Origin of the sequence: Chryseobacterium tagetis, assembly GCF_016735585.2 — a bacterium.
GTDB lineage: Bacteria > Bacteroidota > Bacteroidia > Flavobacteriales > Weeksellaceae > Chryseobacterium > Chryseobacterium tagetis.
The window spans coordinates 403,701-461,371 of sequence record NZ_JAERSE020000003.1 but is presented as its reverse complement, the minus strand read 5'-3'; the positions used below and the strand labels follow the sequence as shown (position 1 = coordinate 461,371).

Genomic DNA, 57,671 nt, shown 5'->3' with positions numbered 1-57,671 from the left:
GGGATTGGGCATTCCTTATGATAAAAAGAGGAAAATGTTTCTTTAAACTGTGCTTCTGTTGGAAAATCTCCAGCTTCAAACCAGCTGAAAATAGTATGTAATGGTGTACTCATTGATTATTGAAAATTAGTTTTGATAAAAATTGATAATTTGAGAGGGTATTATTGATAAGCCGATCACCTCAAGTGGAATTCTATTTTTTGAGCAATTCTTTAATCACCCTCTCTTATTATCTTATTAGTCAGCGAATTAATCACAGAGCCATCACAGAAAAACAATGAATTTTGTCAATATTGGAATGTATTGAACAATCACCTCTTCAAATTTTATTTTGAGTGTAAGAAAAAACTTGTTTATCCTTAGTTATTTTCTCCTGTTGATATTTTTTATACGACTTTCTGTTGACGCTCTTGATATAATATTTTTTGAATTCAATTACTATTCACTTTACCTTAGAACTCAAATTTCATCATTCTCCACCTCTTATAAAAGTTTTTTGACCTCTCTATTCTGTAGTTGCAATAACCTTTATTTTTCTGAAATGGAATGATAATTTTTTGTAATTCCAGTGTTCAAAATTCTTTTTTTTTTTATTCCTGTGAAAGTTTTTTGCCCCTTCCATTCTGTAGTTGCAGTAGACTTACCAATCATCTATAAAAGTATTTGAAGATCATTTCGCCTTGACAACACACATGAACCAATCTTCCTTAGCGATAAATAGCACTATTTTTTATACAAACAGATTCGAATGATATAGATATAAAAAACACTTCTCAGCTTATCCCTCATTTCAACGACTCATTTTGCCTATTCACCGAAAATATTCTTAGAAAAAGAGAATTGAAGCGGAACTTTACGTCAGAAACAGAGCAATACCGCTCTCACTTAAATCCTATTATTATGAAAACAAAAATCGGAATCACAGAAGCCAACACAGATGCTGTTGCTGCAGAATTGGCAAAATTATTAGCTGATGAAACTCTACTTTACATTAAAACCAGAAATGCACACTGGAATGTAACCGGAGATAACTTCCACGCCAATCATATCTTCTTCGAAGAACAATACAAACAGCTAGACGAAATCATCGACAGCGTTGCAGAACGTATGAGAAAAATCGGACATTACGCTCCGGCAACCATGAAAATCTACTTAGAATTAACACATCTTACAGAGTACAGTGACAGAACAAACGATGGGTTGGGATATATGAAAGATTTGTTGAGTGACCACGAAAGCATCATCGAATTTTTAAGGGGAAATATCACTCCATTTGCAGAAGAATATAAAGATTATGGTACCAGTGATTTTATTACAGGATTGATGGAAACTCATGAAGAAATGGCCTGGATGATCCGTTCATACTTTAGAAAATAAGGAAATAAGAAAAGGAATAATTATATTTGTGTACATCATAAATAAATAACCCTATGAAAGCTCTTATCGTAGACGATAATGACATTGCAAGAACAACTTTAGCACACTTAGCGAAGCAGGTTCCAAATCTTACGATTGTGAGCGAATTTTCCAATGCGATTGAAGCCTATACCTATTTGCAGTCCAATCCTGTAGATTTGATTTTTCTGGATATTGAAATGCCGGAAATGACAGGAATAGAGCTTACGAAAAACCTTACAGGAAAAGATACGATCATTATTTTCACAACATCAAATAAAGAATATGCTTTAGAAGCTTTCGAATTGAATATTGCAGATTATCTTCTGAAACCTGTGATGCCTGCGAGATTTTTACAGGCCGTAAGCAAAGCACAGTCGGTTTTTGAAAGCCGGAAAGAAAATGTGGAGATCACAAAAGATGAGTTTCTTTTTGTAAGAGATTCTAATATCACAAGGAGATTAAAGCTGGATGATATTTTTTATGCCGAAGCAATGGGCGATTATGTAAAGTTCTACACAAAAGAAAAAATGTTTGCCATTCACGGAACGATGAAAGCGGCTGAAGAGCGGCTACCAAAAGAAAGTTTTATCCGGGTTCACCGGTCTTATATCATCTCTGTCGGCAAAATTGATACCTTACAGGATGGCGGAATTAAAATAAACGGAAAATTTATCCCGGTAGCAGATGCGTACCGAAAAGCCCTTAATAAAAGGATGAATGTCTTTTAAACATTCGTTATAGAGGTTTCTTCTGCTCATTAATTTTAAATGTAACTTATGAAAAAAATACTCTCAGTAATGGGCAACAAACGGTTTAGTTACTTTATCGTTATCAGTTTCATTGCGGGTTCATTACTCTTAATAGCAGTTCAGATCAATTCTGCCAGAAATACCAAAGAGCTTATTCAAAACAACAACAAGCTTTTGAATGAATTACGCTCCAGCAATCATTTACGTGAAATAGACCGCGACATTTTAGGCGTTGAAAGCAGAATCAGAGCCTCCATTGCTACGAATGACACCACCCATCTGGAAGGTATCGATCAAAAAATCAATCAAATAGAAAACTTTTTAGATTCCCTTTCCAAAGACAATGCCGATTCAAAAGAAGAGAGACTCATTCACAGATTAAGTGTTCTTGCAATGGACAAGAAAAGAACGAAGGATAAACTTCTCCACCGTTACCTTACTCTGGGCAATATGAATGACAATACTTCTATTGCCAATCCGCGTGCAAGAAATATTTCGAATGAGATCACTTCCATTACCGCAAAAATCTATGAAAGTAGAAAGTTGCATATGGTTGATCTCAGTAAGAAAAACGAAGAAATGGGACAGAAAGCAAGACTTTACGATATTTCTTTATTAATTCTTTTAATATTAAGCGGCTCCATTGTCGGTTATCATATCCTCCGTCAGTTCAAACGCCAGAGAATATTGATCCAGGAACTGAACATTGCAGAGAAAAAAGCCTCTATTGCCGCACAGACAAAAGAAAATTTTCTGGCCAATATGAGCCATGAAATCCGAACTCCTTTAAGCGGAATTTTAGGATTTACCAATCTTTTGCTTAAAAGACCTTTGGACGAAACGTCAACAGAATTCGTATCATCCATTCAGAGATCCGGAGAGAATTTAATGACCATCATTAATGATATTTTAGATTTATCAAAAATTGAAGCGGGAATGATGAGAATCACTCCTGGAATATTCAGCATCAACGGATTAATCAATTCTGTAGAGACTTTATTTCTGGAAAGGGTAAAAGAAAAAAGCCTTAAAATTTCCAGTACAGTAGACACTACAATTCCGGATACTCTTATAGGTGATGCAACAAGACTGACCCAAATTTTGGTAAACCTCATCGGAAATGCCATCAAATTTACCCATAAAGGAGAAGTTATCATCGAAGTTTACAATAGAAATCAGACAGAAAAACAAGTTGTTCTTGGCGTTAAAATTTCTGATACAGGAATTGGCATCGACAAAGAAAAACTGGGCGAAATCTTTGAAAGATTCAATCAGGCTGAAGATTCCATTACCCGAAACTATGGAGGAACCGGACTGGGATTATCTATTGTAAAAAAGCTTATCGAGCTGCAAAACGGAACTATTGAGGTGATCAGCGAGCTCGGAAAAGGAACAACGTTTCATTTTTATATTCCTTATACCATTGCTGAAGAGCAGCTTCATGAGGTACATCCGGTTGATCCTCAATTATTCAAGGACAAGTCCAATGTTCCATTGAAGGTTCTTGTAGTAGATGATAATGCGATCAATCAAAGCCTGATGAAGCATCTATTAAGCCAATGGAATATCGATTTCGATACCGCCTCAAACGGTCTGGAAGCGGTTGAATATCTGAAAAAAAATGATTCCGATCTGGTTCTGATGGATCTTCAGATGCCTCAAATGGACGGCTATCAGGCAACCCAGCAAATAAGAGAGGTTTTAAAATCAGAGATTCCTATTATTGCAATGACCGCTCATGCAATGGCAGGAGAAAGAGAAAAGTGCATCAGCAGAGGAATGAATGAATACATTTCAAAACCTGTCAATGAACATGAATTGTTTAACCTGATCTCTAAATTCGGTTTGAAACAATCTCCCGTCACCCCTTCATATCAACACAATGACAAGCCTGCTTTTCAATATATTGACTTATCCTATATGCAGTCTATAAGTGCCGGAAATAAGGATTTTGAGCAAACCGTCACACAACAGTTTATTGATAACCTTCCACCGCATTTGGATGAATTGTCAATAGCTTATCAAAATGAGAATTTTGCAGGAGTAAAACTCAGAGCGCATGATATGAAATCCAGCGTTGCCATCATGGGATTATTACCGTTATTGGAACAAAAACTGGAACTTTTAGAAAATACTGTTGATCAGAATTTAATGTCAGAAAAAGAGTTGGAAGAAGTAAAAAACATCATTTTACCTTCTATTTCAGAAGCGGAGAAATTCTTACAGCAATTACAGAATCCCCAGCTTTAAGCCTAGAAATTTAATCTTCATTTAAAACCTTATCTTATGGAAAATCAAGGCGCATCGGTAGTAATTTCACACCATATTCTGGATGGAAAACAGCAGGAATACGAAAAATGGCTGCATGAGATCGTTCCGTTAACCAAACATTCAAAAGGTTTTATCGATTGGCAGATCATAAGACCCATTCCTGATCTGACGTATGTCTATACGATCATTATAAGATTTGACACGATTGAAAATCTGAGAAACTGGATGGAATCTGACCACAGAAAAAAACTGATCGAAAAAGCCAATCCTCTGTTCAGAAAAAATGACAATTACAAAATAAAATCCGGCCTCGATTTCCTTTTTGAAAACGAAAATGAAACAAAAGTTCCCGTTCGCTGGAAACAGTTTCTAGTTACCTGGTCAGCAATTTATCCTTTATCATTATTGATTCCTTTATTGCTTTTACCCTTTTTAAGATTATTAAAAATCCCTGCCAATCATTATTCTGACGGACTTTTCATTTCCGGCTGTATTGTTTTTATGATGGTATTCGCAGTCATGCCTAATTATACCAGGCTGATCAGAAAATGGCTTTTTAAATAAATTATTTTACTGAATTATTAAATCATTTCGTCACTTCAATTAAAGTTCTGAAAGAATTTGTAGCGGGAAGTTTTCAAATTACAAAATCACTAGGAGGAGGAATTCTCGATACAATTTTTTTCCACTTTGTTTCAAAAAAATCACTCGAACTGACGAAACTTAAAAGTATACTCAATCACTGCAACACGCAGTGATTTTTTTATTTATAACATCATTTTTGTCATTCCGTAGGAATCTCAGCCAAGCATTTAAAATAATAACCTGGATGTAATAAGAGCCCAATATTATAGTGCTCTCATTCTTTCTTTTTATTCAAGAAATATCCACCCCTATTCAACGATTCATTCTGCCTGTTCATCGAAGTTCAATTGATTTTGAAGTCTGTTGATTGTAGCTTTACATCATCAAATAAACAATTAAAACCCAATTATTATGGAAATTTTACAAACTCCGGAAAACGCATTGTCTCATTCAAGTGTAACTGCAATCATCAATGCACCTATCGAAAAAGTTAACATCGCAGACTGGTTACTCAACCTTCCAGATGCAGAATATCAGAGATGCTCAACTCAGCATATCGGAGCCGCCATTTCTACCACTTATGATGGCGAACCGGTTTCTTTAAACGTTGAAACCATCGGAGACGCATTAATGGTTCAGCATTATGTTGCTACAGTCTATAGACCTGATTATTGCCGTATGCTTTCCATTTCAGACTCTATTACCAAAAACGGAAGAACAAAAGTTCAGGTTTTATGGGAACTGAAAGCAACCAAAATTGATGATAATACCACCCTGTACACTAATGAAATTCACGCTACAGCCACTCCTGAAATGTTCGAATATTTGAAAGAACATAACGTAAATCTTGCCGATGCTGCAGCCTCAAGACAAGCCGCTTCAGATGCTCACAATCACGAAGAAACCCCCAACTTTGCAAAAAGCATCGAAAACAAAGCATTGACAGGCCAATACAATCAGCCTTTTTAATATGAGCTAAAAAGAATGATGAGCGTGCTTAGGTACGCTCATTTTATTTATATCCATTTATAAATCATCAACTATGAAAAGAGATGCCGTTTTTTATTCATCCCTCATCATGGCCTTCAGTGCAGGTTTTGCCGATACAAGTACCTTCACTGTGGCAGATGGTTTGTTTTCTGCCCATATTACAGGAAATTTTGTTGTTTTTGCCTATAAATTATCTCATCATCACACCTTGAGTGATTTTACCAACCTGATAAGTTTTCCTGTTTTTATTTTGGCAGTGATTTTAACCCGAAAAGTTGACCGCATCTATAAAAGTGAACGAAAAATTTTTGCTTCCATAGGCTTTTTCCTGATTATAGCCGGCTGTATTGCTTTTATTTTAAAACAGAATCACATTCAAACAGGATTCATCTATCATTTCATGCTGATGCTGATCGTGTTTGCAATGGGAATTCAAAATACGGCCAACCGTTTATACACCAACTCAACATTCGGTTCAACCACGGTAATGACCGGAAATGTAACCAAAGCACTCTTAGATTTCTTTTCCTACATTTCTACGCAACATACTCCGGAAAAACTGATTGAATTACAAAAATCTTTGGTTCTCCTGACCGGATTTTTACTGGGCTGTATATTGGGAGCCTGGCTCTCTTCAGTCTTTGGTTTGGTTTCTATGTTGATTCCTGCAGTATTGATACTGGCTTATTATATCCCGCTTTCGAAATATTCATTATTTCTAAAGCTGATTTCCCATAAAAACTGAATATTTTTTTAACAGCCGTTCTGTACCCCAACAATTCTGTATTTTATTCCCCACACTTTGTTTGAGATCAAACCACTTTTACTTCAACGTAAAAACAATTTAATTTTCTCCGGCTATTTCATCTTAAAACTCAACGACTCATTTTGCCTATTCACCGAATGAGCCCTCAAAAACCACTGATTCGGGAGTAGCTTTACAATAGAAATAAAAACAAACCCCTATTCATCTAAAAAAAATAATATTATGAACACCGAATTACTTAGTTTTAAATACGAATTAGAAAAAAAAGAACCCCGCACGAATGACGGCGGAACAACAAGAGGAGCATCCGTAAAAGATTTCCCTGCTTCCATAGGCATTGCCGGAGTTTCTATGAGACTGCAGCCGGGAAGCATGAGAGAACTTCACTGGCACGCCAATGCTGCGGAATGGGCATATGTAATTTCCGGAACAGTACGAACTACCATCATTCATCCTGACGGAAAAAGCTATACAGATAATTTTGAACCAGGAGATGTGTGGTATTTCCCAAAAGGATACGGGCACTCTATTCAGGCAACAGGAACGGAAGAATGCCATTTTATTTTGATTTTTGATAATGGTAATTTTTCTGAAGACCATACATTCAGTGTTACAGATTTTATTTCGAGCGTTCCACCGGAAATTGTAGCACAAAATTTAGGATTAACGCTTGAAGAAGTAGCTGCATTACCACAAAAAGAAGCCTATTTTGCAGCAGGAATTGTTCCTGATGAGTTATCTTTCAATGCAACAGCCCGTCCTGAGGAATCTGATATCGAACTGACTAATCTTCATCGTTATCCGTTGCATTCTCAACAGCCAAGAATCATTCCTGGAGGTGGTTTACAACGATTGGTAACCAGTAAAGAATTTCCGATCAGCAAAACAATGGCCGGTTCTGTGTTGGAGCTTCAACCGGGAGCTTTAAGAGAAATGCACTGGCATCCAAATGCGGATGAATGGCAGTATTTCATTTCCGGACAGGCAGAAATGTCGGTTTTCCTGGCAGAAGGAACCATTGTTACAGAACAGTTTAATGCAGGAGATGTTGGTTATGTTCCTATGGGAGCCGGACATTATATTAAAAATACGGGTGATACCGTTTGCAAGGTACTTATCGGTTTCAACAGTGGAGTGTATGAATCCATTGATTTGAGCGAATGGCTTGCCGGAAATCCAAAAGATGTGGTAGTCACCAACTTCGGCTTGAAAGAGGGAGAAATTGAGAAATTTCCTGCAAAAAAGGTCTTTATTCAACCTAAAAAATAAAGCTTTTTGACAGCGGAAAAATCTCTTCTGTCTTCCGAACAAATCAGGATACAAGAGAAACTGGCAATATTCTTAGCTTTTATTGCAGGCTATACAGATGCAACCGGACTGATACAGTGGAAAACCTATGTCTCCTTTATGAGTGGAAATACTACACAATTGGGAGCCTCATTTTTCAGTAATAAATCAGGGATCATCATCACCTCATTAACAGTAGTTATAAGTTTTGTAATGGGAATTTATTCCGGCTCCTGTTTATCATTATGGAAAAAGTGCAGAATCAAAACCATCGCTTTTTATATCGTTTCGGGAATTCTGATGGTTTATACTTTAATCAGTTATTATCACCCGATCCCTGTTATTCTTTCAGTTGCCATCATCGGTTTTGCCATGGGAGTTATGAATACAATCGTAACTTCGGTAGGAAATCTGAAAGTAAATACTGATTTTGTAACGGGAACTTTAAACAGCCTTGCGAAAAACACTGCGATATTTACGATGAGTAATGATGAAAATGAAAAAAGAGAGTCTAAAGCCAATGCTGTCCATCTTTTACTGTTATGGATCGGGTTTTTATCCGGTGCAGCGGTCTCTCCTCTCCTTCTCGATATATTAAAAAACTGGACTTTGATTGTACCTGCCGTTTTATTACTAACTTGTAATAGATTAATTTCCAATTCAAAAACGCTAAAAAACTAAATATTATGTTATCAAAAGGCACTGTTGCTCCCGATTTCACATTGTTTGCAACCCCCGACCAAAAAATCACTTTATCTGAATTTAAAGGTAAAAATGTGATCCTGGCTTTTTATCCCGCAGACTGGAGTCCTGTTTGCAGTGATCAGATGGCTCTGTATAACGAAATGCTTAAATTCTTCAAAAAATATGATGCTGAAATCTTCGGAATCTCTGTAGACAGCAAATGGTGCCACCTTGCATTTTCGCAATCACGCAATTTGCATTTCCCGTTGCTGGCAGATTTCGAAGCCAAAGGAGAAACGGCTAAAAAATATGGCGTTTATGATGATGAGGAAGGAGAATGCAAACGGGCTTTATTTGTCATCAATAAAGAAGGTATTATCGAATGGAGCTATCTGTCTCCAACCGCCATTAATCCGGGAGCGGACGGAATTCTGGAAGCTTTAGAAAACTTAAACACAAAATAAACTATGTCACTAAAACCATCAGTCAATAAAAATGACCATATTCAAGGGAATGAAAACGCAGATCTGGTCATAGTAGAATACGGCGATTATCAATGCCCTTATTGCGGAGCTGCCTATCCTGTTCTGAAAGAACTCATGAAAGAATTCGGAAGTCAGGTACAATTTGTTTTCAGAAATTTTCCGTTGTCAGAAATGCATCCTCATGCAAAACCTGCAGCCGTGGCAGCAGAAGCTGCCAATCTACAAGGGAAATTCTGGGAAATGCACGATGCGATCTATGAAAATCAGGAATACCTGAATGAACTTTTCTTATTTGAACTTGCTGAGAAAATAGGTTTAAATATTGAGCAGTTCAAAGAGGATATTCAGAAAACCGAACTGGAAGAGAAAGTAGACACTGATTTCGAAAGTGGTGTTATGAGTGGTGTGAACGGAACTCCTTCCTTTTTTATAAATGATAAAAAATTCAACGGAGGTGCTACAGATCTGTTACAGCTTATCCGGGAAAATACAACCCAATACTAATTTTCATTAACATGAACGATTTTAACTTAGGTTAAGATGCAATGAATCGAATCCTTATAAATTTGCTAAAGAATTCAAACAAAGAATACTCAACAAAATATTAATTACCAACATTAAAAATCTAAAAACAATGAGCACACTAACATTAAAAGACGGAACAGAAATTTTCTACAAAGATCAAGGACAAGGACCAGTATTGATGTTTCACCACGGATGGCCTTTATCATCTGATGACTGGGATGCACAGGTTATTTTCTTCTTACAGAGAGGATATAGAGTAATTTCACATGATAGAAGAGGTCACGGCCGTTCCAGCCAGAATATTTACAATCATACGATCGAACAGTACGCTTCTGATGCTGCAGAACTGGTTGACTTTTTAGGATTGACAGACGTTATCCACATCGGTCACTCTACAGGAGGTGGTGAAGTGATCCGTTATGTTAACAAATATGCTAAAGGAAGAGCAAAAAAAGCTGTTTTAATCAGTGCTGTTCCTCCGGTTATGGTAAAAAGCGAAACGAATCCTGATGGAGTTCCGATCGAAGTTTTCGACAACATCAGAGATCAGACTTTAAACAACAGAAACCAGTTTTATATTGATCTGACATTTCCTTTCTATGGGTACAACAGAGAAGGTGCAAATGTAAAAGAAGGAATCCAGAGAAACTGGTGGAGACAGGGAATGATGGGCGGAATTGTGGCTCATTATGACGGAATTAAAGCATTTTCTGAGACCGATTTCACAGAGGATCTGAAAGCTGTGGATATTCCTGTTTTGGTTCTTCATGGGGAAGATGATCAGATCGTTCCTATTGAAAACTCTGGTATAAAATCAGCAAAACTGCTTAAAAACGGCAAACTGATCACGTATCCTGGTTTCCCTCACGGAATGCCGACTACAGAACACGAAACAATCAATAAAGATTTGTTAGAGTTTTTCCAGTCATAACTGACGAAAATATATAAAAAAAGGTGAATCGTTTTGATTCACCTTTTTTGTTTTTTGAGTTTTCATGATGGGTTAATTTTCACCTCTTTTTTCTGAATTGTATTAAGAGAAAAACAGGTCTGCTTCTGCCTTTCTTCTTTTTATCAAGCCATTTAAAACTTTACCTCCTGCGGTAATATATCTCGAGGTAAACCAATCTCTAATAGCTTCTTTACCCGCATTTTTGTTGATTAAAGAAAACAGCATATCGGAGCCTCCTGTATTGTATGTATGCGACACCAAAGCATCGAATTGGTTTTGGTTAAGTTTTACTTTAATCTTATGCCCTACGATTTCTTCATAAGCTGGTAAAACAGATGAAAATAATTCCACCCCTTTTTCTTTACTTATCGGCAAATCATTCATCGTGACTTTTTTGCCATTCGTATAATATGTATTTCCGTATCCGATTGTCGGAATTTTTGCAGCATCTAAGTAAGGTTTAGAACTGAAGCCTTCAAATGACAATATTAAATTTATTCCTTTTTGTGATGTTTTCATTTCTTAAAATATTTATAAGTGAAAAAGGTGAGTATTAAAATAATGACAGCAACCGCAATTACGATCCACGCTCCGGCCTGAAATCCATTTGATTTGATCTCTTTTGTTTTTTCAGAGACTTCCGAAGCCGATTTCTGAACAATTTCTTTGGAAACCGATTTCTGAGCAGTTTCCTGAACAACATTAGTTACTTCTTCTTTTCTGGCGTCAGATTTCTTATGATCAGTTTTAGCGAAACGGTTGCTGATCAAATATTCCGCATTTCCTATGATAGAAATACTTTGGATGGTGTCACTTCCCACTACATTATGAAAAATAAAAGGATTGAAGGCATCCGATTTTCCTGTAATCAGCATTTCTCCGGATACTTCATTTTTCTTTTCGTCCGATACTGTATTGGCAGATGTATTTTGTACTACTTTTAAGTTCTGTAAACCCAAAGAATCAACCTTTATTTTTTCCGTTTCTTCTTTGTTTTCTTTATAAGTAGTCACCATTTTATGTTTAGTTCTGCAGCCCAGTATGAGGCTGCTCAATAGTATCAATAGCATAATTCTCGCTTTCATCGGTTTTAGTTTTGGAATTAATCGATTTTAAATCTCCTGTCTTTATTCTGTGTAAGGTCTGTGTTTGAGACCCTTCAGCTTTTATGCAAAAATTTTATCTTCTTTCACATATTCTTTTTTGATGCTTTCTAACAAAACCTCTGGCTTTACTCTGTAATCAGGTTCTTTTGATGCAATTGTTTTTAAGCTTACATCCTGTATAACGTTCATAATATTAGAACCGGTCAGTTCATATCGTTTGGCAATATATTCCAGATCAATATCTTCAAGCAGTAATTGTTTGGGTAAATTTTGCTGCCAGATACGCAGACGCTCTTCATATTTTGGATTATTGAATTTGATGCAGCTGTGAAAGCGTCGCGTAAAGGCTTTATCCATATTATTTTTAAAGTTGGATGCTAGAATAATAAGCCCTGAAAATGTTTCTATACGCTGTAATAGGTAAGAAACTTCCTGATTGGCATATTTATCATGAGCATCTCGTACATTGGTTCTTTTTCCGAAAATAGCATCTGCTTCATCGAAAAATAAGATCCAGTTTTTGTTTTCCGCCTTGTCAAATAATTTGGCCAGTTGTTTTTCTGTTTCTCCGATGTACTTCGAAACGAGCATAGAAACATCAACCCTGAACACAGGACGTTGGGTGTATTTCCCTAAAAGACTGGCTGCAAGGGTTTTTCCCGTTCCCGGATCTCCATAAAACAATACACGGAAGCCGGGCTTAAGTTTTTTCTGCATATCCCAATCTTCCATAAGAATGTGACGGCTATTGTACCAGGCTTCGATACCTTGAATCTCGTTCATCGTATTTTGAGGAAGGATTAAATCTGCCCACGATCTACGGGTATGCAATTGTTCTGCAGGGAAATCATTGCTCATTTTAGGTAATAGTTCCTGCCCTAAAATCATTGCATTAAAAGCTTCCGGATAAACATTTATAGGACTGGTCAATGGTGTATGATGATCGGCTGAACCTGAAAAGTCAATGAGCTCTTCTTTGATCAGAACTGAGTTTGGACTAAAATGATCCAAAGCCTTCAATCGTTCCGAAATACTGTCTCCGCCTAAAAGGTATTGAACCGACTGAATGGTCGGATAAAAGAGCCTCCCTGTATCATTGGTAGAGCAAAAATCAAACAAGGCATTTCCCGGAAATTCCAGAAAAATACGTTTCAATAATGAAGGATCCAGTCTTGGCAACAAAGCCATTAAAAGAATAACAACCTGCTGATGGGTAAGCTCTTTTTTTGAAATATAGTCTCCTAATTGAAAGCCTTCATGGTCATTAGTTTTAAATTCGGGGGCTCCTTTATCAAAAAGTTCTGAAGAATTATTGATACGCCACGTAATAACTTCTTCTAAATGGGTAAATAATTTTTGTAATTGTGTTGGCTCCATCGGTTATCTATTCTTTTTATTTTTTTGAATTTTAAAATTTTGAAAACATGTATTAATCTGTCACTCAAAGTGAATGTATTTTTTATTGGAAAGTCTTACCAAAACGGCTTATGACAGTTACTTTCTGAAAGTCTTCCCCTTACCGGAATTCCTACTTTTTAAAGAATCTTCCGTCTTCACGGAGTTGTTATCTGCTCTTGAAAAAACGGCAGGTTTTAATCTGTCATTCTGTTTCACGGAAGAGATTTTAATGCGTACACATTAAAAAATTCCGATATTCCAAAAGCTAAAGGCTTCCCTTTTAGAGCTTCTTACTCAGTTTTAAAATATCATGTACTTTATCTTACGATATTTCCACTCTATTTTATGGTTCTGATACCCGCCACTGAAAAGTAACCCACCAATGGTTTAAAATAATTTTTATAATATTCTGGCTTCATTGGTTTTTAGTTTTTATATTTTAAAATTCAAAATTCATCCTGCATTTATAGGTGCAGTACTTCATTCTCTTTTGGTGTTTTAAATACTTGAAAGGATCTCTCTGATTGGTTGTTCAAAAGTAACCTCAACCGAAAAGTAGCTCACATTGGAGATTCTTACCCAACTGCCGAAACAATTGGTTTTACAAAGTTCTCCCTTACCGGAATTCCTACTTTTTAAAGAATCGATCCTCCTCATGAAAAGAAATATGAGATTCAAAAATCCGTTATTTCTAGTCCCGGATGAGATTCGTTGCTTGCGCATCAGAAAATTCCAGGATTCCAAGAGGAAAAAGGCTTCCCATCACTGAGTTTCTTACTCGATTGAGGTGTTTTTTGTTATGTTTTTTAAATATATTGTGTGTGTACATCTTTATGATGTTTCCACTTTATTCTGAGATGTGTTTTAATAAACCTCAACCGAAAAGTAGCTCACATTGGAGATTCTTACCCAACTGCCGGAGCAATTGGTTTTACAAAGTTCTCCCTTACCGGAATTCCTACTTTTTAAAGAATCAATCTTCCTCATGAAAAGAAATATGAGATTCGAAAATCTGTTATTTCTATTCCCGGAGGAGATTCGTTGCTTGCGCATCAGAAAATTCCAGGATTCCAAGAGGAAAAAGGCTTCCCATCACTGAGTTTCTTACTCGATTGAGGTGTTTTTTGTTATGTTTTTTAAATATATTGTGTGTGTACATCGTTATGATGTTTCCACGTTATTCTGAGATGTATTTTAATAAACCTCAACCGAAAAGTAGCTCACATTGGAGATTCTTACCCAACTGCCGGAGCAATTGGTTTTACAAAGTTCTCATTTACCGGAATTCCTACTTTTTAAAGAATTACTCTTCCTCATGAAAAGAAATATGAGATTCAAAAATCTGTTATTTCTATTCCCGGAGGAGATTCGTTGCTTGCGCATCAGAAAATTCCAGGATTTCAGGAGGAAAAAGGCTTCCCATCACTGAGTTTCTTACTCGATTGAGGTGTTTTTATTAATCAATAATATAGTTGATCAGGTCTTTCTCATCCCTTCCTAAAATAATTTTTATATTGGTAGGATTTGATCTGAATTTTGTTCCATTGACCTCAATTTCCAAAAACATCTGAATAAGAGCAAATGGTTTTCTATGATGTACCGTATATCGGAATGAACCAGGTCTGTTAAATGTTCCAGATGGATAAAATTCAACTTTCCCATTTTGATCTTTAGCAGGTCGGAAATAGTTTATAGGATTAAGGTCTATAATCATTTCATTAGACTTTACGGGATATTCCGATTGTCTGCCCCAAGATTTTGCATCTGCTGGAAGTTCCTGATAAAAACCAGATGGTTTCAAATACCCACTTTTCAGTCTTTTTCTTTGTTTATAGCGTTTTATGATGATCTTGGGCTGATATTTTTCGATATCTAATTCTTTAGATAGCTTTACGTTTAAACATTTATAAGGTACGTCCCTACTTAAAAGATGTGTATAGCCGGAGATCTGCTTGGCTTCGCTCTTTTCTTCATCTTCCCTGTTTATATGTCCTTCTGATCTTTGAACCTCTTCAGACACATAAAAATGATAGAATTTTGTCTTATGAGTTCCCGTTGCCTTTACATCCAGCCCAAAATTAAATTCATTCAAATGGACATAATTGTCTATGAATTGACCAAACTGGCTCTGAGTAGGGTATTTACCTGTCTCAAAATAGGTTTTCAGCTGCTCTCTTTCGGTTAGTTTATTTATTTCTTCCATAATATTTTAATGTTCTTTGTTACTTTATTTTCCGTATAATTTTTTTCCGAGTGCCAATTACTATTTAGATTGAATGTTCAGCATGCATTCTTTTTATTCTTTTAAAAACTGCATCTTTAGTAATTTGATTTTTGCTTTTCTAATGCAGTAATTACATTTTTATTTAGGGTTAAAATTTTGAAAATCTGTATTGATTTTTTTTAAATAAACCTCAACCGAAAAGTGGCTCACATTTTAGAGTCTTACCCAAACTGCCGAAACAGTTTTTATGGAAAATCTCTTCATTATTGGAATTCCTACTTTTGAAAGAACCTATGTGTCTGCTTTTGAAAGAAAACGATAAATCATATTATTTAATTTATCATTTTGCTTCGTGGAGGAGATCCTTATGTTTTCACATCAGAAAATTCCAGTATTTCAAAAGCAAAAGGCTTCCCGTTATTGAATATCTTACTCGATTGAGGTTTGTATTTATAATGTAGTTATGGATTATATTTTGCGGTTCTGCAATCTCCAAATAACTTTTATATGGATGGGATATGACTTGTATTTGATGAGACAAAGTTCATGCTTTTTTTCCTTTTATGAAAGTTTTTCGGGCTTCCCATTCTGTAGTTGCAGTCTCTTTATTTCTTTAAGAATCAAATGATTTATCTCTTAATTTGAAAGTTCAAAATTGGATCTTTTTTTATTCTTATCAAAATTTTTCGGACTCCCTATTCTGTAGTTGCAGTACAGTTTATTTTTTAAAGAATCAGATCATTAATCTCTTAATTTGAAAGTCCAAAATTGAGTCTTTTTTTCTTCTTATCAAAGTTTTTCGGACTCGCTATTCTGTAGTCGCAGTGCTGTTTATTTTTTAAGAACCATATCGTTTAGTCGCTGTACATTTTATATAATGCTATCAACATACAGGTTTATTGATCCTTTATTTAAAATCTTTTTTTCCGAATATTATCTGCGTTATTATGTCAGATTCTCATAGTAATCGCATTCGATTCTTATATTTCTGATTCCATCCAGCATATTTCCGCCTCCAACATTTTCATTGTTTTGCCCAGCATACAAATAATTTGTCAGTAAAAGCTGATCATAATCTGCATTATAGACCCTGCATTCTATGGTCTGATCAGTTTCCCGAAGGTCTGCATTATAGTAAAAGAACAAATAATCCCAGAGATGATAATGATCGGTAACCGTGTCTTCAGTTCTGAATTTATCGCCCCAATTCCCACTAAATACTCTATATTGAACACGCATATCCGTATTATTTATAAACTTTATTTTTGTGTTTACGATGTTGACTTGTGACACCAGATTTTGCCTGGTCAATTGAAAGTAAAATCTTTTATCTTTCTGCCTTCCCAGCTCAAACCCATCAGGAATGGTATTCAGATTATTTCCAAAAAGTCTCTGCATCTGCTTGTTTTCATCTACCTGCCAATATAAAAAATAGTACTCATTTTTCGCTAATCCATCCGTTGGAAATCCTTTTGCTGTAATGGTATAAGGCGGATTACCAAAGTAGTATTGTTTTGTTTCATTGCCGGAGTTATTTCGCAATTCTATGACTGATTCTCCTTCATCCTGAGAAGCTACAACGATGGGAAATTTTAAATCTCCAACATTATTTATATAGTATTCAATGTATTCTTTGTCCAAAGTTGCCAAGCTATTGGCAATGGTCACCAGTTCTTTATCGGTAAGAAGATCTTCTTTATGTTTTAAAGAGTCTATCAGATCCGAAAACTGACCTTGTGTAGGATGTTTACCTGTTTCAAAATATATTTTTAATTCCTCCCTTGTCGGGAATTCAATTTTTTCCATAATAATTCTTATTCTTTATTGCTTATGCTTTAAAGTTCAAGATTCCTCTTTTTTTTTGTTGCTGCAAAAGTTTTTCACCCTTCTTATTCTGTTGTTACAGTCGCTTTATCACCGGACAATTCATCAAGCCTTATCCAAAGACTGTCATGTTGCTAAGATTTTTATTTTGACATATTTTGATACTCACATTCAATTCTTATATTTCGGACCTTCATTATTGTATCTCCGGCCCAAACATTCTGATTGTTTTGACGGGCATTTAAGGAAGTTGTCATTAAAAGCGTTTCATTATCTGCGTCGTAAACCTTACATTCTATAGATTGATCGATTTCCCGAAGATCTGCTTTATAATAGAGATACAAATAGTCCCATGCATTATAATGATCTGTAACCATATCATCTGCTGTGAAAATATATGTCCAATAACTTGACTGTGGCATATACTGAATAGGTACCTGTGTCTTATTAACGAGCTTAATGCCTGTGTTTACAATATTTACTCTTTGTCCCAAGTTCTGCTTAGTCATCTGTAAGATTAAATTTTTACCGGTCAGCGTTCCAAATTCAAATCCATCAGGAATGGTAGGCAGGCTGTTTCCGTATAATCTGATCATAGAGGTGAATTCATCTATTTGACAATTTAAATAATAGTATTCGGTCTCTCCCAATCCTTCTGCCGGGAAACCCTTTGCTTTAACGGTGTAAGGGGCATTGCCATAAAAATATTGTTTTTTTTCGTTCCCATTAGTACTCCCAATGTTGATCACTTGATCTTCTTCATCCTGAGAGCTTATGACGATAGGAAATTTTAAATCTCCAACATTATTTATATAATATTGAATGTATCCCTTATCCAAAGTTGCCAAACCATTGGCGATAATTATCACCTCTCTATCAGTAAGGGTATCTTGCCTGTGCTTTAAAGAGTCTATCAGATCCGAAAATTGATTTTCTGTCGGATGTTTACCTGTTTCAAAATATGTTTTTAACTTTTCTCGTGTCGTTAATTCATTTTTTTCCATAATATTTTAGTATTTCTGACTGCTTATGTTTTAGCTTAATTACTTTAGTATATTGTTATATTTAAAGTCCAAAATTCTTTATTTTTTCATTCTTATGAAAGTTTTCTGACCTCTTGATTCTGTAGTTGCAGTAAGCCTATAATGCTTCAAAAAAATTGAATATTTAGGAAATTTATTTTTAGATCTGTTAATCTCGTTTACTAATAAAAAAGGCTCAGATTATAAAATCCAAGCCTTGCTTTTAACTTATACGAATGGAGCAATAAATCATTGTTTACCTCGTCAATTATTGATCTAGTTTAAAGAAGAAAAAAACCACTGCTGCCCATTCTTTTTTTATTCCTTTGGCATATCCGATCGTTCCGTGGCTTCTATTTTCTACCGTTCCATCGTCTTTAATGTAACCTATGGTTCCATGGCTGCTGTTTTCTACTGTTCCATCTTTTTTCACATAGCCTACCGTTCCGTGACTTCTGTTTTCAATAGTGCCATCACTTTTGATGTAACCAATCGTGCCATGGCTTCTGTTCTCAATAGTCTCGTCATTTTTAATATAACCTACCGTCCCGTGACTTCTGTTTTCGATGGTACCATCACTTTTGATATATCCTTCTGTATTATGGCTTCCTGATTCTATTGTTTGCGCACTCAGAATAGAAAGATTGAATAGCAGGAAACAAATGAATAGTATTTTTTTCATGGTTTATAATGTTGTTTGGTGATTATTCAAAAGTATTGAATATTCTTTTAATATGTATATTCTAATCTATATTTTCCGGAATAGGGCTGTTTATTGAAATAAAAAAACGAAACTTCAAATTGAAGTTTCGTTTTTTTCAATTACCAAAGTTGATGATATTATCCTTGGTTATAATCTGTTATCCAAGTAGGATGCTCCGGCTCAAAAACTCTTAGTGTTTCTACTAATGTACCGTCTTTTTTTATTATAATATCATCCGTATAAACATTAGATCTTTCACTATATACCCATTCGATAATTTCTTCGTTTCTTCTCTTTTCAGAATTTAGATCTCTTTCGGTTATTATTTTTAATTCCCCATTAACAATCCCAACACTCAAATTACTCTGATATATTTCCGACCTAATATTATTTGATTCTGCACCTAAGAAACCAGAAAAACACACACTAGAATCCGCATTATATATGCCTTTTCCAAATTTAGGATTTTCATATTTTCTAATTAAAAACAATCTTCTTTTTTTAAGATTTTTCTTCTTATTTTCATATAATTCTTTGGTCATTAAAGATTCATCTCTATATGCAGTTATAATTGCGTAATAGCCAAATTCTTCACTATAACAGTTTTCCAACTTTGCAACTAAAACATACCATTCTTCGTCTGTTATTGAGTTATCAAATCGACCTAAATTAAACTGATATTCTAAGTCAGTAAATTCTAAAATAAAATCTTTAACGTCTTCTAATGTATAATTCATGGCTTTTTAATTTATTTGGTTCCTAAAAAATGATCTGGACCTGTAAAGAATATTTCATCAGGAGTAATTTCTCGATTGTTTACAAATATAACTTTAGTTATTTTGTAAACTACATTTTTTACCCTACGTACTCCTTTGCTTTTAGCACCTATTCCTACAGTTTTTAATAATTCTGCATCATTTAAACTTAACAAAGCTTCTAAAGTCATATATTCTTTATATCGTTCCGATGTTACTTTTTTCTCCTCAGATATTTCATTTATCTTTTTCTCTAATTGATTTTTCCTTTTTAAAAACTCTTTCCTTATTAATAATATTGAAGAGTTTTCATCATTTTCAAAACGTGTAACATCAACAGTCATGTTAAAACTTAATAATCCCCCATCTTCTACTCCTTCTTTAATTAGATATTTGCCTATTTTTTCTTCCTCCTCTCTCATCGTTACCTGATTAAAAGTATCACTAGTAAGCATTAAGTTATGCCCTTCTACATATCCCGTTCCTCTTACTTCATTAGCTACAATGTGTGCTCTGTTCAAACCTTCAACGGTTTCCCCTTTTGTTTTTCCCCTTCCAAATTTATGAAAAGATATATTATCCGCAATAACTTTTTCGGTCTCGTTAGTTTTATTATCATAAGTAACTGTAAAGGTTTCAGAACCATCTACATAGCCATATACTATAGTGGTTTTATCCCCATTTATTATAGTTTCTCTAATAATAGGTTTAAACTTATCGTGCTCATCACCTCCTGCACTTATCTTTTTTCTTCTTTCTTCAGCTGTTAAAGGTAATAATTCTTTATACTGCTTGTCAAAATCATTTTTCTCTTTTCGTTTTTTCACATAAGCATTCTCTGTATCTCCAACGATAATTCCATCAGCATCATTAGTTTTGCTATTTGGTAGTTTTGCTTTGTAGCCTAAACGTTGATTACCTTTTCTTTCTTCAGTTATCGTTAAGCCTGTTTTTTTATCGGCACTATTATTGTTTAGCAAATGTCCGTCAACTTTTTCGGTATTTTCCAGTTCAGTTCCCGTCTCATGAACATTCTCAGGACTCGCCGTATATCTATAGATGATTTTTTCATCTTTACTTTCAGCTCTCAAAGAGCTGAAAACAGGATATTTTGCCTTAGTCTTTTTAGCCACCTTACTGGCTTGCTCAAGAGTTAGCTTGTTATTGTGATTTTCATCTACTTTTTTCTCTTCTTCTTTTAAATAGATAAATCCTGCATCAATTTTTTTCTGCTTTTCAGGTTCATGGGTATTATCGTTTTTACTTTTACCTACAACTTTCCCAAGCAATCCTTTTGCTTTCCCTTTCACAAAAACCCAGAACTTAGTAATAGCTTTCTCAATACGTCCTCGTATTTTATGGATCACGCCAGTTACTTTATCTACCAATCCAGTAATTCCTAATAAAGAAGCTAAAAAGCCAATAAGTACCGGAATAGCTCTACCCAATGCGTTTTCTATTGATTTGGCTACTGCACCTACATTTCCGTTGGCAATTGCTTTTATACTCTCGGTAAAGGCTCTTACCAATTCCATGATCTGTGCCGCTTTTTGGATGAAGAATTTTACGACATCTATAATTGCCATTGCTGCTTTTATAAATGCTCCTACTGGAGTAAGCAAGCCCATGATCCATTTGATACCGGCCTTTATGACCTCTGTTTGAATGATGTCCATAATAGTATCCATTACCGTTTCTTTCAGGTCGGCAAATTGATCTTTCATGTATTCCCAAAGTCCGGCAACACCGTCTTTACGAACGATCTGTACGATTTCAAAACCTGTTTCAACACTTGTTTCAAGAACCTTCATTACAGGTTCTCCCACTACTTTAGCTCCAATATCTCTAACCCCTTGCCAGCTCAAACTAAGCACCTGCATAGTAATGGAGAAAATTCCTTTTAATGAGAATACATCTTCCGGCATGGTAATAGAAACCCCTTTTGTTGCTCCGGTAAGCCATGTGAAGAATCCTGTTTTAAGGTGTGTCCAGATATTGTTTCCAAAATTGGTAAATCCTTGTGATACCCCGTCAATAAGATTGGATAAGAAATCGATCGGATGGGTGATTATTGATAAAATTACACTCATGGCCCCTGAAAGTAAATCCATAAGAGTTTTTTTGATATTTTGTATGGTTTCCCAAACTCCTAATGATGCCTCTCTCAGAGCACTTAAGAATCCCTGGTCGCGTTTTTTAAATTCAACAATCATTTCGTCCACTTCTTTCAGTGTATCGTTGTATTTGGTTGCCAATGAATCGATTAATGAAGATTCTTTTTCATTTATAGAATTTTCAAGTCCTTTAAATTGCCCCTGAATCGCATCAATATCTCCTTTAATGGCTTTTTTAACATCGGCAGGAAGATTTTTAATATAGTTTGCTACCTTCTGACGTCCGGAATTAATCGCAGTTTTTGCATTATTCAGTCGATCGGTTACTAATTTGGCAATAACATTAATGGTTCCGTCCAGTTTGTCAAGAAACATTTGGCGTCCTACGGTAAAGAATATATTGACTTCATCCGGCAATTTTCCGTTCCATGCATCTTTTAAACGTTTGCCGTATTTCGTAACATCATACCAGCTTCCGTATCGTTTTTCTTTGTATTCATCTGTTTTCTTAGTGACGTACTTTTCAAAAATCTCTTTAGCTGCTTTGGCACCTGCATCAAACAATTCGGTGACTTTAGCTTCCAGACCGTTTAACTCGCCATCAACAGATTTTTTGGTATCAGCATAAATTTGATTCAGCTGACCTACAACATCCTGATGTTTGCCTGTATTTTTTTCACCAGCTGTACGTTGATTTTTAGTCACACCATCCAGCATTTCTTTTCTGCTGTTATGCATGCCTTCCATTGTACCGTTGGTTTTGCCCTGTGCTTCTTGTTTAGAAGATTCCAGTTTTTTATTTTCAGCAGCTTTAAATTCTCCTGGTGTATTTTCGGCATTTTCTTTGGCCGCTTTCTTAGCGTTGAGTGCATTGATAAAGCTTGGCTCATTCGAATTGGCCAGCTGCTCATCGGTAATATTATTTTTCTCAAACTGCTTCTCAACCGCTTTGTATCGTTTGGTAACAGGTTCACTTAATTCAGCATCGCCTCGTTTGCCCGGTACGGTTGCTTTTATATTAACCTTTGAACCTATTTTCGGATCTGGTAGTGCTGTAGCTGTACGCGCTTTAACATCTGCCTCGTTTGGTTCTTTTTTAGAGACTGCTTCAATAGCACCTGTCATATTATTTTTGGAGGTTACCACATCTGCTCCGGCCGATCTATTAACCTGGGCAATATTATTATGCTTTTCAAAGTTTTCGACCTGTTTTTCGTTGGTTGGCAATTGCATCTTATCGATTTTCTCCTTCAATTTTGCCTTGAAATCTGAAGCTTTGAAAGGGGTGCTCTTTTGCTGACCAAGCTGCTCCACCTGCTGACCACGGGCTTTAGATTTACGTTCACCACCAGGTACGGCCGCAGCTGCATTTGCATTAGCTTCGGCTTTATCTTTCGTAGTATGAGCACGCTTTGTTTTCGCTGTATTTTTAACCGAATCTATTGTTTGATTGAATTGTGGATCTTTACGAGGATCGGTTGGTGTAGTTCTAGCCGCACCTTCTTCTTCCGCAGGCAACACTAAAGCATCACTTATATCGGATAAGGCAGCCTCATCCTGTATAGGTTGTACTTCAGCTATAACAACAGGTTCTGCAGGAGTTGCTGCAGGGACTGCTTCAGAATTACTTTGGGTGCTTTGAGCTATAACAGCTTGTTCCTGTACCGTTTTTGGAAGATATGTTCCTGCTTTCACATCCTGATAATCACGCATCTGATCCACATTCAGAGTAGCCATATACCCTTTCTCTGTTTCTTTGGTTTCGGGATGATTGATATCACCAGTTTGTTCAATGCTTTCTTGAACCTTTCCATGCATTACTTCTGAGCCTTTGTCATAAATGGTTTGTGAACCATGAACGGCTACAATTTTATTATTGAGGCTAAGTTGATTTGTATTAGGATTTGCTGATCCAGCCATCCCATTTGATTCTCCATACTTTTGTGTTTGTGTACTGACTGTTTCTACCTCAGATAGAGGTACAACCACCGCTTCTTTCGGCCTTTGCTTTTTGCTCTGGCTAGGAGCTTTGCTGTCTTTTTCTACAGGATTTGCTGCTTTCATTGACTTAGTTTTTTAATTTCATATTGATTTTTAGAAGGCATACAAAACGCAATTGATATAATTGCGTTTTATACTACCTGTTGAAGTGAAAAATCAAACCGTGTAGGGTAGATTTTTTTAAAAGAATTTAAGTAATCGGAAGTGGCACTTAATTGGCGATGAGAAACAGGTAATGTCGAACCACTTCAAGTTTTTTTATTCTCTTGTTATTGTAGAGTTTTTAGTTTTTCTAGTTCAAAAATCACTCTTTTTCAGAAGAATTCCTTGCTTTTGGGGCGATTGATTCTGTAGTTGCAGTAAAGAGTTTTTAAGAATCTTTTTACAGCAATGGTGTAAGAGTAAGTTCGTTTTGCAGATCTATTTTTTTCCTTCTCAGTGCTGAATATGACAGGTCTCCAATATCATTATTATATTGTTTTATTTTTTATTGGGGTCTGTCATCCGTCTTTTCTTCTTTATCAGATGGTCTCTCTGTATTTACCCCATATCGGGTTTCTATAAAAAGGTTCACTGCTTTTTCAATCCAATTAGGTAAACTGTTTGTAATCATTTTCAGGAATTTATCATATCCGTAACCCAGTACAAACAACACTCCTGTTGAATACCATTTATCATGCAGCTCGGCTCTGTTCATTAAATAACTCATTGTAAAACCAACAATAACTACAATTGCCAAAGTGACCAAGTGTTCCCACGGCTGTTTTTTTTCTTTATTCTGTATGGAAACCAGCACCCTTAGTAATCCTCCTGAAAATGCGATTGCAGTACCGATTAACAGAGCTTTTATACTATCCAAATTCATTTTTTCTTCTATATTATTTATTAAAATTTTTCATTTTCGCCTGTTTGTAGATCGGTAATTAATCTTCATTCAGCATGTACATATCATCTAAGAACCGTTTGCTGTTTCGGATATTTCCATTTTTATTTACATAGGCTAATTCATCGATAAGGTCATAGATATCTCTACTTGGCTTTTGTAGTTTCTCTTTAGCTTTTTTCTTCTTTTTCTTTTCTTTTTTTTTCATGGTTTCTATTGAATTTTAGTCTTTTTACAATTGATTTTCTGACAGTTAAAGGCCATAAGGTTTTTGCTTTTTTGTTTCACTTAAAAGAATAGAGCTAAGAAGCAAAAACCCTTTTTCACCTTAGTATTTTACCTATATATTTACATTTGAGGAAGATGTGGAAACCCTTTAATTCATCTTATGTACGGGATACCTATCAGAACAGTATAATAACTTTGAATTTTCTTTATCTTTTGCGAGTTCCTATCGGCTCTAAACGATCATTTCAATGGAGCTTCGATATAGCATTATTTTAAATGCCAAAACTGAACTTTATTTTATATTAACTTTCAAGAAGAATATTATATATTGTTCTTTCGGACAGGAACAGCATTTCTGTCAACTCGGTTACAATTACTTTCATCTGTTTGTTTTGATTACGCTTTACATATTCAATGACAAAACTCTTTCTTTTCTCTATCAATTCTTTGCTACGTTTCATGTTTTGGTTAAAGGTTTATTTTATGTTTTAATTTTTTTTTTGAATCAGACAATGTTTCTTTTTTCTTCATTTTTTACCGTTCAATTGAGACCACGACGAACCCTAAAGGCATAGTTCAGGCCTTTGAATCGTTATTTAATTACATTATTTAATTTTGGTTTTTAGAAGCCGATATCTGGTATTTTTCATCGAAACAATCCCCAGCTTCTTTCTTTCAAATTTTACTTTTTGGTAACTTGTTTATAAAAGAGCACAACATTTTATTTTTGAATGGTCTTCGAAAACAATTGTGCCCGTTTCACAAATTTTGTTTGCTTTTGGAATGTATTAATAATCTTACTGATAGCTATAATTAATCGACATTTTATATATTAAGCAGTAAGACTGATCTGCATTTTTCGGTTTCTTTTTTTTATTTTCGAAAAAACAAAAGAGCTTAACCGCTACGTCACTTTAACCAATCATAAATAACCGCATTTTTATCACCAATAAAATCACTTTAATATGAACAAAAAGCAATATTTAATTACAAAAACACGCAATTTTTACATTTATTTTAGATTTTAAAAAATCATTTTAGCTTTATATAGCGCTGAATAAAACAAAAACAAAAAATCTAAACAGAAAGTACAATCAATGTAAAAAAAATATTCAAAATATTGATTATAAGTATTTTAGTAAAAAAAATCAATCGTTTTAAATTTCAAAAAAACATTAAACTATTCATATAATTTTGTATATTTGCACTGTACCATTTTAACAGCGAAACAAATATACGAACATTGTTCGTTTTTAAAAATAAAAAATGAACTTTTTACGTATTAATTTTCACAAATAACCCTAATCATATCAAAATGAACTATTTAGAATTCAAAGAAATCAGAAAGAAGCTTAACATGAAGCAGGCTGATATAGCAAAATCTATAGGAGTTGGTACGAGAGCTGTACAATATTGGGAAAAAGGCGAACGAAAAATACCGGAAACAACGGCTTATTTTGTTACCAATTTACTTCAGGAGCAACAAAAGAAATCAAATATTGGTGCTTCTCCTGTTGTTTTTTCAGATTTAAAAATCATGAATGTTCCGCTAGCGAATCAATATGCACAAGCCGGCTATCTAAGCAGCTTTGCAGATGAAGAATATATAGAGAGCTTACCTACTATTCCTTTTACGGATGATGTAGAACACCGTGGTGAATACATGTGTTTTGAAGTAAAAGGAGACAGCATGGATAACGGATCGTATGAAAGCTATCTGGAGGGTGACATTATCTTATGCAGAAACATCAGACAAGATTATTGGCTGAGCAAGCTACATTATGATAAATGGGATTTTGTCATCGTTCACAAAGAGAAAGGCATTCTGGTAAAGCGAATCGTCAACCACGATGTCGAAAAAGGCATTATCACCCTTCATTCTCTCAATGAATATTATGATGATTTCGAAATCCACCTTCAGGATGTTGCCAAGCTTTTCAACATTATAAGTACAAGACGTAAAAACAATAGAAGGTAGTTCAAAAGAACTGCTGAACTTAATAAAATCCTCAAAATTGAGGATTTTATTAGTTTATATCATCAGATCAGCTATCACATGAATAGCGGGAAATCTCACCGATTCGTCCGGTTTCCGGATCTACATTAAAAATAGAACTCGGTTTAAATTCTTCAAATCTAATCCATGCTATTCCACGGTCATTGAACCCGCTACTTGCTCCACCAGGAATGTCAAAATCTGACAAATTACCTGGTATTGCTGGGGTTATCCCATCATTCAGGTAAATAAAACTTCCTGTTCCCGGTTCTATGGTATCTAGATTTACAGTTTTAATTAGTCCCTCTGTCCAACAAATACTTGCTTTAAATTCTGCAATATTTGTTGGAACTTCATATAACCCCGATACACAATAAGCTTTAAAAATATAAGGAGCTTTTGCCGGATTAACCCATTTAAAATCTACTACATTTGACCAATCAGAAACTCCGGATGGCTCACAATGCTTCCTCGCTCTTATATACAAAGCAGTTCCATCAGGAATATTCAGATCACTCAGATTAATATATTCAATCGGATTGTAATCGAACCCCACCTTAAAATAAATGATATTTTCAAAATGAGGATCTGTTGCTATCTGATATTCCGGTGTCTCTAAATTATTAGCATCTACCGAATATTCCATTACCAATTGATCATCGGTCTCCCAATACAATTTTTTAATAGATGGAATTTCGCATACTGGAGGACTACAAACTCCTACCGTAAAAGTACCTACTTTTTCTACAGTCCCTTTATCTGTAATTAATTTAACTATAAAGTCATATTCCCCTGATCCCTGAAAACCGGCAATGTTTATCAGACCACCACTAGACGGCACCGAGATTATACCAAACTCAGTATATGAACCCGTCGTATTTTTGACTCTATAGTACAAAATCCCACTATTTATTGGTACAGAAGATGTATAATCTATCCTAAATGATATATTGCATTTTGCTGTTGCCATTATATTCTGTTTTTTATTATTATATTATTATTTATCGATACATAAGGGATGATTTTCTAATCAAAGAACCATCCCTTTTTACAGTATTTATTATTTGTCTTCGGAATATACAGTGACTACAAATTCTTTAGATTTTGCGAATTCGCCGCTGCTAACATCAAGAACCGTAAGCTCAAAAACATATTCTCCAGCCATTAAATTTGTAACTTCAAGAGTAGATTTATTAGTGCCTGTAAGCTTTACTGCGGGACCTTTTATTTTAGCCCAGGAATATATAAACTTTGAAGTGCCGGAACTGGTTCCTTCTCCTTCTAATTTAAAAAGCTTTTCGGAGGTGTTAACCCTATCCGGACCTTTTACTCCTGCTGTAATAACAGGAACTGAAACAGTACCTTCACAGCAATTACTATCTGTAAAATAAACACCCGTTATTACAGTAGAAGGACCTTCATCGAGATACCAATCGCTGAATTCGATGTTTTGAGTACATCCGTTTTTACTTACACTCACTTTTATTGTTGGAATGATCTTCGGATTCAAATCGCGGAAGGTATAAGTAAATCTTCCTTCTCCTTCCGGTTTCAGATTCACCAGATCGCCATTGCCCCAGAAATCCCAACTGTAGGTGTAGTCATTCCTATCTGCTTCCTGAACTTTAAAGTATACCGTTGTCGCAGCCGAACCGTCTGTCGGATAAACAATATCAACAATATCGATTTTTACATCTTTCTGTTTAGTGACTCTGATGCTGCAGTTGGTCGGTTTTCCGTTTACAGTAAAGGTAATTTCCTCATCATACAATTCAGGGTCTACCAATGCCGGATTAAAGAAGTATTGTCTGTCGATCAGTTCCACACCCGCATCCAAATCCGTATTAGCTTTCACAACTCCGTTCATCGGGAATACGGTAAAAGGTATATGACTTGCATTAGTACAAATAACAGAGGTTGGTAAAGTTAATTTAACGTCAACTTTCGGCGTACAGCAGATGTAAGGGATTGAAAAGTCTGCCACAACTCTTAAGTCTCTCCCATTAATCTCATACACAATCGCAAAAGTACCTTTCTTTCCTACTCCTCGCTGATGTTCCAATCCCGGATGTTTATCTACATATTCGTTGAAATAAGCTTTGAACATATCTTTGTTATCTATGAGCTCAGCCAAAGACAAAACCATAATATCAAATCCCAACTGTTTCTCGTCCCTGATCTTCTTTATCTGTTCAAAAGCATCCTGATAAGGCATTCCCTGATGACCTTCAATATTAAAAAACGAATTGTCATCGATATTGAAATCCATCGGATTTTGTATATGTTTGTCTGATGACAGCAAACTCGCATCGTATGCTAAATTGTATCCTGAAGACCTATTGTATGTTTTATCAAAATCCCATGCTTTTAAAAATTCTTCCGTAATCTGATAGTAAAACGGAATGGCTTTTTTGCTCAAAGGACCTCCTTTCTTGGAAGGTGTAATTTTAATTTGTGCCCCACCTTCAAAAGTTTCGGTATATCTGAAATGCTGTACCTGCAGCTTAAAACGATCAATCAATGCCTTGACTCTTTGTAAGGCCTTTTCATCATCCAATACAGGCGAATTGTAAAACCGATGTCTTGACGGGTCCAGCTGAACATCTGATATTAGTTTCCCAAGCATAATATGTTTAGGAAAAGAAAGCAAATCAGGAAGGCATTTTGTAAATGATTTAGGAAGTATCTTGATGATCTCCGAACAGGTATCTGCCAAATCTTTAATAACGTCGTAAGCATATTGATAGCCTGCATTGGGTACAAAACATTCTTCTATTGCATTTTTGAAAACCTCCTGATCAACTGCAGGAATTCCTAATATCTCAGAGATTGAATTGATTTTTTTAAAAATAGCCTCACCATATCCACTCTTCCTGATAATAGTAGTGTACATTTCTTTTAGGTTGGAAGAATAAAGCTGCGTATCAATTCCTTTTTCTAAAATAAGACGTTCTGCAATTGCCCGTTCCAGCTTTACCTCTCCCATCACATTTTCTATGAACAAAGGATGAGGCTGCATGTTATCTCCTCTAAGAAGAATATTGATTCCTTTTGCTGTCGTAACGAGTACTTTGAGATTTCGAATCTGCTGAACTCCGTGGTTGTCACAATCGACTCCTCTACAAGGTTTAACTTCTTTTTCGTAACTTTCTAAATACAGTAAAAGGTATTTATCTTCTAAATCTGAAAGGTTATTGACGGTTTGAAAATCTGTATTGGCTTCCTGGGCTGTTACCAGTTCCCATAGTTCGATCTGACCATTGGTTCCATCATTAAAAGCAGGATATTTTACTTTGAAATTATCATACGCTTTAAAGTGTGTATATTTTTTGCTGTCTATTTTGATGGTTTTCAAATCGCTTACATACAAATCTTTGCTTACCTCACTGGTCGTATTTAAGGTGAGCAAATCTCCGTCGGTAGTCAGAGCAATCCCTTGAGAGAGCTGTATCCCGCTCAACTGACCGCTCGTATACATAAGATCCGGTTTAAAACCACATACAATCCCCACTCCCTGCAGCATCACTCTGGATAGACGATCCTGATCTTCAAAAAAATCTAAAAATTCGTTGAACTGGGTGTATTCTATGTATTGCCCTTTACTGAATTTTCGGTATTGGGTCGATATATTACTTAATTGATTATTCATTATGATTCATTTTTAATGATTGATTATGGTAATTTTTATAAACTTCTTAGGCAGAAATGTATTCTACCTAAGAAGTATGTTATAATTGCAGAATATCTAAATTGTGCGTTTTTCCACACCTTTATTTACTCCCTCCACAACCATTTACAATGGCAGCCTGAATAGCGCTTGCATTATAACTTGAGTTCCAAGAACCCCCTGTTCCATTTGCTAATTCTCTCCAGATATACCTTCCATTGATCTGACTATTAACACCATCTCCCAGTACAATCACCTTAATTGATTTTCCAACACAAATACCTTTCAGTCTGTCTATTTCAGCAACATCTACATCATTGGCAACGTCATCATTACCACCAGGCGTGATATCTGTTATTATAATAACATATTTTGCTACACCATCTCTAAATCTTCCGGCAAAATCACGCTCTACCACTCTGCTCAATGCCATATCAGTAGGTTCAGGAGCTCCTACTCCAGATCCAAGGTTCAATCCTCCTGCCGGATTATTAAGTTTATTAAGCTGTGCTTTGAAAGAGTCAACATTATTATCAGACATTATTTCCATTGCTGTTAACCACTGGTATCTCGTTGAGTTAAATCCTGTATTGATGATTCTCTGAGCAAGAGGAAGACTTGTATAAGCAGGAGCCGTACTATAACTAGAAACCGTTCCGGAGGTATATTCGTCAGCAAGTACAATACCCAATCTATAAGCATTAGGACGTGATTGCTCTGCAATAGTTGCTACAATATTACCTGCTCCAGTTTTAGCAGCTCCAATCTGACTTCCCATACTACCTGTATAATCGAATATGAATACTACGTCCATACCTGAATCACATGGAGGTGGTGCAATATTGATCGTAACAGTTGCGATATTACTATCTAGTTCACCATCGTTGATATAATATGTAAACGAGTCTGTAAGGTTTACTGAACCGTTATGAGTATATTTGATCGTACCATCGCCGTTTAACACTGCTGTTCCGTAAGTAGGCTGAGTTTTTATAAATACTATTAATGGAGTATTTCCTAAATCATAGTCATTATCTTTAACGTCTATATTAACAGATCCTCCAATTGATGTTGAAGCGTGATCGTTCACTGCTACCGGTGCTGATTTAATATTAATAAATACCGTCGCAATATTACTGTCATTTTTACCATCATTCACACAATATTTAAATGAATCTTCAAGATTAGCAGTACCGTTATGAGTATAAGTGAATGTACCATTGCTGTTCAATACTACGGTTCCGTGAGTAGGATCTGATTTTTTAACAACAGTTAATATGTCATTATCTGCGTCATAATCGTTATCCAGAACAGATATAATGACAGTTTTTCCGAGCATACATGAAGCCTTATCGTCCGTAGCAATAGGCGGCACATTTGGTTTTTCTTTAGAACAGCATAGATAAGGCAGTGAGAAATCTGCAATCACCTGATTATCTTCAGCCGATACGGCAATTAAAACAAGACTTCCTCCCGGTTCTACCCCAGCTCTGTGCTCCAGACCTGATTTTCGTTCTAAAAATTCGCTTAAAAGTTCAGTTGCTATCTCTTCTTTTCTAGGATCTTCTTTTACAACCGTAACATCTCCTTCTACTCCTGTAGCTTTTGCAAATTCAACTTTGTTTAGTAATTTCAGCTGAGTGTCTATTTTAGACAGGTTTAGCAAGGCAGCTTTTGTATCTCCTTTTTCTCTGCTGATATCGCTGGAAATTGAGATAAGCTGTTTTCTAAGCCCTTCGATGGAAACTGTTTTCAACTCAGTTGTAGTTGTAAGAGCGCGCTCCGTTTTTTCACCTTCATTTAAAAGCAATACAGTAACATCAAAAGCCAATCCGTATTGTTTTTTAAGATCGATGATATTTTGATAAGCAGTCTCAAAAGGTAATGTTAAATGTCCTTCAACTCTATAGAAGTCATTATTATCAATGTTATAATTCAATGGATTTTGAACATAATCATCAGTAGCTAAATTGGCTGTATGATAACTTAAATTATAAGTTTCTCTATCGGTCTTTGTTTTTTCAAAGTTCCATTTTTCCAATAATGACTGATCTACATTATAATAATATGGAATCGCTTTATCACCCAGTCTTACATAAAGATTGGAAGGGGTGATTTTAACAGGTCCGATATAGGTTTGGAACCCATTTATCTTCTGCACAAAACGATTGGCAAGCATTATAATTCTCTCGTAATTTTCATCATCATTTGTCGTTACAGGTGAATTATAAAAACCATGGCGGAAACGGGTATATTCTCCCAATTTTAATGTTGCTCCAACAGGCCCCAACATAAGGTGCTTAGGGAAAGAAGCTACCCCTGGACAACATTCTGCATTAAGATCCAAGATCAACCCTTTTATCTCGTTATAGGTATCGATCAAATCTTTTAGCAAATCATATCGATACTGATAATCGTCAAATTTTGAGTCAGCATCTTCCAATAAAGATTTCAATTTTCGGCTAAGCGATTCCCCTTTTAAATCTACACTTATGTTAAAAGTCGCCGCAATGGCATTAAAACCGTCACTTAAGTCTCCAATAACTGTATTCGCAGCTTGAAATCTTTCTCTTAAGTTCGATGAATTTTTAACTGTAGCATCTAAAATAACTCTCTTAGCTTCTATTTTAGGTAAGTGATCATAAAGGTCTTCATACGCATTGTGAACATTATAAATCGTGTCTTTCGCATCGCCTTTAGAAAGGAGATCTGTAACGACCTGAGAATCTGCCAAAAGTACTTTAAGATTAGAAACCTGCTCTGCTCCTGTATTATCACAATCAGCGTCTTCGCACGGTGACTCATCGTTAGAATAGCTTTCTAAATACAGAATGATAATTTTATCATAGATATTACGGATAAAACTTAATTCCTTGAAACCTGTTTTATCATTTAGCAGATCAAATTCATTCTGCGTAATCACTTCTAAAAGCGGCACCTGTTTACCATCGATACGGAAATGTTTGTATCTGATAGTATCTTCATATTCTCTATAATATTTATACCTCATGCTCTCGAAGTTGATATCAACTTCTGACGGGCTACTTATTTTCTTACGCAGTGTTATCAGGTCTCCGTCCGTAGTAACTCCGGCACCCTGAGTAATCAAAAGTGTATTAAGATTGTCTAAAACACTATCTTTTACGGGTTGAGAATCTTTTTTGGTAGGCAACAGTGTAAGATCAGAGTATGTCGATTCAAAACCGCATACCAAACCTACTCCACTCAAACGGGTTCTTGATAATCTGTCCTGATCTTCGAAATAGTCTATGAATTCGTTTAATTGCCCTTCCGTTAACGCCTGATTTTCGTTGAACTTTCTATATTGGGTTGTTATATTCTCTAATTTAGTATTCATTGTTTGTCAATTTTTATATGTTTGATTGTCCTAATATGATTTTTCCGTCTAAGCTGTCATTATCATCTCTCGCACAGTCCAGAAGTCTTCCCGGTCTATAGATGTTATTTAAGTGGGTAAGAGCAAGCAGTAAATCATGAATGCTGTTTCCTAAATTCGTAGTATTATTTCTGGATTTATCTGAAAGATATTTCTTGAAAGCCACTTCAAATTCAGCAAGATCATTCTGAGCGGTTTCTTTTTCGCTCAACCGGTCTCCTACCCAGCAAATTTTTGCCAGCACATGAGCCGGAATTTCCTGTCTGATAACCGTTTCGGCATAGCGTCTAAAATCAGGATCCTGAAAACGGTAGGCAAAACCAGGTAGAACAACGCTTACACGGTAAGAATAGGGATCAAAAACATCTGTTTCGCAATCTTCTTCACAAGAAGACATGAAAGCTTCTGAATATTCTACCGAACCTGTTGCCGCTTCTTCGTTTTCGATATCATACATGATCTTAAAGGTACCTTCGATAGACATACAGCCAATCCCACCCATGAGTTTATAATCTTTAGTAGTCGGCTTCAGCAATAAGTGTTCGACAAGGAAAATACCTTCTTCTGTAAACTCATATTTAAAATACTTTACTGTCTTTCTGATTCCTTCTTTCAGCTCTCCGAGAGTCGTATAAGGATTCGTTTTTTTATGAACAGCGATCACCGTCTGCGTATCATCTATAATTTCAAAATAGAAGTTACCACCTAATGAAACACGGATTTTTATATTTCCAATCAGGCAATAATTGTCCTTACATTCTCTTAACTTATCTATCGTATCCTGAAGATTGTTCTCATTCAGTTTTTCCAACTCATTTTCGAGGTCTTCCTGATCGATCTGAATCGTCTGGTAAACGGCTTCATTTAAGTTTTTGGTGGCAGCATACTCAATTTTGTAAGTATCTACCGATGACAGGATAATATTACTATCGGCATCTTTTATTTTCCATGAGTAGATATCTTTATTCTCGCTGTCTTTTGCTTTAATAATGGAAACAGCTGATTGTGATAAATTTCTCTGGGTATAGTTTTTAATTCCCAACAAACGGGCGATTCTTTTCTGTGCTCCGGAAATATTTGTAGTATTCCAAACATCTGCATCTGAAAACAAGATATAATTGTAGCCTAATCCACGATCTTTACTTAATGAAGGATATTCTTTTAAGAAGTTTTCTTTGTTGCTTAAAACAATTTCGTCGGTAGATTTTCCATACAGTGATTTCATTAAGAAAGTATAGTCACTGAATGTTTCGGCAAAACGTGAAATCAGATGATCTAAAATTTCATTTCGGCGTTCCACACTGTTGTCCAGTTCTTCATATAATGAATCTGTAAGCTCATCATCATTTTCCGTATCATAATCAGAGACCAGCTCATCAAAACCTTTGATGTTTTTAAGAGCCTGTGTAAAGAATGTTCTTTTTAAACCACCATTTACACTTAGTATTTCTTTTACTTTTTCAAGGTGTTTGAAATAGCCGGCAAGAATCTGATCAAAAAACAGTAAATATGCTTTCAGCTGTTTTGCCAGCGCTTCTCTCTCCGGATTCTGATTTCCTATAATCCCTGATGTTCCCACTCCGTAGGTATCCGGAAATTCATTTAAAATAGTCGCATAGTTCGCGATATCATAAGAAGTTCCCTGCGGTAAAGGCAATTCTTTATTTTGTCTTGCATCTTCTCTAAGTGCTTCTTCCTCTCTTTTAAGGGTTTCCAGATAGTCCTGAACCTGTTTATCATTGATGTTTAAAGGAAGAGATCCTTTACTGTAGCTGAATGAACTCAGTTCACACAGTTCAGGTTTTCTGCCTTTTTCAATGCAGATCAGCCAATCGTTGCTCTGTTTTACGACATTATCACATCCCGCGATAGAAATTTCATGGATTTCTTTTACCCCGTCAATTTTCATGATCTCACTGATGATATCAGAAAGACGGACTTCTCTTCTTAACTGACTGTTTTGAAGTTCTTCGGTATCGATAAAACCATTTTCCAAAAGGGGTCCTTCAAAAATCTGATCTGTAGTCAGCCCTTTTTCAAGCATTTGCTTCAAGGAATAGAAATGAACTTCCGGAGACAGGTAATTATTAATCGCTCTTAATACTTTAGCATGCACAAACTCTTCATCGGCTTTATTTACAAGTCCGATACGGGCACATACAGCCACAGCCTGAGTTTCGATTTGTTTAATTTCAGCCAAGTCTTCGCAAAGACTTCTGTTGGCGTGGTAGCGATCCAATATCTGAATATTGACATTCGATTTTCCGCATCCAGCACCTTCTAAATCATCAATATCTTCGGCATAATCTACATACAGATCATACAATCCTTTTACATTGAAATGCTGTGTTTTTTCTCCGATCGGTTTAAAGTCCAGCTGTCCGGTTTTACAGTCAACATATAAAGTTTCGGTTTTAGGAACCAGCCAGCAATTGCGGATGGGTCTTTTATGACCTGCCACCATGTTGATATCGATAAACAACTTTCTGTAGTCAAGCTCGTTCAAAGGTCTTGAAGGTAAAATCTCAGTAGCTTTTAGAAACTGTGTCTGAATATCTTTGCTTTCATCTTCGGATGTTAAGATATCCTCCATATTCAGGTTCATTCTCATTCCAAGATCTGTAATGGCATAGCTCAAAACTTCCAGGGTGGTGATACCGGGATCATGCGAGTTGTAATCGGTCCAAAGTTTACCTCCCAGCTCTTCTATGTATTGGATACCCGTTTTTCGTAGAAAATGAAAATCGGTCTGATCTCCGGTTTCTACATTTTTTGATATACTAATGTGTTTATTTTCTGACATAATTATGTTCTGTTCTGTTTATTATTAAATACATACCTGATCTGTAATAGCAACATTGTGCTGTTTGGCAGATACCAGGATTGATTTTGGATCTACTTCGATTAGAGATTGTTTCTGTAAAACATTGTTTACCAATATTTTTATATCATCAATATAATCTACATAGTACAACTGCTCTAAGTAAGTAATCAACTGATTCACATTTAGTTCCACATTAAAATCAATCTCTTTGGAGTCTGTAAAAGCCCAAGGCGATATGTATTTTTTAATATCTTCGTCTAATTGCTTGAGATAGAATGTTTCATCATACCCGTCAACTAATCCAACTTTCGTTTCAATCTTTGCTTCTTTATAATTTGGATTAATCACCTGAGCGTTCACATGCATCGTATTCAATTCATTGACATAATTTTGAATTTTATTCAGACTTGCCCGGCTTACTCTCGGCTGATAGACATCAAAGGCATTTTTATTTTGGATATTCGGAACCACCATCAGAGTGACGTGTCCCGGAGCCATATAGGAGTTTTCGGAAGTATGATTCAGACATTTTACTTTAAAGACTTCCGGGAATTCCTGTAATACCAGTTGTTCGTAATCCCATTGGGTAATGGCTCTGTGTTTATGTCTTAATCTTTCACTAACGCGTCTGTAAAATTCCGTATCCGCTTCTTTATATTTACCATCGAAGGAATTATAAGGCTGGCTCACCGATTTTACCTGAGGAACTCTGGTGATCAGTTTCGCAATGGTTTCTGCTTCTAGTCCATTATTTAAATGAGACAGATCATTATCCTGATCCTGGAATGTTGCTAAAACAGCCTGTGTATATATTCCCTGAATTTTGCATACGGCATCATAGCTCCTTCTTGATTTGGCTCTGATCCAGACCAATCCGTCCGTAAATCTTGTATGGGCTGTATTGATATCTCTAGGAATTTTAAATTTCACAATCCCCGATTCCAGAAACTTTCTGGTTTCGTTTTGCAATATCTCACCTGAGAGATCAATCCATGTATTATTTGAAAGGATATGCCATTCTATAAATTCTTTTTCCTGGAAAGTTTCTACCAAAGGATTTTCACTTCCCTCCAACATTTGAATCAATAATGAAACGGTTGTTTTTGGTGTCGCTTCCAGACCAATGTATAATTCGCCTCCGTTTTCGTGTACCGGTACAATGCTTTTTGTTTCAACTTCTTTTTCGTATTGTCCGAATGCATCTTCATGGTATACCTGCACTCCTTTGCTTTTTGAAGCTGTTCCGTCAGATTTTCTGTCCAAGTATGAGTAAGCATTTTCTTTAGCACTGTAATTCAGTTCCAGATCTTCCGCAAAAGGAATATAAGGCTCATTGGGAATGAGTTTATTACTATCTGCCTTGCTCGACAACGCCAGTGTGTATAATTTCGGATATACATCCTGCAATGAAGACTGGTTGAACGTTAATCTGATCGATTCACTTGTTCCTGCTTCATTATTTATATTATTGATGGAAAATTGAGTTCTATAGGCATTTCCGTATTTTTTAAATACTTCAACACCATTAGCTTTTGCATACCATATTTCTTTATCCAGCAAAGCGATATCTGCTTTGAAATACGCGTCAGAAGTTACAATTGATGAACTTTTCAGCGCTTCAAACTCACTTAAGCTGATATTTTGATTCGGCTTAATGACGTATGCATTGTATGAGTCTTTGATAGAATCCGGAGTGTTTTTCCAGTTGATCGTAATGTCTGCTTTTTGCCATTTTTTGGAAAATAGTTCAGGGCATTTGATGTAAAAATTAGACCCTTTAATAGGTTGCGCAGTAAACGGATAATACGGTTTTTCTGCATTTAAAGCTCCATTATCATTTTCAATCTGAATTGATTTTACTCCTTTTACATCAACTGATATTTCTATATTTTTGATTAGTTTTTCTGAAAGAGCTTCGTATACATCATAGTATTTTTCTCCTTCAATCATAAACCTTACCACCGGAAAATCGGTCTGGAAGGTTTCTAACAATATCTGTTTATTATATGGTACAACAGCCGGGAAATCTTTTGACAATGTAAAAGAAAGCACCAAGCGGTTTTCTTCGTTTTGAATACATTTTAAAACAATGTCTGATAACCATTCTTTTTCCCCGCTACAAAGTACTTTAATATTGTTTTCAATATCAGATTTTGAAATATTCTGTAATTTCTGAGTCGAATTTTTAGTAAAATCGATTGTAAGGTTAACTGTTCTCTCGCCTTCTTTTAAATCAAATAATGATGATGCCACCGAAAAGCCCAGTTTAGCTTTTGGAAGTTCTTTGTAAATAGATTTGTCCGAAACGGTTTCATCAGCATTATATCCAAAAGGCCACCAATAGTTGCTGTCTTCTGATAATTTATCGCCTAAACCATCTGCAGTACCGGCTACCGGAGCCATTTTCAGCTCTCTTTTTTCAACATCGTTTAAGAAGCTTTTTACCTCAACTACTTTTGCCTGGTTGGCGATGAGCTCTTCATTTGTTTTGTAAACACGTTTTTTTCCACTGGCGTCTTTATCACCATCCAGCAATGTCCCGCTTGGAATTTTTTCCTGAATAGCTTTTTTTGCCAATTCAAAGATTACATAAACCTTATCTGCTTTTGCATCATTTTTCTCAATCTGAAGGATCTCATTATAGTAGAAATCCAAATGCCTTTTGGTCAGATTATTGAAGGCTTTTTTAGAGAAATCCAATAGTTTTAAGAAACAAACAAATAAGGTCAGGTGAGGAGTCAGGCTGCTGTCTTGTTCAAACTGGGACATAAGGTCTGTAACCTGTTTTTTCATACTTTTATATTCAACACTTTCCCTGCGCGGGATCGCATTGGCATCATCACCCAGGAAGAAGTTTCCCCAGTTTCCCTGTGGTGTTGTATTATCATCTTTGTCAAAATAGTTTACACGTTGAGCAAAGTTGTTTGCGAATAATAGCCAATCAAACAAGTCGAAATCGTGTAATTCAAGATTGCCCGGATCTAATTCTGCTAAAAAGCGCTGCATTTGTGATTTTCCTTCACGATAATGTGAAAATGTATCTGTTTTTTTCATTTGTTTATATTTATCTTTCTATGGTCAGATGCAATACTTATTGTAATGTTGGTAGTATTCAAAATGGCTACAGACCTCCTGTAATTCATTATATTTCGGTAGCTTCTCCCTGGTAGAAAGGGAAAACCATATTGCTTCTTGTATTCGTATTTCTTACTTCGTAGTCAATGTGTATCAAAACTTCTCCTTCAAGTTCTTCCTGAGTATCTATTTCAATACTTAAAATGTTTATTCTAGGTTCGTGGTACAAAATAGCACGCTCAACGATTCCTTTCATCTGGGTAATTAACGTTAAATCCAGAGGTTTGAAGAGCATTTCCTGCAAGTCACATCCGTAGTCGGGGAACATGACACGTTCTCCTGGGCGTGTTGACAATAGGATCATAAGACTGTTATTGATGTCTTCTACATCTGTGGTCATTGCCAGTTTCCCTTCAGTTTCCCTAAATTCAGGCGGAAAGCTCCAGCCTATTCCTAAAAAATCTGTATTTATTTTCATACTTTATTGGTTATATTTAATTGTAACATCCTGCATCTGTAACATAGCGTTTCAGTTATTCCAACTGTTTTGTTATTGATGTTTTTTACATTTCTATTTTTAGATAGATCCTATTTAAATATTGTTTTGTGATTGCTACAAAATCTCTTTTTAAATATTATCCGCCTATTAAAACAGTAGCTTCACCCGCCGTTATTACCCCTCCATGTGCGGTAGAATCTCCCATTCGTGCGGCAGGTTTCCCGCCTATCAAAACACTTGAAGATCCCGATGCAATGGTATCTAGCGGACCTGTACATACTGCTTTATCTCCTACTCTTGCCGCAGGTTTTCCGCCTATAAGTACGGTCGGTTCTCCTGCCGGAATGATTGGTCCTCCTACGTGAGGAACAGTTCCTGTTACCATAGGACAGGTATGCATATCTGTAATTCTTGCTGCCGGTTTCATGGTATTAGTTGATTTTAACTTGAGATCCTTTTACTACTGTTACTGCTCCCGATTTAAGCTCAGAACCTGAACTTCCTTCTGCTTTCAGCTGAGCGCTTGCTTTTACATTGATATTAACTCCTTCCATACTGATGTCGCCTTTAGCTTTAATCTTGATGTCTTTCCCGCTTTCTATACTGATTCCGTCTTTATTAAGAGTCAGAATATTAGAATGTTCATCTTGAATTTTAATCACATCGGCGTCTTCGTCCAGAATCACTTTTTTACCTTTTGGTGTTTCAAGGGTGTATGAAATCTTCTCATCATTAAAGATCATTTTCATTTCGCTTCGGGTAACGAATCCTTTTTCGTTATTATCATCAGAAGCTACAATGGGAGCCGGTTTTGTACTGCTGTTCAGCATTCCCAATACCACTGCATCATTGGGATCATCATTTATGAATCCGATAATGACTTCATCTCCGATTTCCGGTCTGAAGAATGATCCTCTGTTTTCTCCTGCATCCAAAGTGGCAACACGTGACCAGATTCCCTCTTCTTCGTTATTGATAATGGGTATTTGTACTAAAATTCTGTCTTCGCCATCCGGATCCGATTCTAATTGCGATACGACTCCGATGTGTAATCCACTAATTGCAGGAATAATTCCTGAACCCGGCATTTCGTTTACGTCGTAGGCTTCTGAAAACCATGTCGGAGAAAGTCCGAATTGAGCATCAACCAGCCAGTTTCCTTCGGCGATTTCGTGACGAACTCCTGTTACATATATTTTTCCGTTGAATCTGTTCCCCACTCCCTGCAGCGTTAATGAAACTCCCGGTTTTACAGATGGAATCCCCTGAAATTTTACTCTTCCTCTTGTTTTGGCTAATTGCTGGAAGGTTGCTTTCGCATCTCCCCATTCCTGCAGCTCACCTTGAGTAAGATTTCCGCCATGTTTAAGCTGAAGGTCTTCAATTCCGAAAACTTTTGCTAAATCACCCGATGAAAGATTTCCATTAAGATTGATTGCCGGATCCTGCGCTTCTACTTCCGTCAGTTCCTGATCGGTATAGCTCCAGGTTTTGGCTGTAATTTTATTGAATTGATCTCTTGCGTCAATTTCTCCGTCAAATTCGTGTACTGATGATCCGTAAACCACTGTTTCCACCTCTTTTCCACTAAAATCAGGTTTAGCAACTTTGACTTTCCCATCTTCTACAAAACAAAGTTTACCGTTTGCCTGCGCTCTCGTCAGCATAAAATCCCAATCGGAAGCCTGATACTGAACCAGTTCTTTATGTGAGTTTGAAGTCGCTTCAACATCAGCAGTCGCACCGCTGTTGCCAATTAATTCTTCGATGATATCGCTGTCTTTGCTGTCGTAGAAATATTTACTTTTTCTTCCCAAGGTCATTTTTACAGCTTTATCTCTGCATTCTACAATCAGATAGGAAGAACCATTTCTGATTTTTATGTTATGTTTTACAACCACTCCTTTAAAAATCGTTTCCTCTTCAGAGTGATATCCAGCTGTGATTTCAATTTCTTTTCCGGGAATCAACAGGTCTTCATTACTTAATTTGAAATCCTGTTCCGGTACACTTCCGTCTAAAATAACAATACGAGCATAGGGAATTCTGTTGACTTCTTTTTCCACGACAATGCTTTTCACCCCGTACTTTCCTGGCAATTCTGTACCTCCGGACATCACTTTATAAGTTATTAAGTCTGGATTTTTTGATGTTTTTATATATCCGCTATTGTTCATATTATGATACTTTTTCTATTGGCGGAAAATATAGTTCAGTCCCTGGTTTTAACTGTCTGAAATTGATAAGACCATTTATCTTAGCTACTTCCAAATAATATTTAGAATCTCCGTAAATTTTTTCGGTCATTAATGGTAGAGTTTCCCCATCTTGTACTGTTCTTTTATGTGTGAGATCGGGAGAACTATTATTTTTTATTAATGCTTCTTCTATTTGTGTAACAGTTCCTCTAAATTTTGTTTTTAATATCGCTCTAAGAGGAGCTCCATTTTCTGAAAAGAGAGAATAATCCACTACTAAATCGAGTAAAACTCCTTCAAAATTCAGTGTTCCCCAAGATATTGTAACAATATGTGGCTTATGTATCTTTCCATCATAAGTTCCTGTTGTATTTAAAAATTTTTTAAGCTGTTCACTAACTGAGTCTTTTTTAAATGGATCATTTTTTATGATTTTGTTGATCAATTTATTACCCGTATTCTGTTGAGTAACTCCTGTTCCGTCTAGTAAAAACTCAAGATCTAATTCTGGAGATTGAGTACTTTCATATTTCAGATTATCCAAAATACTTCCAGAAGCTTTCTCAGAATTATATTCATTTTTAAAGGCCAATGAATATTTTGTCGGATTTATAGGGGCATTAAAAACTTTTGCTGAATCTTCTTTTGCCGTTATTTTTACCTTATTCATTATCTTTCTTTTTTACGTTGTTCTATATTTACTGCTTGCTCTACACTTTCGCTAATTGCCTTCAGGATTCGTGCTTCATCTATCGATTGAGCCGTTGTCGTCGTTGCTGCTGTTTTTTCGTCCACATTTATTTTAATGTGAAGCTCTTTTATTTCTATTGGCATTTCGTTTGTTTTTAATCGATTATTAATATTTAAAACATTAAAAACCAATGATTTAACATATTTATTTTAAAAATCTAAGCACATAAAGAGTCTGTTCAGCCTTAGTGATAGACTAATCTGTTATTTTTTGAAAAAATTATTTTGCTAAAAGTTATCTTTAGGCTAAAACACTTTCACGTGCTTAGATTTGATTTAGAAATTACAAGCCTAAGCTTGCTAACGATGAAGGTATTGTGAAATATCTATATTTCAGTTCTATTGTTTCAATAGCAAGTTTGTTTTCTTCTGCGCTGAATTCTGAAACTTCCCATTTTACCGGGTATGCCCCAACTACATTCCAAACCATTAAAGGTGCTGTAGACTGTAGTCCTCCTGAAAGAGTAACAATCAGGTTTCTGGGTTCAAATTCGAAGTTTTCCATAGCATTTCTGCACCAGCTTATCAATCCTGAACTTACGATTAACCCACGCTTAAGAACTAAATTATTATATTTTGGTCTCAAAGGAAGCTGATGAGTAAATCTGTTCTCGCCTCCTTCGGCATATTCTTCCGTTGGAATATCTGTTAATAATCCAGATACAGACTGAAATCTGGAGTCAATACCCTCTGTTGTTGAAATCCCGTTAACAATAAAAGAGAAACTGGTTGGAGGATATAAAAGAGCCATGATTAATTATTTTCAATAGTTAATCCTTCGTGCGCAATTTCTAAAGTCTCAATAGCGACCTCATTACCTTCAGCTTTCAAATCACTTGACAATAATTTAACAGGGAAGGCATTTTTCACTTTCCAGGTTACTGCAGGCTCTCCGTTCTCATCTAAAAGAGAAATCGTAATGGATCTACGTTCTACTGTATTTAGATGAATGGTCTGGAACCAAGCATAAAAATCGTTGTCTGACTTAAACGTTCCTCTTTTAAAGGTAACGTTACCGTTAACAGTCAATCCAGGCATTTTCATCTTGCTGAAATCCGGGCTTGCCCCGTGTCTGTATTCAATCACTCCAACTTCAAGATTTAATCCTGATACTTCCTGAAATCCTACTTTTGTCCCGCCCCAATCTACTTCAAAGGCAAACTTTACTAATGGATATGTACTCATAATTATTTTTATATTTAATTGTTATTTAGTTTGATGTATTTTTTATGATTCCTGTAGCTTGTGTGAAAAACGTAACACAATAAATTCAGCTGGGCGTACTGCCGCCATACCGATCTCAATGTTCATTCTTCCTTCCAAGATATCCTGAGCTGACATCGTTTTGTTCAAACCTACACTTACATAGTAAGCGTCTTCAGGCTTGCTTCCTGCCAATGCTCCGTCCTGCCATTGCTGGTTTAGGAAATTCTCGATCATAGTCTGTACACGGATCCATGTATTGGCTGTATTGGCTTCGAAAACGAAACGTTCTGTTGATTTTTTCACAGATTCTTCTACCATAGTGAAGAAACGACGTACGGATACATATCTCCATTCGTTGCTGTTTCCGTCTAAGGTTCTTGCTCCCCAAACCAAAGTTCCTTTTCCTGTAAACGTTCTGATCGCGTTGATGGATTTTCCGGCTGTCGGATCTACGTTAAGATCTTCCTGATCTTCGTGAGAAATTTTCACTGTTGGTGCTACTACATAGTTAAGTCCAACATTCGCTGGGGCTTTCCATACTCCTGAAGTACTGTCTACTTTAGCGTACACTCCGGCCATAGATGATGATGGAGCCAATACCACTTTTTTAGACTCAATTACTTTTTTAGACTGGTTGTACAATTCTGAACTCTTTGATTTCAATGCTAATAAATCTGCAACAGCAGGTGTAACATCTACAAGAACTCCTGCTGAATTTGTTACTTTATAACTTGTGATTTTAACATCTTTATCTTCAAAGTTATAGCTTAAGATAGTTTCCAATTTCGGATAATAAGCTGCTCCATATTTTAAACGCTCACCACTTGGCCCAGAGCTAGGTCCTGAAGTTCTAAATGCCTCAACGTCTCCAAGAACATCCATAATGACAAATCTGTCTTTCAGATCTTCTGCCTGATCCAGAGCTAATTCGTATAAATCATAAGCGTCTCCTGCATTTAAACCTTCAGCATCAGGAAAAACAATAAGGGTTGGCTCGTCTTCTTTATCTAACGTATCAAGACCGTCTTTTAAATCATCAAAGTCTACTGCAACCGGATAACCTACTGCTGTATTCCCTACAGAAACAATATAACATGGTCCTCCACCGTTAGCAAAATACATTTGCATCGCATAGTACATTTTGAAGATACCTAATTTACTATTGTCGAAATCTGCTGTAACAACATCATCTTTAATAGAAATTTTGATTGTTCCACCGTCATTTTTTGCTTCTCCAAAAAGTGTTTTGTACTCCAACATAGAAGAGATTCTTGTCGGCTCATTTTTCGGTCCTTGCCCAGTATATCCAATAAAAGCAGGAATAGCTGTTTCTACTTGTGCTACAGAAGGTGGGAATTTTGCAATTTCCTCTACGTAGACTCCAGGTGTTTTGTAATTCATTTTTTTAAATTTTTAAGTTAATAATTAGTTATTTTCAATAGTTAATCCTTCGTGCGCAATTTCTAAAGTCTCAATTGCTACCTCATTACCTTCAGCTTTCAAATCGGTTGAAAGTAATTTAACTGGGAATGCATTTTTCACTTTCCAAGTTACTGCTGGCTCTCCGTTCTCATCTAGAAGAGAAATCGTAATGGATCTACGTTCTACTGTATTTAGATGAATGGTCTGGAACCAAGCATAAAAATCGTTGTCTGACTTGAACGTTCCTCTTTTAAAGGTAACGTTACCGTTAACAGTCAATCCAGGCATTTTCATCTTGCTAAAATCTGGGCTTGCCCCGTGTCTGTATTCAATCACTCCAACTTCAAGATTTAATCCTGATACTTCCTGAAATCCTACTTTTGTCCCGCCCCAATCTACTTCAAAGGCAAACTTTACTAATGGATATGTACTCATAATTATTTTTATATTTAATTGTTATTTAGGTTGATGTATTTTTATGATTCCTGTAGCTTGTGTGAAAAACGTAACACAATAAATTCAGCTGGGCGTACTGCCGCCATACCGATCTCGATGTTCATTCTTCCTTCTAAAATATCCTGAGCAGACATCGTTTTGTTCAAACCTACACTTACATAGTAAGCCTCTTCAGGCTTGCTTCCTGCCAATGCTCCGTCTTGCCATTGCTGGTTTAGGAAATTCTCGATCATCGTTTGTACACGTACCCATGTATTGGCTGTATTGGCTTCGAAAACGAAACGTTCTGTTGATTTTTTCACAGATTCTTCTACCATGCTGAAGAAACGACGTACGGATACATATCTCCATTCGTTGCTGTTTCCGTCTAAGGTTCTTGCTCCCCAAACCAAAGTTCCTTTTCCTGCGAATGTTCTGATAACATTAATTGATTTTCCCGCTATTGGATCTACATTCAGAGCATCCTGGTCTTTATTAGAAATTTTTACTGTAGGTGCTTCTACGAAATTAAGTCCTAAGTTAGCCGGTGCTTTCCATACTCCTGAAGTACTGTCTACTTTAGCATACACTCCGGCCATAGATGATGATGGAGCCAATACCACTCTTTTAGATTCAATTGCGTTTTTAGCCTTGTTGTAGAAATCAGAATTCGTTGATTTTAATCCTGCTAAGTTTGTAATCCCAAATTCACCAGTCACTACAACATTCGCTTCGTTAAAAGCATAGCTTAAAATTGTTTTTAATTTTGGGTGATATGCTGCACCATATTTTAAGCCTTCAGCATTTACTTTACTCCTAAAAATAACCTCATCTCCAAGGACGTCCATAATAACGAATCTGTCTTTCATCAGTTCTGCCTGCTTCAATGCTGTATTGTATAAAGAGTAAGCAGCAGTGATATCAGCAGCACTAACCGTAGAAATATCAGCTACATAAGCAGCAGCATCTTCCGCAATAGCTTTAGCGGTGTTAAAAACAGCAGTAAAAACAGCAGCAGCAGCAGTAGCAGCAGTCTTTACACTAGTAACAGTAGCATTTGAAGCATCACCCGCAACTTGAGCAGCATTTGCAACTGCTTTAGCCGCTTTATTCTTAGCAACCTGAACAAGATCAGCAGCATCAGTAACAGGATAAGTACTCACTTTAGCCACAGCAGCAGCCACAGCAGCTTGTATATCGGCACCACCATTAGCAGCAGCAGCAACATCGGCAGCAGCAGCTTTAGCAGCAGCAGCAACCGTTTCGTCATCTTCCGCTACTTCGACATTATCAGTAGCAGCAGCAACTTCAGCAGCAGTAGGAACTAAACCTTGAAGATCGGGGAACACGATAAGAGTGGGTTCGTCTTCTTTTTTCAGTAATTCAAGACCATATAATAAGGTTCCTTCTGTTATAGAATCTCCTACCGTCACCGAACCGCTATAATCTCCTACTGAAACAATATAGCAAGGTCCTCCGCCATTCGCGAAATACATTTGCATGGCATAGTACATTTTAAAATCACTTACCATAGTTTGTGTTGCCGTTGCAACACCATCTTTGAAGGCTACAGAGAAGGCTTCCGGATTTGCTTTTCCAAAAAGTGCTTCATATTCCAACATAGAAGAAATTCTCGTTGGCTGATTTTGTGGTCCTTCTGCTGTATACCCTATAAAAGCGGGAATAGCTGTTTCAACTTGCGCTACGGAAGGTGGAAATGTTTCCAGTTCCTCCACATAGACTCCAGGGGTTTTGTAATTCATTTGTTAAAAATTTTAAATTAATATTAATTATTCCTCGAAGCAGTACTTCGAATGTTCATTCATGATTGAATGTGTTGTTTGAATTATTGTAATTTGTGTGAGAAGTTCAATACGATAAATTCTGCCGGACGTACTAATGCTACCTTCACCGTTACATTCATCGTTTTATCTTTATATTTATCCAGACCAGTTTCAACAGAATAGGCTTCTTTGGAAGTACTTCCTGCTAATGCACCATCTATCCATTGCTGGTGAAGAAAATTTTCCAGCATTGTTTTGGCCCGTAACCAGGTATGGGATATATTGGGTTGATCAATGAATGGCTTGAGTGCCTGGTTGATTGCCTGCTCAATCATATCATAATAACGGCGTACCTGTATATATTTCCATTCATTATCTTTATCCTCTTCTTTCTTGTCTCTCCCGTCGAGTGTTCTTGCTCCCCAAACCAAGGTGCCTTTTCCTGTAAAAGTTCTGATCGCATTGATCGATTTTCCTGAAACATCAATATTCAGCTCCGATTGTTCTTTATCTGAAACCTTTTCTGTAGGTGTCACTACATAATTAAGACTCACGTTTGCCGGGGCTTTCCATACTCCTCTTACGCTGTCTATTCTGCCGTATACTCCTGCGATTGTTGATGATGGTGGCAGAATAACATTTAATGATCTTATCTCTTTTTTTACCTGATTATAGAGTGCAGAATTGGATGATTCTAAATTTTTAAGGGTGATACCGTCTGCATCTCCTACTTTGTCTTCTGCAGCTTGAATTGCTTCTTTTAATACTCTAAACTCTTCACTAAAGGCAGGTTCATTGTCTTCTGAACCTTCAGGAATCATAAAATCGTCTATCGTTCCGTCATATATCGCTTCTAATACAGCTTTTGCCTCTATAATAGCTACTTTTAAAGCTGTTTTTACATCTGCTGTTTCCTTAACTTCTTCTGCAATGGCAATAGCCTGAGCTAGTAAATCAGCAAGAACAAAAGCATCTGCAGACCCAATGGTAATTTCTTCAATGGCTAAAGTTCTCAATTCCTCTATAGCGCTACTCTCACCGACATAAAAAGTACCACTGGTTTCTCCTGTATTTTGTAAACCGGTATGTACTATAGGCGTTTTATCATCAAAAGTATAGTTCAAAATGGTTTTTAAATGAGGATAGTACGCAGCAGCATGGCTGGAAGTCTTTACTTTACTTCTAAAGTAACTGATCGTATTAAGATTTCCTGATGAGGTAGTAGAATTTCCATAATATGTATCTACTATCACAAATCTGTTTTTCACCTGTTCAGCCTGAGTGATTGCTTCATTATAGATTTTGTAGAAATCTTCCTGGTCTGTTAATAAGGTAGCATCGGGAAAAACAGTAAGTGTTGGTTCCTTTGAATTTTCAATCATATCCAAACCATTTTTCAAATCAACATAGTTGACTTCTGAAGAGGTATAATTTCCTACAGAAACAATGTAACAAGGGCCACCACCATTGGCAAAATACATTTGAAGGGAATAATACATTAAAAACTGTACTTCGGGGGCTATAAGCTGTACTCCTTTTCCTTCTACATCTTTCAGCTGAATATTTTCTTTTTTTGCTTTTCCAAAATACTTTTCATATTGCAAAAAAGAATCGATTTTGAATGGCTCATTATAGCCCTCCGTTGCAAACTCAGTATACCCAATAAATGCCGGTATAGCTGTATCTGCTAATGTAACTGAGTAAGGAAGTCTTGTAATTTCTTCAACTGAAACACCAGGTGTTGTTGGATTTGACATGTTTTGAAAGTTTAAAAAGGTTATTAGTTTTTATTTTTGTTTTTATGATTAATTGACTTTGATACTTTGTATACTTACTTCATCAATTAATTTAATAGGTGTTTTTTCTACAGCTTCTATTTTGATTACGCTTATCTTGTATAAGACAGAAGGCATCACTTTTCCTCCTAATAATCCCCAAACGTAACTTAGCTGATCGAACGGAATAGAATGCAGTTCAATCCTGAATTTGAAATTTTTTGTCTCATCAGCATCAACATATTCCAAAACATTGTTGGTCTGAAATATTTCAATAGTTTTCGAAATGTTTGACAAAGCTTTATCATAGGCAGTTCTGTTTGCAGAAATCATCACGTATAAATTTAAATAAGCAGGTGGATTCTGCTTTTTCATATCATACAAAGGCGGATTTTCACTTATTGTAGTCCTTGTGTACCATGAGGCGTTTTTCAATGTAGATTCTTCCTGTACATTTAATAAAGTAATTACCACCTTATTATCAAGCAATTCGGTTTCCTCATCATGCTTTGCAATATCATCAACAACAGCGATTTCGCCATCATCATCCATTAAACCATTTTCTGAATCATTCAGTTTATCTTTTAAAATTATCAATACTTCTTTAATCATAATTTTGTTCTTTGTTATTATGATGCAAACATACAATCAGACCCACTCAAAAGACAAATATTTCGAGGGGGCAAACCTGTCTTTGCAGTAAATAATATTTCTATTTCAGTGGAATAATAATTAAAATTTAAATCACAAAACATTAATAAGCAATAAAATATACTTTAAAATTTAAGAAACACAATTTTAATAATCTAGTCTATGTGAAATATAACATCATTATTCAAGTTTAATTTTGTTATTAAAAAAAATATTTTACACCAACATAAACAGGAGGTAAATAAATTGCCGTTTTTAGTTTTTTGAGATCAATATTTATTACAAATAATTTAGGTAGTACTCTTTCCTTTTTTACACCAACCTATTCTTAAAAATTTCAACCCCTTTATGGTGGAAAAATGATTTTGTCTTTTACTGCAAAGACAGAATAGAGAGGTCTTATAATTCGTAAGATGATTTTTCTTCCTCTAATTTTGACCCCATAATTTTAAAACTCTAATCACATGAATATCAAAAAACTTTTTGGCAAGCGCAATGAAATCATTGGCGGCCATTTCAACGAACTACGATCAAAGCTTGGGGTTGCCGACCAAAATGAAGAAGCTATTTTTTCATTAAGAGAACAGATCTGTAATGAATGCCCAATAAAAAATGGCAACAACTGCAATGCTATGAAATGGCTGAATCCTAATACACTGGAAGTTGCAGATGCTCCGAAAGACGGGTTTATAAGAGGTTGTGGATGCAGACTGAGCGCCAAACAAAGATCAAAATTAAGCCTTTGTCCTGCCGGTTTCTGGGGAGGAGAATTTGATCAGAAGTAAAATAATTCCACTATTATCAATATCATATCACTAAAATCTATTGAATGTGAAGCAGGATCATATCATTCAGAAAGTCTTTGTTGAAATTACAGTCAACAACAAAGAAAAAGCATTTGGCATAAAAGAAGACATCAATAGTTTCTTGTCTATGGATGTTTTTCCGGAAATAGAAAAGTACATCAATGATTTAAAATATCAGCTGGCTGATCATACTATACAGATTCCCCTATTAGAATTGAATCTGGACGTGAAAAGTAGTTCGCTAAATACAGAATTAAAAGATAAAATTGCCCAAGCTTTTAAAGACGAATTATCAGAGATCACAAAACCCATTGAACATTCAGATCCGGAAAAAGAACATGACGTTAAGGCATATCTGATCGACAATCAGGAAAAAATGGTTCAGGCTTTTATTTATTTTTTAGAAAAAGGAGATAGGCCATGGTGGAATTCGGACAAAAAAAGTATCAATCTTTTAGAACCGGCTACATTTGATATCCTGATTTCGGTCAACTCATTTCAAAAAAAGATCATCCCTGTATTGTCAAAATCCAATGTTCAGAACCGGATTATTAATCAGCTGTCAAATGAGCAAATTGTACAGCTATATTTTGCTATTTTAGATAATAAAGAAGTAAAAATCAACTTAGATAATCATGATATAATACATCTAATATCCAAACTGAAATCAAATGACAGAGTCATTGTATGGCGTTTGATCTTAGAGCTGGTATCTAAGTATTTAAATTCTTCCTCAATCGACAATCTTAAAGAATATCTTTTCCAGCAAATAATAAAAATAGAAGCTGCAAAACCATCACAGGTAAAAAACAATCACCAGAATTGGAAAACAGTCGTTAAGATTTTCCCTTTTATTGAAGAAACCGAAATTCTTAATCACATTAAAAGCAATATGATAGCTCCTGATAATATAATAGCGGCCAAAAGTACAATAGATACCAAACATACAAGGGACACTGACCATACAATAGATTATATTGAAACTGCAAAAACTTTGATGAAGACCATTGATCAAGAAAATGATGAAACAGACTATGAAGATATAAAGCCGGAATCTGAAAAATACGTCCAAAATGCAGGACTCATTTTGATTCACCCCTTTCTCAAAACCTTTTTTGAGCATTGCGATCTCCTGGATCCCAAAACCCAACAGCTCATTGATCCCGAATTGTGCGCCCATTTACTGCATTACATAGCGACCGGAAACATAAATGCTCCCGAATACGAGATGCTTTTTGAAAAATTCTTATGCAATATTCCGTTGGAGCAGCCTATTAACAGACACATCAAGCTTTCTCGCAAGCATAAAACACAGGCTAAAAACGTAATAGAAAGTGTTCAGCACAACTGGAGCCCAATGAAAAAATCCTCCGCAGCATTATTACAAAATGAATTTTTTCAGCGTTCCGGTAAATTAGAGATTTCCAATCACGATTATATACTTACGGTAGAACGAAAAACACAGGATATCTTACTTGACAGGCTTTCTTGGGGGATTGGTCTTGTTAAATTGCCCTGGCAAAAAAAATTCATATTTATCAACTGGTAACGGTTGTTATTTTTTCAAAAGACCAGAAGGGTACTATTTTTAAATAAGTAGTGCTCTTTTTTGTTTACTATTCTTATTTAGTTAAAATCTCCTTAATTTTTGAAATTTGAAGAGTTTGCAGTCTTTTATTGAGTAATTTAGCATTGGATTAAAAATGCGTTAAGATTTCTATGAAAAATATTTTTTTTTTATTGCTCATTTCAACAGTACAACCTGTATTTTCACAAACTAAGCTGGAAAAAGCAATAACAAATCTTGAGAATAATTACGAACAAGAAAAAGTATACCTTCTTACAGACAAACAACAATATGCAGCCGGTGACCAGATCTGGTTCAAAAGTTTTGTTTTTGATGGTTACAATCGTTCTGCATTATCTACTACTCTATTCGTTGAGTTATATGATTCTGATAAAAAACTAATCGACTGGAAAACTTTACTTTTGACCAATGGTGAAGGAAGCGGAGATTTTAAACTAAAAGAAGATCTTCCCGAGCAGGTGTATTTCATCAGAGCTTATACGCCTTACATGACCAATTTCAGTGAAGATTTTCAGATTGTTAAAACGATTCCGGTCTACAATCCAGCTTCCACTAAAACATTAGAAGTTGCCAAAAGTTCTGAGTGGTCTGCAAAAGCCTTTCCGGAAGGTGGCACTTTCATCAATGGTATGCCTACGAAGTTTGCCGTAAGAATGTCTGGCAATACTTCCCTGCCTGAAAGCTGGAGCGGAAAAATAATAGACTCCCAAAATCCCAACGTATCTGTAGTAACCTTTAAATCTTTCGATAAAAACGTTGCTTCTTTTAGCCTAACCCCTGCTTCAGGAAAAAAATATCAGGTGATTATTCAGGATAATGCAGGGAAAAAGCAGACCATAGATTTACCGGAAGTAGCCAACAGCGGTCTTAGCTTAGAAGTTTCCAGTTCTAAAGACGGGATTAAATACAGTTTAAAAGGGGTGAATTTAAAACAGCAGCTCCAAAATTATAAAATTGTAGGAACCATCAACAACCATTTGGCGTACAGAGCCAATATCAATCAGCTAATTAATGAAGCATCCAGTCTTATTCCTACAAAAATAAGTAACGGAGCCAACGGTATTTTACAATTGGCTGTATTTGATGATCAGGATAATCTGGTTGCACAACGACTGTGCTTTATAAAACCCAATACTTTAAAGATCGAGAAAGCAGACATTATCGGGAAAAGCTTAAAGACAACGCCAAGATCTTTCAATAGCATTGATCTTTCTCCGGAGTCGTATTTTAAAAATTATACCGTTTTGGTAAGTGAAGACGACGGCAGTACAACCCCGGAAGAAGAAAATATACTGAGTGGTCTTTGGCTAACAGGAGATTTTACTTCAAAAATAGACGCTCCGGCGCAGTATTTCTCTGCCAATGCCAATAGTGAAGCTTTAGATGCCCTGCTTATTTCTGAAAACTGGAAAAGATTTGACTGGAATTCTGTGCTTAGCGGATCTGCCCCGTCCATCAAAAACAATTCTCTAAAATTTCTTTCTTACAGGGTAAAACCTCTTAAAAACAATGCGATGCTGAAAGACACAAATGTAACTTTGGCATTGAAACTGGGGAAAAACCCGCCTTCTGTTAATTTGTTCAAAACCGATCAGAACGGATACGTTTATTTGGATAATCTTAGCTTTGATGAGCCTTTGAGTGTTTCTTTGTTTGTAAATGCAGAAAAAGATAAGGAAGCTACTACGGATAATTTGTTTGTCACAGTAGAGCCACTTGTAATTCCTACAGAATTTAAAGGCAATCTCCCAACGACCAAATATAAGTTGGTAGCAGCTTCGGAAAATAGAAAACTTTCTCCTTCAATTTCCAGAGCCATCAATACGCAAAAAAACAATAAAAAAACGGAGAACGTTGATGTACAGATTGAAGAAGTAAAATTAGTCGGGAAGAAAAAGGACCCAAAAGAAGAATTGGATAAACAGCTTTCAACCGGAATGTTCAGTTCTATCAATTCAACGATATTTGACTTTGTGAATGAAGATCAACATGTCGCAGGATCAAATAATATTTTTGATTGGCTACAGGGAAGAGCAGCGGGATTGACTTTTCAAAAAGATAATTCGGGAGTGAATGTTCCTTATATCCGCAACAGCCCGGCAAAAGTGTATTTAGATGAGATGCAAACCGATGCCAGTATGATTGCAAGTTTGCCAGTTACCAATATTGCTATGGTGAAAATCATTAAAGGGGCAGGATTAATAGGTGATGCAGTATTAATCTATACCATGAAGGGAAACATGAAACCTAAAATCACTGAAAAAGCAACACAAAATAATAACCTGGCTATAGTAAAAGGATACGATAAGCCTTCAGAGTTTCCTATTGAAATGATCGATAACGATGCTCCGGTAAAAATCGAAAACGATACCCGAGAAACATTATACTGGAATCCGAATTTATTCGACAGTGACTACGTTCCTCCGAGAATCAAGTTTTTCAATAACGATACCGCAAAACAGTATAAAATGCTTATTATAAGTTTTGATGAAGACGACAATCTTCTTTATGATAAAGAGATTTTGAAATAAAAGCTAAACAGCATCACTTTAAAGACAAGTGATGCCGTTTTATATATAGATTTCTAATTATTGACTTCATTCAACGCTCCTAAAACCGGATGTTATTTAAAATTCATTTACCTTATCTCTCGGATCGTCCAAATGAATTTTTGCAATATCATAGCGAACCCCCTCCCTGTCTAATATTCTCACATTGTTAACAACTGTACTGAGCGCTTTCAAAAATGTCTCGGAATTTTCGTGTCGCTCATAAGCTTCCTTATTTTCCCATCCTTCCAGAAGATGGAATGTGTTTTCATCTGTCAAATCTTGTGAGAAAGCATAATAAATACAGCCTTCCAATTGGTTGGCAGCAATCATTTCAGGTGTAACGGCATCAATGAAAACCTGTCTGTCATCAGGATGCACCCTGTAATAAGCGCTTACTGTAATTGCGGTTGGCTGCGTTTTATCGTGATTATTGGAGATTCCTTTTTTTTCTAAATGATTCATATTATTTCTATTAAAATTAAAAACTGTTTTTAAATAAAAGTGACAAACTCTTCAAATGGTTTACGTACTTTTTTATTTTCAAGATTCCAGTCGTTTTCCTGATCTCTGTATCCTAAAGCTAATAGCATTGAGCTTCTTAACCCTTTAGACGATAACTTTAAAAATTCATCCAGTGCCATCGGATCAAAACCTTCCATTGGGGTTGAATCTATACCTTCCGAAGCTGCTGCAACAATAGCTAAACCTAATGCAATATTTGCCTGTTTTGCCGCATGATGAAAATTTTCTTCGAGACTCATATTTCCGAAAAATGTCTTCGCAAAACTCCGTTGATGGGCATAAGAATCCGGTTTTTTATTTTGTTTTACAATAAGATGGTCAAAAACGTGATCAATTCTTTCTTTGGTATATTCATCCCAGACTGCAAAAACCAAAAGATGTGAAGATTCCGTAATCTGGGCCTGGTTCATGGCAATAGGCAATATTCTCTTTTTGATTTCGGGATTACTGATAACGATGATTTCGTAAGGTTGTAACCCAATTCCGGAAGGCGCTAAATGAGCTGCCTCCAATATATTGTTGATTTGTTCTGAAGAGATTTTTTCGCCCGTCATTTTTTTTGTGGCGTATCTCCAGGTTAATAATTCGATGATATTTTTCATTTGATTTTATGTTTTGAATCAAGGCAAATGATTATTTGCATTTACCTTGATTGATTCGTAATTAAAAAACGCCTAATTGTCCTAAAAGTATCGTTCCTGCATTATAACAATGGAATGATTTTACTTTGCCGTTTTCTATCTTGAAGACGTCACAACAAGGCACTTCGATAGTTTTTCCTGTGGGTTCCAAAGTTCCGGAAGCCAGTTGAAGAGGGCCATTATGAGTTCCGTTCAATGACAATTCTACGATTACTGTATTTTCATCTTCCAAGACGTATAATTCGTACAATTCTCTGTGCATATCTGGAAAAGCTGTAGCAAAAACATCCACCGTTTTACCGATGTCTTGACCATAATATTTGTTTCCTGAAGATACATCCCAGAAATATCCGTCCTCTGCAAAAAGTTCTGTAAATCCTTTTGAATCCTGAACTTCGGCTATTCTGTACAATTCACGGATTAATGTTTCGTTGGCTGAATTTTGATTGATTAATGATGCTTTCATATTGTTTTATTTTAAATGTAAAAGATTGAGTTTGATTAAAATTTTTATTATTCTATTTTTTTTAACGCAAAGTTTTAATTCAGTTTTACCCATTATTTTTAGGAAGCAAAGGCAAATAAAATTTGTTGCGCGAAGCTTGAAAACATAGCCTCAGAAAATCAATTTGTTGATTCTTCTTTGCTCACTTAAATAATTAAGTCTTTAAATAAAATCTTTGCGTCAAAAAATAAATATTGAGTTTGATTAATTTTTATTAAGAATTGAGAGAATTTAATTTTTGTTGTCTACAAAAACGTATAGTTTCACAGCTTTTCCGTTTTCAAAAACGAATAAATCCATTCCTGTTACGGCATCCGGCTTTTCGGGAGTTCCGTTTTGCCAATACAGTCTTGCAATATTGTGATTTACGTCTATTGCTTTGATATGAGAAAATCTAGAATTTGGACTTTTTTGTTGTAATCCATCCA

General features: G+C 35.8%; 50 protein-coding genes (2 of these 50 cut by a window edge). 16 read left to right on the top strand and 34 right to left on the bottom strand.

What is annotated here, in order from left to right; translation table 11 throughout:
* A protein-coding gene (locus JI747_RS12105; RefSeq protein ID WP_225689010.1) for a zinc ribbon domain-containing protein crosses the window boundary here: on the bottom strand, positions 1–113 show its start. 739 nt of this gene lie to the left of the window's left edge; 113 of the gene's 852 nt are visible here — the first part of the coding sequence; it begins with the start codon at positions 111–113; the stop codon falls past the left edge of the window.
* A 787-nt stretch (positions 114–900) separates the two neighbouring features.
* On the opposite strand from JI747_RS12105, the gene JI747_RS12100 reads away from it, so the two are divergent.
* The 11 genes from JI747_RS12100 to JI747_RS12050 all read left to right on the top strand — a co-directional run bounded on the left by JI747_RS12100 (position 901) and on the right by JI747_RS12050 (position 10,671).
* Positions 901–1,377, top strand: a complete 477-nt coding sequence (locus JI747_RS12100; protein WP_225689009.1) for a Dps family protein — start codon at positions 901–903, stop codon at positions 1,375–1,377.
* A 53-nt stretch (positions 1,378–1,430) separates the two neighbouring features.
* Positions 1,431–2,126 (top strand): LytR/AlgR family response regulator transcription factor, encoded by a 696-nt coding sequence (locus JI747_RS12095; protein ID WP_225689008.1) that lies wholly within the window; start codon positions 1,431–1,433, stop codon positions 2,124–2,126.
* Between the two features lie 48 nt (positions 2,127–2,174).
* On the top strand, positions 2,175–4,397 hold the full coding sequence (locus JI747_RS12090; RefSeq protein ID WP_225689007.1) for a response regulator: 2,223 nt from the start codon (positions 2,175–2,177) through the stop codon (positions 4,395–4,397).
* Between the two features lie 36 nt (positions 4,398–4,433).
* Entirely contained in the window at positions 4,434–4,982 is a 549-nt protein-coding gene (locus JI747_RS12085) for an antibiotic biosynthesis monooxygenase (RefSeq protein WP_225689005.1), read from the top strand.
* A 432-nt stretch (positions 4,983–5,414) separates the two neighbouring features.
* Positions 5,415–5,972 (top strand): hypothetical protein, encoded by a 558-nt coding sequence (locus tag JI747_RS12080; RefSeq protein ID WP_225689003.1) that lies wholly within the window; start codon positions 5,415–5,417, stop codon positions 5,970–5,972.
* 73 nt (positions 5,973–6,045) lie between these two features.
* Complete coding sequence (locus JI747_RS12075; protein WP_225689001.1) at positions 6,046–6,738, top strand: YoaK family protein; 693 nt, start codon at positions 6,046–6,048, stop codon at positions 6,736–6,738.
* Positions 6,739–6,981: 243 nt separating this feature from the next.
* Positions 6,982–8,028: a cupin domain-containing protein gene (locus tag JI747_RS12070; protein ID WP_225688999.1), complete on the top strand. Its 1,047-nt coding sequence runs from the start codon at positions 6,982–6,984 to the stop codon at positions 8,026–8,028.
* 6 nt (positions 8,029–8,034) lie between these two features.
* Positions 8,035–8,727: a YoaK family protein gene (locus tag JI747_RS12065; protein WP_225688997.1), complete on the top strand. Its 693-nt coding sequence runs from the start codon at positions 8,035–8,037 to the stop codon at positions 8,725–8,727.
* Between the two features lie 5 nt (positions 8,728–8,732).
* Complete coding sequence (locus JI747_RS12060) at positions 8,733–9,194, top strand: redoxin domain-containing protein (protein WP_225688995.1); 462 nt, start codon at positions 8,733–8,735, stop codon at positions 9,192–9,194.
* A 3-nt stretch (positions 9,195–9,197) separates the two neighbouring features.
* Positions 9,198–9,719, top strand: a complete 522-nt coding sequence (locus JI747_RS12055) for a DsbA family protein (protein WP_225688993.1) — start codon at positions 9,198–9,200, stop codon at positions 9,717–9,719.
* A 130-nt stretch (positions 9,720–9,849) separates the two neighbouring features.
* A complete protein-coding gene (locus JI747_RS12050) occupies positions 9,850–10,671 on the top strand; it encodes an alpha/beta fold hydrolase (protein WP_225688991.1) in 822 nt (273 codons plus the stop codon).
* Between the two features lie 102 nt (positions 10,672–10,773).
* Here the strand turns inward: JI747_RS12050 and JI747_RS12045 are convergent, their stop codons facing one another.
* From JI747_RS12045 to JI747_RS12035, 3 genes are all read right to left on the bottom strand, one after another.
* Complete coding sequence (locus tag JI747_RS12045) at positions 10,774–11,211, bottom strand: lysozyme (protein WP_225688989.1); 438 nt, start codon at positions 11,209–11,211, stop codon at positions 10,774–10,776.
* Positions 11,208–11,777 carry a hypothetical protein gene (locus tag JI747_RS12040; RefSeq protein WP_225688988.1) on the bottom strand — a complete coding sequence of 190 codons (570 nt, stop codon included), beginning with the start codon at positions 11,775–11,777 and terminating at the stop codon, positions 11,208–11,210. The genes JI747_RS12045 and JI747_RS12040 overlap by 4 nt, the downstream gene beginning before the upstream one ends.
* An 81-nt stretch (positions 11,778–11,858) precedes the next feature.
* Positions 11,859–13,175, bottom strand: coding sequence for an ATP-binding protein (locus JI747_RS12035; RefSeq protein WP_225688986.1), 1,317 nt, complete (start codon positions 13,173–13,175; stop codon positions 11,859–11,861).
* A 73-nt stretch (positions 13,176–13,248) separates the two neighbouring features.
* On the opposite strand from JI747_RS12035, the gene JI747_RS12030 reads away from it, so the two are divergent.
* Complete coding sequence (locus JI747_RS12030; RefSeq protein WP_225688985.1) at positions 13,249–13,440, top strand: hypothetical protein; 192 nt, start codon at positions 13,249–13,251, stop codon at positions 13,438–13,440.
* 1,212 nt (positions 13,441–14,652) lie between these two features.
* On the opposite strand, the gene JI747_RS12025 is transcribed toward JI747_RS12030, so the two are convergent.
* From JI747_RS12025 to JI747_RS11985, 9 genes are all read right to left on the bottom strand, one after another.
* On the bottom strand, positions 14,653–15,399 hold the full coding sequence (locus JI747_RS12025) for a hypothetical protein (protein WP_225688983.1): 747 nt from the start codon (positions 15,397–15,399) through the stop codon (positions 14,653–14,655).
* Positions 15,400–16,365: 966 nt separating this feature from the next.
* Positions 16,366–17,226, bottom strand: coding sequence for a hypothetical protein (locus tag JI747_RS12020; protein WP_225688981.1), 861 nt, complete (start codon positions 17,224–17,226; stop codon positions 16,366–16,368).
* A 161-nt stretch (positions 17,227–17,387) separates the two neighbouring features.
* Entirely contained in the window at positions 17,388–18,248 is an 861-nt protein-coding gene (locus JI747_RS12015; protein ID WP_225688979.1) for a hypothetical protein, read from the bottom strand.
* Positions 18,249–18,534: 286 nt separating this feature from the next.
* Positions 18,535–18,948 carry a 5-fold beta-flower protein gene (locus JI747_RS12010; protein WP_225688976.1) on the bottom strand — a complete coding sequence of 138 codons (414 nt, stop codon included), beginning with the start codon at positions 18,946–18,948 and terminating at the stop codon, positions 18,535–18,537.
* Between the two features lie 158 nt (positions 18,949–19,106).
* A complete protein-coding gene (locus tag JI747_RS12005; RefSeq protein ID WP_225688974.1) occupies positions 19,107–19,706 on the bottom strand; it encodes a hypothetical protein in 600 nt (199 codons plus the stop codon).
* A gap of 11 nt (positions 19,707–19,717) precedes the next feature.
* Positions 19,718–23,902: a phage tail protein gene (locus JI747_RS12000; protein ID WP_225688972.1), complete on the bottom strand. Its 4,185-nt coding sequence runs from the start codon at positions 23,900–23,902 to the stop codon at positions 19,718–19,720.
* A gap of 424 nt (positions 23,903–24,326) precedes the next feature.
* On the bottom strand, positions 24,327–24,704 hold the full coding sequence (locus JI747_RS11995) for a hypothetical protein (RefSeq protein ID WP_225688970.1): 378 nt from the start codon (positions 24,702–24,704) through the stop codon (positions 24,327–24,329).
* A gap of 58 nt (positions 24,705–24,762) precedes the next feature.
* Positions 24,763–24,930, bottom strand: coding sequence for a hypothetical protein (locus JI747_RS11990; protein ID WP_225688968.1), 168 nt, complete (start codon positions 24,928–24,930; stop codon positions 24,763–24,765).
* A gap of 322 nt (positions 24,931–25,252) precedes the next feature.
* A complete protein-coding gene (locus tag JI747_RS11985; protein WP_225688966.1) occupies positions 25,253–25,411 on the bottom strand; it encodes a hypothetical protein in 159 nt (52 codons plus the stop codon).
* Between the two features lie 854 nt (positions 25,412–26,265).
* Between JI747_RS11985 and JI747_RS11980 the strand changes: the two genes are divergently transcribed.
* Entirely contained in the window at positions 26,266–26,928 is a 663-nt protein-coding gene (locus JI747_RS11980; RefSeq protein ID WP_225688963.1) for a S24 family peptidase, read from the top strand.
* A gap of 67 nt (positions 26,929–26,995) precedes the next feature.
* Here JI747_RS11980 and JI747_RS11975 read toward each other — a convergent pair whose 3' ends face one another.
* The 17 genes from JI747_RS11975 to JI747_RS11895 all read right to left on the bottom strand — a co-directional run bounded on the left by JI747_RS11975 (position 26,996) and on the right by JI747_RS11895 (position 50,590).
* The gene (locus tag JI747_RS11975; protein WP_225688961.1) at positions 26,996–27,916 is read right to left on the bottom strand and encodes a hypothetical protein; all 921 of its coding nucleotides are present in this window, start codon (positions 27,914–27,916) and stop codon (positions 26,996–26,998) included.
* A 90-nt stretch (positions 27,917–28,006) separates the two neighbouring features.
* Entirely contained in the window at positions 28,007–30,595 is a 2,589-nt protein-coding gene (locus JI747_RS11970; protein WP_225688959.1) for a PKD domain-containing protein, read from the bottom strand.
* 121 nt (positions 30,596–30,716) lie between these two features.
* Complete coding sequence (locus JI747_RS11965; protein WP_225688957.1) at positions 30,717–33,971, bottom strand: Ig-like domain-containing protein; 3,255 nt, start codon at positions 33,969–33,971, stop codon at positions 30,717–30,719.
* Between the two features lie 13 nt (positions 33,972–33,984).
* Positions 33,985–36,813, bottom strand: coding sequence for a V-type ATP synthase subunit I domain-containing protein (locus JI747_RS11960; protein ID WP_225688955.1), 2,829 nt, complete (start codon positions 36,811–36,813; stop codon positions 33,985–33,987).
* Positions 36,814–36,837: 24 nt separating this feature from the next.
* Complete coding sequence (locus tag JI747_RS11955) at positions 36,838–39,888, bottom strand: baseplate J/gp47 family protein (RefSeq protein WP_225688953.1); 3,051 nt, start codon at positions 39,886–39,888, stop codon at positions 36,838–36,840.
* Positions 39,889–39,976: 88 nt separating this feature from the next.
* Positions 39,977–40,387: a GPW/gp25 family protein gene (locus tag JI747_RS11950; protein WP_225688951.1), complete on the bottom strand. Its 411-nt coding sequence runs from the start codon at positions 40,385–40,387 to the stop codon at positions 39,977–39,979.
* A 157-nt stretch (positions 40,388–40,544) separates the two neighbouring features.
* A complete protein-coding gene (locus JI747_RS11945) occupies positions 40,545–40,835 on the bottom strand; it encodes a PAAR domain-containing protein (protein WP_225688949.1) in 291 nt (96 codons plus the stop codon).
* Positions 40,836–40,839: 4 nt separating this feature from the next.
* Positions 40,840–42,585 (bottom strand): type VI secretion system tip protein VgrG, encoded by a 1,746-nt coding sequence (gene vgrG / locus JI747_RS11940; RefSeq protein ID WP_225688947.1) that lies wholly within the window; start codon positions 42,583–42,585, stop codon positions 40,840–40,842.
* Position 42,586: 1 nt separating this feature from the next.
* The gene (locus JI747_RS11935) at positions 42,587–43,276 is read right to left on the bottom strand and encodes a CIS tube protein (protein WP_225688945.1); all 690 of its coding nucleotides are present in this window, start codon (positions 43,274–43,276) and stop codon (positions 42,587–42,589) included.
* Positions 43,276–43,440 (bottom strand): DUF5908 family protein, encoded by a 165-nt coding sequence (locus JI747_RS11930; RefSeq protein WP_225688943.1) that lies wholly within the window; start codon positions 43,438–43,440, stop codon positions 43,276–43,278. The genes JI747_RS11935 and JI747_RS11930 overlap by 1 nt, the downstream gene beginning before the upstream one ends.
* A 199-nt stretch (positions 43,441–43,639) precedes the next feature.
* Positions 43,640–44,107, bottom strand: a complete 468-nt coding sequence (locus tag JI747_RS11925) for a phage tail protein (RefSeq protein ID WP_225688941.1) — start codon at positions 44,105–44,107, stop codon at positions 43,640–43,642.
* A gap of 2 nt (positions 44,108–44,109) precedes the next feature.
* Positions 44,110–44,541, bottom strand: a complete 432-nt coding sequence (locus tag JI747_RS11920) for a phage tail protein (protein WP_225688939.1) — start codon at positions 44,539–44,541, stop codon at positions 44,110–44,112.
* A gap of 42 nt (positions 44,542–44,583) precedes the next feature.
* Positions 44,584–45,963 (bottom strand): phage tail sheath family protein, encoded by a 1,380-nt coding sequence (locus JI747_RS11915; RefSeq protein WP_225688936.1) that lies wholly within the window; start codon positions 45,961–45,963, stop codon positions 44,584–44,586.
* 24 nt (positions 45,964–45,987) lie between these two features.
* The gene (locus tag JI747_RS11910; protein WP_225688934.1) at positions 45,988–46,419 is read right to left on the bottom strand and encodes a phage tail protein; all 432 of its coding nucleotides are present in this window, start codon (positions 46,417–46,419) and stop codon (positions 45,988–45,990) included.
* A 41-nt stretch (positions 46,420–46,460) separates the two neighbouring features.
* A complete protein-coding gene (locus tag JI747_RS11905) occupies positions 46,461–48,182 on the bottom strand; it encodes a phage tail sheath family protein (protein ID WP_225688932.1) in 1,722 nt (573 codons plus the stop codon).
* An 83-nt stretch (positions 48,183–48,265) separates the two neighbouring features.
* Positions 48,266–49,960: a phage tail sheath C-terminal domain-containing protein gene (locus JI747_RS11900; RefSeq protein ID WP_225688930.1), complete on the bottom strand. Its 1,695-nt coding sequence runs from the start codon at positions 49,958–49,960 to the stop codon at positions 48,266–48,268.
* 48 nt (positions 49,961–50,008) lie between these two features.
* Positions 50,009–50,590 (bottom strand): DUF4255 domain-containing protein, encoded by a 582-nt coding sequence (locus tag JI747_RS11895; protein ID WP_225688928.1) that lies wholly within the window; start codon positions 50,588–50,590, stop codon positions 50,009–50,011.
* Between the two features lie 503 nt (positions 50,591–51,093).
* Between JI747_RS11895 and JI747_RS11890 the strand changes: the two genes are divergently transcribed.
* From JI747_RS11890 to JI747_RS11880, 3 genes are all read left to right on the top strand, one after another.
* Complete coding sequence (locus JI747_RS11890; protein ID WP_225688926.1) at positions 51,094–51,414, top strand: hypothetical protein; 321 nt, start codon at positions 51,094–51,096, stop codon at positions 51,412–51,414.
* 46 nt (positions 51,415–51,460) lie between these two features.
* The gene (locus JI747_RS11885; protein WP_225688924.1) at positions 51,461–52,984 is read left to right on the top strand and encodes a contractile injection system tape measure protein; all 1,524 of its coding nucleotides are present in this window, start codon (positions 51,461–51,463) and stop codon (positions 52,982–52,984) included.
* A gap of 170 nt (positions 52,985–53,154) precedes the next feature.
* Complete coding sequence (locus tag JI747_RS11880; protein ID WP_225688922.1) at positions 53,155–55,554, top strand: hypothetical protein; 2,400 nt, start codon at positions 53,155–53,157, stop codon at positions 55,552–55,554.
* 96 nt (positions 55,555–55,650) lie between these two features.
* Here JI747_RS11880 and JI747_RS11875 read toward each other — a convergent pair whose 3' ends face one another.
* From JI747_RS11875 to JI747_RS11860, 4 genes are all read right to left on the bottom strand, one after another.
* Entirely contained in the window at positions 55,651–56,037 is a 387-nt protein-coding gene (locus tag JI747_RS11875; protein ID WP_225688920.1) for a putative quinol monooxygenase, read from the bottom strand.
* A gap of 29 nt (positions 56,038–56,066) precedes the next feature.
* On the bottom strand, positions 56,067–56,699 hold the full coding sequence (locus JI747_RS11870) for a nitroreductase family protein (RefSeq protein WP_225688918.1): 633 nt from the start codon (positions 56,697–56,699) through the stop codon (positions 56,067–56,069).
* Between the two features lie 61 nt (positions 56,700–56,760).
* Entirely contained in the window at positions 56,761–57,204 is a 444-nt protein-coding gene (locus JI747_RS11865; RefSeq protein WP_225688916.1) for a nuclear transport factor 2 family protein, read from the bottom strand.
* Between the two features lie 270 nt (positions 57,205–57,474).
* Positions 57,475–57,671, bottom strand: the end of a protein-coding gene (locus JI747_RS11860) for a VOC family protein (RefSeq protein ID WP_225688912.1). The gene runs 811 nt beyond the window's last position; 197 of the gene's 1,008 nt are visible here — the last part of the coding sequence; the start codon falls outside the window, past its right edge; the stop codon is at positions 57,475–57,477.

Excerpts from the sequence above, each read along its gene's own strand:
- JI747_RS11890 (WP_225688926.1), top strand. The coding sequence starts at position 51,094 with ATGAATATCAAAAAACTTTTTGGCAAGCGCAATGAAATCATTGGCGGC.
- JI747_RS12060 (WP_225688995.1), top strand. The coding sequence starts at position 8,733 with ATGTTATCAAAAGGCACTGTTGCTCCCGATTTCACATTGTTTGCAACC.
- JI747_RS11900 (WP_225688930.1), bottom strand. The coding sequence starts at position 49,960 with ATGTCAAATCCAACAACACCTGGTGTTTCAGTTGAAGAAATTACAAGA.
- JI747_RS12090 (WP_225689007.1), top strand. The coding sequence starts at position 2,175 with ATGAAAAAAATACTCTCAGTAATGGGCAACAAACGGTTTAGTTACTTT.
- JI747_RS11910 (WP_225688934.1), bottom strand. The coding sequence starts at position 46,419 with ATGAGTACATATCCATTAGTAAAGTTTGCCTTTGAAGTAGATTGGGGC.
- JI747_RS11995 (WP_225688970.1), bottom strand. The coding sequence starts at position 24,704 with ATGAATTTGGATAGTATAAAAGCTCTGTTAATCGGTACTGCAATCGCA.
- vgrG (WP_225688947.1), bottom strand. The coding sequence starts at position 42,585 with ATGAACAATAGCGGATATATAAAAACATCAAAAAATCCAGACTTAATA.
- JI747_RS11990 (WP_225688968.1), bottom strand. The coding sequence starts at position 24,930 with ATGAAAAAAAAAGAAAAGAAAAAGAAGAAAAAAGCTAAAGAGAAACTA.
- JI747_RS11985 (WP_225688966.1), bottom strand. The coding sequence starts at position 25,411 with ATGAAACGTAGCAAAGAATTGATAGAGAAAAGAAAGAGTTTTGTCATT.
- JI747_RS12045 (WP_225688989.1), bottom strand. The coding sequence starts at position 11,211 with ATGAAAACATCACAAAAAGGAATAAATTTAATATTGTCATTTGAAGGC.
- JI747_RS12075 (WP_225689001.1), top strand. The coding sequence starts at position 6,046 with ATGAAAAGAGATGCCGTTTTTTATTCATCCCTCATCATGGCCTTCAGT.
- JI747_RS11925 (WP_225688941.1), bottom strand. The coding sequence starts at position 44,107 with ATGGCTCTTTTATATCCTCCAACCAGTTTCTCTTTTATTGTTAACGGG.
- JI747_RS12040 (WP_225688988.1), bottom strand. The coding sequence starts at position 11,777 with ATGAAAGCGAGAATTATGCTATTGATACTATTGAGCAGCCTCATACTG.
- JI747_RS12070 (WP_225688999.1), top strand. The coding sequence starts at position 6,982 with ATGAACACCGAATTACTTAGTTTTAAATACGAATTAGAAAAAAAAGAA.
- JI747_RS11865 (WP_225688916.1), bottom strand. The coding sequence starts at position 57,204 with ATGAAAGCATCATTAATCAATCAAAATTCAGCCAACGAAACATTAATC.
- JI747_RS11975 (WP_225688961.1), bottom strand. The coding sequence starts at position 27,916 with ATGGCAACAGCAAAATGCAATATATCATTTAGGATAGATTATACATCT.
- JI747_RS12080 (WP_225689003.1), top strand. The coding sequence starts at position 5,415 with ATGGAAATTTTACAAACTCCGGAAAACGCATTGTCTCATTCAAGTGTA.
- JI747_RS12000 (WP_225688972.1), bottom strand. The coding sequence starts at position 23,902 with ATGAAAGCAGCAAATCCTGTAGAAAAAGACAGCAAAGCTCCTAGCCAG.
- JI747_RS12085 (WP_225689005.1), top strand. The coding sequence starts at position 4,434 with ATGGAAAATCAAGGCGCATCGGTAGTAATTTCACACCATATTCTGGAT.
- JI747_RS11945 (WP_225688949.1), bottom strand. The coding sequence starts at position 40,835 with ATGAAACCGGCAGCAAGAATTACAGATATGCATACCTGTCCTATGGTA.
- JI747_RS11930 (WP_225688943.1), bottom strand. The coding sequence starts at position 43,440 with ATGCCAATAGAAATAAAAGAGCTTCACATTAAAATAAATGTGGACGAA.
- JI747_RS12025 (WP_225688983.1), bottom strand. The coding sequence starts at position 15,399 with ATGGAAGAAATAAATAAACTAACCGAAAGAGAGCAGCTGAAAACCTAT.
- JI747_RS11980 (WP_225688963.1), top strand. The coding sequence starts at position 26,266 with ATGAACTATTTAGAATTCAAAGAAATCAGAAAGAAGCTTAACATGAAG.
- JI747_RS12050 (WP_225688991.1), top strand. The coding sequence starts at position 9,850 with ATGAGCACACTAACATTAAAAGACGGAACAGAAATTTTCTACAAAGAT.
- JI747_RS12010 (WP_225688976.1), bottom strand. The coding sequence starts at position 18,948 with ATGAAAAAAATACTATTCATTTGTTTCCTGCTATTCAATCTTTCTATT.
- JI747_RS12030 (WP_225688985.1), top strand. The coding sequence starts at position 13,249 with ATGTATTTTTTATTGGAAAGTCTTACCAAAACGGCTTATGACAGTTAC.
- JI747_RS11920 (WP_225688939.1), bottom strand. The coding sequence starts at position 44,541 with ATGAGTACATATCCATTAGTAAAGTTTGCCTTTGAAGTAGATTGGGGC.
- JI747_RS11950 (WP_225688951.1), bottom strand. The coding sequence starts at position 40,387 with ATGAAAATAAATACAGATTTTTTAGGAATAGGCTGGAGCTTTCCGCCT.
- JI747_RS12035 (WP_225688986.1), bottom strand. The coding sequence starts at position 13,175 with ATGGAGCCAACACAATTACAAAAATTATTTACCCATTTAGAAGAAGTT.
- JI747_RS11970 (WP_225688959.1), bottom strand. The coding sequence starts at position 30,595 with ATGAATAATCAATTAAGTAATATATCGACCCAATACCGAAAATTCAGT.
- JI747_RS12015 (WP_225688979.1), bottom strand. The coding sequence starts at position 18,248 with ATGGAAAAAAATGAATTAACGACACGAGAAAAGTTAAAAACATATTTT.
- JI747_RS11905 (WP_225688932.1), bottom strand. The coding sequence starts at position 48,182 with ATGAATTACAAAACCCCTGGAGTCTATGTGGAGGAACTGGAAACATTT.
- JI747_RS11875 (WP_225688920.1), bottom strand. The coding sequence starts at position 56,037 with ATGAATCATTTAGAAAAAAAAGGAATCTCCAATAATCACGATAAAACG.
- JI747_RS11895 (WP_225688928.1), bottom strand. The coding sequence starts at position 50,590 with ATGATTAAAGAAGTATTGATAATTTTAAAAGATAAACTGAATGATTCA.
- JI747_RS12005 (WP_225688974.1), bottom strand. The coding sequence starts at position 19,706 with ATGAATTATACATTAGAAGACGTTAAAGATTTTATTTTAGAATTTACT.
- JI747_RS12095 (WP_225689008.1), top strand. The coding sequence starts at position 1,431 with ATGAAAGCTCTTATCGTAGACGATAATGACATTGCAAGAACAACTTTA.
- JI747_RS11915 (WP_225688936.1), bottom strand. The coding sequence starts at position 45,963 with ATGAATTACAAAACACCTGGAGTCTACGTAGAGGAAATTGCAAAATTC.
- JI747_RS11955 (WP_225688953.1), bottom strand. The coding sequence starts at position 39,888 with ATGAAAAAAACAGATACATTTTCACATTATCGTGAAGGAAAATCACAA.
- JI747_RS12100 (WP_225689009.1), top strand. The coding sequence starts at position 901 with ATGAAAACAAAAATCGGAATCACAGAAGCCAACACAGATGCTGTTGCT.
- JI747_RS11965 (WP_225688957.1), bottom strand. The coding sequence starts at position 33,971 with ATGAATACTAAATTAGAGAATATAACAACCCAATATAGAAAGTTCAAC.
- JI747_RS12055 (WP_225688993.1), top strand. The coding sequence starts at position 9,198 with ATGTCACTAAAACCATCAGTCAATAAAAATGACCATATTCAAGGGAAT.
- JI747_RS11935 (WP_225688945.1), bottom strand. The coding sequence starts at position 43,276 with ATGAATAAGGTAAAAATAACGGCAAAAGAAGATTCAGCAAAAGTTTTT.
- JI747_RS11870 (WP_225688918.1), bottom strand. The coding sequence starts at position 56,699 with ATGAAAAATATCATCGAATTATTAACCTGGAGATACGCCACAAAAAAA.
- JI747_RS12020 (WP_225688981.1), bottom strand. The coding sequence starts at position 17,226 with ATGGAAAAAATTGAATTCCCGACAAGGGAGGAATTAAAAATATATTTT.
- JI747_RS11960 (WP_225688955.1), bottom strand. The coding sequence starts at position 36,813 with ATGTCAGAAAATAAACACATTAGTATATCAAAAAATGTAGAAACCGGA.
- JI747_RS11880 (WP_225688922.1), top strand. The coding sequence starts at position 53,155 with ATGAAAAATATTTTTTTTTTATTGCTCATTTCAACAGTACAACCTGTA.